Raw genomic sequence first — 46,441 nt, forward strand, 5'->3', positions numbered from 1 at the left:
GCTATTTTTGTCGATTTTAATTTTTTTTATTTCTTTAATTTCTTGTGTCAAACTTATATCCTACTCCTCTAACGGTAACAATAAATTTTCTATACTGTTTAATAGAATTTCTAAGCATTTTTATGTGAGTATCAACAGTCCTATCTTCTCCATAAAAATCATATCCCCAAACTTGATTTAAAAGTTTATCTCTTGACAATGCGATATTTTTATTCTTTACCATATAAACTAAAAGATCATATTCCTTTGGAGTAAGTTCAACGATTTCATTATCTACAAAGACTACCCTTCCATCTAAATCAATTTTTAAACCTTCAAATTCCATTTTATTATTTTCTTCAATCTTATTATTTCTGTTTACAATAACATTTAATCTTGCCATAAGTTCTTTTGGAGAGAAAGGTTTTGTAACATAATCATCAATTCCTATTTCAAATCCAAATAACTTATCATACTCTTCTCCCCTTGCTGAGAGCATCAAAACAGGAATATCTTTTAATTTTCTTATTTCTTTGTAAGAAGAAAATCCATCAAGTTTTGGCATCATAATATCCATTACAATTACATCAAAATCTTCTTCTTTTACTCTATCTATTGCTTCAAGACCATCAGATGCTTCTACAACTTCATGACCTTCGAATTCTGCATAAGTTCTTATAACTTCTCTTATACTTTTTTCATCATCGACAACTAAAATTTTAAACATTTTATCACCTGCTTTATTATAATTAAAATTTGTGAATAATTTATGACAAATAAATTAATTGTAATTAGCTTTCACAAAACTTTTAAGTCTAATTTAAAAAATTAATTCTTTTCTTAATTATATCAATACTAATATAAATTTGTAACAATCTTTACGTTATATAAAAAAAAGATGCCCAATGGACACCTTAAATTTTAATTTTATTTAAGATAAAATAAATTATCTCTTATTCATTTTATTTACAAGCATTTCATTTGCAACTTTTGGATTGGCCTTTCCTCGTGACTTCTTCATAACTTGCCCTACCAAAAATCCAAGAGCTCTATCTTTTCCTTCTTTAAAATCAATTATAGATTGTTCATTTTCGGATAAAACCTCATCTACAATTTTCTCTATTGCAGATAAATCTGTCATTTGAACAAGACCTAGCCTTTCTATAATTTCATTGGCTCCATCACCTGTTTCAAACATTTCCCTTAAAACTTTTTTGCCGGCATTGTTGCTAATTTTTTCACTCTTAATTGCATTTAAAAGTTTGATAAATTCTTTATTTTCAAAAGGAAGTTCAAAAATTTCATCATCAGAAATTTCTATTCTTCTTAATATTTCTGTTTGAATCCAATTGGACAACAAGGTATAATCTGAAAAATCACTTGCTACATCTTCAAAGAATTTTGCAAGTTCTCTTGATGAAGTTAAAACTAAGGCATCTTCTCTTGTTATTTTGTAATCTCTTACAAATCTTTCTACCATAGCTTCTGGAAGTTCAGGCATACTCTCTACAATATTTTTAATTTCATCATCTGTTATATGAATTATTGGAAGGTCTCCTTCAGGTGCAAATCTATAATCATTTGCAGTGTATTTAACCCTCATTAAAACTGTTTCATTTTTTGCGTCATCCCATCTTCTCGTAGTCTTAATCTCTTCTTCGTGATTTTCAAGAAGTTTTATATGTCTTTCAACTTCAAAATCAATTGCTTTCTCAACACCTCTAAAAGAATTTAAATTTTTTACTTCTGTTATTTGTGTTTTTTCTCCAGTTTCTAAATCTTTTACATTTACATTAACATCACATCTAAGAGATCCCTCTTCCATTTTGCAGTCAGAAATACCCAAAAATCTTAAAGTTGATTTTAATTTTTCCAAAAACTCACGTGCTTCTTTTCCACTTGAAATATCTGGTTTAGTAACAATTTCAATTAGTGGAACTCCACATCTATTGTAGTCCATTAGCGTTTCATTTTCTTCTGTATGAAGACTTTTGGCTGTATCTTCTTCCATTTGAATTTGAAAAAGGCCAATTTTTTTCTTGCCATCTTCACTTTCAATTTCAAGATAACCATCTGTGCAAATTGGACTGTCATTTTGTGTTATTTGAAATCCCTTTGTCAAATCTGGATAAAAATAATTTTTTCTATCAAACTTTGATTTATTATTTATTTTGCAATTAAAAGCAGTTCCTGCCATAACTGTATAATTTATTACATTTCTATTTAAAACAGGCATTCCTCCAGGAAGAGCCAAGCACACTGGACACACATTTGTATTCGGTTCATCTCCAAAGGAGTTTTTGCATGAACAAAAGGCCTTTGTATTTGTTGAAAGTTCAACGTGAATTTCCAAACCTACAATTGTTTTATATTTCATTTATTTAAACTCCTTTCAAAAGCAAGTGCTGCTTGAAGTAAATCTTTATCTTTAAATCTCTTCGCAGTAAATTCAATTCCAACAGAAAGACCATCATCACCTACTGGCATTGGAAGTGAAATAGATGGAGAACCCACCATATTTGCAGGAATTGTAAATAAATCTGCTTGATACATTTCTACTGGACTCATATCATCATCAATTCTAAAAGGAAGAGATGGGAATGTTGGACAAATCATAAAATCATAATCCTTAAACATTCTATCCATATCTTTTTTAATAAGACCCCTGACCTTTAAAGCTTTATAATAAAAATCATCTGCATTATCCATTGACAATATATGTGTGCCAATCATTATTCTTCTTTTTACTTCATCTCCAAAGCCTTCACTTCTTGATGCACGGTACATCTCCTCAATTGTTTCAAACTTTTTATCAGTTCTGTGACCAAATCTTATTGAATCAAACCTTGCCATATTAGATGCAATTTCACCATTTACTAAAATATTATAAGTTTCAATTGTGTGATTAAGTGATTCAATATCATAGTCTTCTACAATTGCACCATTTTCTTTTAAAATTTCAATTGCCTTTTCAAGTTCTTCTCTAACTCTTTTTTCTAAATCCATTTCAAGATATATTTTTGGAATCGCAAATTTTCTACCTTCTAAATTTTTTATAGCGTCATCTGAAAAATCAAAAGAAAAATTCAATCCAGGATTGCCCACAGATGTTGCATCTCTTTCATCTTTTCCTTCAATGACATTAAACATCATGGTCAAATCTCTAACATCATTTGCAATCACACCTGGCGAATCAAAAGTATTTGCCATAGAAGAAATTCCATATCTAGATATTGAACCATAAGTCGGTTTCATTCCCACAGTTTTACAGAAACTTGAAGGCTGTCTAACTGATCCACCAGTATCTGTACCAATTGAAATAGCAGCCATATTTGCACTTACAGAAGCTGCAGATCCTCCTGAGGATCCTCCTGAAACTCTATTAAAATCCAAAGGGTTTTTTGTAACGCCAAAATAAGAAGTCCTAGTTGAAGCTCCCATTGCAAACTCATCCATATTGACTTTACCAAGGATAACTCCATCATTGTTTTTGATTTTTTCAACAAGAGCTGCATCATAAGGCGAAATATAATTTTCTAGCATTCTTGAGCCACAAGTCATCTTGACATCTTTTACAGAAACATTATCTTTTATTGAAATCGGAATACCTGCAAGTTCTGATAATTCTTCTCTATTTTGAAATTTTTCATCAACTTTTTTGGCATTTTCCATAGCAATATCTTCTGTGACAATTATATAAGAATTAATTTCTCCATCTTTTTCTTTTATATTTTCCAAAAATTCTCTTGTAACTTCTTCACAAGAAAAATCTCTATTTCTATATCCTTGGGCAATCTCCCAAGCTTTTAAATTAGTAAAAGTCATTGGTCCTCCTAGTCTACAAATTTTATAAGTTTAAAATAACCGTATTTTTTAGTAGCAGCATTTTCTAATGCCTCTTCTTGTGAAAAAGACTTTTTTTCTTTATCTTCACGAATATTATTTTCTGTGCCATTTACTTGGAAAACTTTATCAACATCTTCTGTGTCAATATCTTTTATTTTATTTACAAGCTCAACATTTTCTTCAAAAGTCGGTGCAAATTTTTCTAGCTCTTCATCAGAAAAATCAATTTGTGCAATATTTGCAATGTGCTTTATATCTTCTTTATTCATTTAAACCCCCTACTAATTTTTTAAGTTCTTCTAAATTTAAAATTTCTATTCCCAAAGACTGAGCCTTTTTATATTTTGAACCAGGATTTTCTCCAGCGACTACAAAATCTGTATTTTTACTTACAGATCCAGTCACCTTTGCTCCATAAGAAATTAACTTCTCTTCTAATTCTTTTCTTGGAATCTCAAGAGTGCCCGTAATTACAACTTTCTTATCTAAAAGTGGCTTTCGACTATTATCTTCATGAAATTTTGGACTTACTCCAAGTTCGAAAAGTTCATCGACAGAAGAATTTATTCTCTCATCATTAAAAAACTTTACAATCTCTCTAGCAGTTATTTCTCCAATATCTCCAATAGAAATTAATTCTTCCTCATTAGAATTTTTTAATTTGTTAAAACTTTTAAAATGATTGGAAAGATCTCTTGCTGTTTTTATGCCAACATTTGGAATTCCAAGTGCATAAATAAAATTTTCAAGATTAGGATTTTTTGAGTTTCCAATTGCTTTTAAAAGGTTATGTGTTCTCTTTTCCTTGAACCCTTCTATTTTAATTATATCATCATATTTCAACTTGTAGATATCTGGAATTTCCTTTAAATCAACTATCGACATTAATTTTTCAATAGTCTTCTCACTAAAACCATCTATATCCATTGCATCTCTTGATGCAAAATGAGTAAGTCTTGAAACAAGTTGTGGCACACATGAAAGTGTATTTGGACAAAATATATGAACTCCATCTTGATATAAATGTGACCCGCAATAAGGACAGATTTTGGGCTTTTCTATATCGCAAGTCTTTTCTGTACTTGGAAGTGTACCCAAAATTTCTGGTATTACATCATTAGACCTTCTAATTAAAACCCTTGAACCAATCTTTACTTTCTTTCTCAAAATGTCGTCATAATTATTTAAAGTAGCTCTTTTTACAGTTACGCCACCAATATCTACTGGTTCAAGTATAGCAGAAGGCGTTACTTTTGCAGTTCTTCCAACGTTCCATATCACATCCAAAAGTTTTGTGGAAATTTCTTCTGCTTCAAATTTATAAGCCACTGCCCACCTTGGAAATTTATTTGTATATCCCAAAGCTTTTCTCGTTTCAATGTCATTTACTTTTATAGTTACACCATCGATTAAAATATCTAAATTATTTCTATTTTCTTCAATCTTTTTTATTTTATCAAGAATCTCAGAAAATTGTTTAACTTTAAAATTATATTTTGAAACTCTAAAATTATTTTTTCTCAAAAAATTTTTTATATCATCATCAGATTTAAAAATTTCTTCTTCAATATATCCAACATTATAGAAAAAAGCTGTCAGATTTCTTTTTTTGGTAACTTTTGGATCTAAATTTCTAAGAGCGCCAGCTGCTGCATTTCTTGCATTTTTTAATTTTTCATCATTTATTTCATTATACTTTTGAAGTTCAGAAAGCGGCATAAGACCTTCTCCCTGCACTTCAATTTTTCCAGGATAATTGATGCGAAGAGGAACAGAATAAATTGTCTTAACTTGTTCTAATATTTCTTCTCCAATTATTCCATTTCCTCTAGTTGAAGCCATAATAAGATTTTTATTTTCGTAAGTCAAATTAATCGTGAGTCCATCAAACTTTAATTCCACAATAAATTCTGGCTCTGGCAATTTATTTATATTTGAATTATTATAATTTTCTACAAATCTTTCTATTCTTTCATACCACGTTTTAAGTTCATCTTCGCTCTGAGCCTTATCCATGGAATAAAGTCTATTAAGATGCGTGTGCTTTTCAAATTTATCTAAAATAGCACCTCCAACTCTTGTTGTAGGAGAGTAGGATAAAATTGTACCTGTTTCGTTTTCAAGATTCACAAGTCTGTCATAAAGTTTGTCATATTCTCCATCAGACAAAAGTGGATCGTCCAAAGTATAATAATGATAATTTAATCTATCTATTTCAGTAATTAAATCATCCATTTCTTTTATTTTAGAATCCATTTTTTCACCAACTAATCAACTAATTTTATAGGAGCAACAGAAAGCATAAGTCTTTTTAAGCCTTTCTTTTCAAAGGAAATTACCACTTCATAATCTCCATTTTTCTCTTTCTTTTGAACTACCATGCCCTTTCCAAATATTTTATGTTTAACAGTATCTCCAACATTTATATTCTTATCTACACTATTCTTTTTAGATACATTTTCTTTTTTATCAATCCCAACAAATTTTGCAGGTCTTTTATAATAATTATTTTTTTCATTGTAATCTCTTACTTCAAGTAGTTCTCTATTTTTGTCTTCTATTATTTCAATTGTGTCGCCCATTTCATCAATGAATCTACTTCTTCTAGCAGGAGTTAATTTTCCATACATAGATCTAGTTCTTGATGATGAAATAAATAAATTATCACAAGCACGAGTTACTCCAACATAGCAAAGTCTTCTTTCTTCTTCAATCTCTTCTTCACTTTCAAGAGATCTACTAGTAGGAAAAAGTCCTTCCTCAAGACCAACTAAAAACACAGTTCCAAATTCAAGACCCTTAGCTGCGTGCATTGTCATAAGATTAACTCCACTGTCTTCTGAAGTTTTATCTACATCAGATAAAAGTGAAAGTGTATTTAAATACTCAGAAAGTTCCACCCCTTCTCTGTCATATTCCATAATATTTGAATGAAGCTCTTCTATGTTTTCTAGTCTAGTCTTCGATTCAATTGTATTTTGATTTTTTAAATCAAGAGCATATCCACTTTCGTATAAAACGTCTTCAAAAAGTTTTCCAATAGAAAATTCTTTAGATCTATCTTTTAAAATTTTTAAAATGCTTCCAAATTCTTTGATATTTTTTCTTGCTCTTAAATTTAAATCATCAAATTTATCAATATTTGTTACAACATCATAGAGCGATAGATTATTTTTATCAGCATAATCTAACATATCTGCTAAGGAAGTATCTCCTATTCCTCTCTTTGGTCTATTTATTATTCTTGCAAGACTAAAATTGTCATCAGGATTATTAATTACACGAAGGTAAGCTAAAACATCTTTAACTTCCATTCTGTCATAGAATTTAAGTCCCCCAACAATTTTATATGGAATTCTTTCTCTTATAAGTGCCTCTTCAAAACCCCTCGACTGGGCATTTGTCCTATAAAGTATTGCCATATTCTTAAATTCTTCGCCCTTATAATTTAGGCCAATAATTTTATTAATGACTCCATACTCTTCTTCATTGGAGTGAGGAAATTCTTTGTATAAAACATTTTTCCCTTCGTCCCTTGCAGTCCAAAGACTCTTATCAATTCTAGAATCATTATTTTCAATAACTTTATTCGCAACATCTAAGATTTTTTGAGTTGAACGGTAATTTTGTTCAAGTTTAACAATTTTTGCACCAGGAAAATCCTTGTGAAAATTTAAAATATTATTTATATCAGCACCACGCCATTTATATATAGACTGATCATTGTCACCAACAACAGTTAGATTTGGATTTTCTCCTGCAATTAATTTTACAAACTCATATTGAATTTTATTAGTGTCTTGATACTCATCGACAAAAATATACTTAAACTTATCTCTATAAAAATTTCTAGTGTAATCCTCACTTTTTAAAATATTTACAGTTTTTATTAAAAGATCATCAAAATCAAGTGCATTATTACTTCTAAGTTTTTTTTCGTAGATATCATAAATTTTCCCAAGATTCTCTTTATAAAAATTATCCTTATTTAAATCTAAATACTCAATTGGTGTTAATCCATCGCTTTTAATATTTGAAATATCATTTATAATAGCTCTTGGTTTATAAATATCTCTATCTAAATTTAATTCAGCAATAGATTCTTTAACAACAGTTATTTGATCATCTCTATCATAGATTGTAAAATTGGAACTGTATCCAATACTTTCAATATTTTTTCTAAGTATTCTAACACATATAGAGTGAAAAGTTCCTATCCACATTGAGGAGATGTCCCTATCTATTAAATTTGCAACTCTATCCTTCATTTCCTTTGCAGCTTTATTAGTAAAAGTAATAGCCAAAATTTTCCATGAAGGAACCTTTAATTCTTCAATTAAATATGCAATTTTTGAAGTTACAACTTTTGTCTTTCCACTTCCAGCCCCTGCCAAAATAAGTAGAGGTCCTTCTGTTGCAAGAAGTGCCTCTCTTTGTTTATCGTTTAATGTATTTATATCCATGACTTCTCCTTACTGCTAAATATTATATGTTTTTTTCTCAATCATTTCAACTTTTTAAAATATCAGAAACTATGTATGAAGCTAAAACCATGCCACAGACAGGTGGAACAAAAGAAATTGAACCCGGTGTTCTATCGTGAGTCTTTATAGGAATTTCCTTTGAACAAACTACTTTTAATTTTTTTATGCCCATCTCTTTTAATTTTTTCCTCATAACTCTGGCAACAGGATCATTCTTTGTCTTATAGATATCAATTATTTCAAATTTAGTGGGATCAAGTCTATTACCTGCTCCCATTGCAGAAATTAATTTTATATTTTTTTCATCTGCCTCTTTTATAATTAAAAGTTTTGAAGTTATCGTGTCAATTGCATCTACAACATAATCATAATTTTCAAAATCAATCTCTTGTATATTTTCTTCTGTAACAAAAAAATCATATTTTTTAATTTCAACATCTGAATTTATTTGTAAAATTCTTTCCTTTGCAGCATCAACTTTTCTCATCCCAATTGTTTTTGTTGTAGCAAAAATTTGTCTATTTACATTTGTAATTTCATATTCATCGCCATCAACTAATCCAACTTTTCCAATTCCTGCTCTTACTAAAGATTCTACACAAGAACCACCAACTCCTCCAAGTCCAAAAATTAAAACAGACTTAGAATTAATATTCCTTATTTCATCTATTGAAATCATTTTCTCAGTTCTACTTAAAAATTCCACTTTTCCTCCACTTTAAAAGGCTGTCGTATAACAGCCCCAATTATTATTTCAATTTTATGTCTAAAAGACTATTTTCGCCGAGAGTTCCGCTACCCTCAACAACATCATTTAATTTGTGACTTCTAAAAGTATTAATAGTTACAACATTTCCTTCCTTAAATTTATCAGAATCTGTCTGTGTTATTTTTACTTTTATAAAATTAACATTTCCTTCATTTAGAACATCAATAACTTCGCCTTTAAAATTTACACTCTTAATTTCTGCCTCTTCTAAGCTTGTTTCTTCGATATCAAGATTATTTTCTCCATTAGTATTTGAACCATTGTCTACAACATTTTCATTAAAAATAGAATTATTTTCATCTATATTTTCTTCGTCAATTTTTTTATTTGCATTTTGATTTTTATCTAAAGGCATATTATTTTTTAGTTTATCTTTATTTACATCAGCATATTTAAGTCCATTAGAAGTTATAACTGCAATTTCACTTCTTTTTATTGCAAAATTTCCATTGAACTTGCCTTCAGAACCTGTGCTTGTAAAAATATTATTATTTACAAGATTTGGCAAATATTCCAAAGTAAGAGGATTTATCTTATTCTTATCTTTATATTTTAAATTTGACGCATCACTATTTTTTTCTATACCAAGGGCTCTTGCAAAATAAACAGCAATAGTATTTCTATTTGGATAAACTTTGTTTTCCAAAAATCCCCTTTCATGAGCCGCTGTAAGTGTCTTTTCAGTAATTATCCCATGGTAAAGATTGTAGCAAACAGAATCCTTTGCCCAATCCATGACACCATTTGAATTTACAATTTCCATGTAAGCACTTCTTGCCGAATTTATTTCTTCTTCACTTGGATTTATAACAGTCCTTAAAATCTGCATAATTTCCAAAAAACTCACAGGATTATTTGGTTTAAAACTTCCATCTTCATATCCATTTAAAATGTTTTTGTTTGAAAGTTCGTCAACATATTTATATGCCCAAGCACTATTTCCATCTTTTTTAACATCTCTAAAAGATTTCGCAAAAATACTTGCAGGTGCAAAAAACATCGCTAAAATTAAATTTATCGCTATAATTTTTTTCTTCATGTAATCACTCCAGAATAAATTATAACATAATTTTAGGCAAAAAAATAGAAACCACAGAGGGCTTCTACTTTTATTATTTCATTAAGAAAAACTATTTATATCTCTACTATAATAGTTATCTCTTCCATTATAACCTTTATTATCTTTTATAACTTCATCATATGTCCTAAATCTTCCACTTTCATTTATGCGATAAAGATCTCTTAATTCACTTTCTGCTCTTCCTTCTTCTTTTATATTGAATAAAGCTGACACATTATTATTAGTATCTAAATAACCATCACAAGTTAATACTTTATATCTATCAAAGGTATAAGCATTACTCATAATAAAAGTTTCTCCAATTTTAAGCTTTTTATTATCTGATTGAATAACTTTTAGTGTAATTTCATTAGAATAAATATTTCTAAATCCACTACTATTTCTAACGTCAATAACTTGTAACATAGCCTTAAATTGAGAGTTCTTATCCACAAGTCTTATAGTTTCAACTTCTCCATAATTATTAAGTTCAAGAATTGCATATTTACCTTCTAAATCTCTTGAACTTTGGCTGGACAATTGTAGACTTTTTTCTCTATCATAAAACTTAGTATCATAAGCAAGTCTGTAATATTTTATATTTCTATCAGACAATCTAATTCCAATCTCATCATCATTCTTCTTAAAATATTGAATTTCACCCATTACTTGAGTGTCATTTTCATAAGAAGATGCAAGACCCATTGCAACTTTATAATTTACATATAAATTTACTTCATCGTTAAGAGTTATTTTATCCAAATCCTTTGAATCTTTTGTGATATAAAATTCATAGTCTTTATTGTCTTTAAGTCTTAACTTTATAGATGCTTTGTTACTATTTGAAGTGTCAAGATAAACAACTTTACCACTTATATTAGCTTCTTTAGGAAAAACTGTAATTTCTGTAATTTTGTTGTCATTATCAGTTTTAAATTCAACTAAGTCATCAACCTTAATATCGTCAAGTTTTAAATCTTTGCCATAAGCTTTTATCTTTGCGTTATCGGCAAATTTAAATGTCTTTGTATCAGATGTTGAAATTTTTGAAGTAGTTCTAAAGTCAATTGTATCTGAGTTATCTCTGTATCTTAGAGTAATTTCGCTATCTTTCTTAGAATTCACATATCCAACCATATCAAGCATTGCATTTGTAACATTAATAGTTTTTGCAGTTCCTTCTCTATCACTATTGTTACTCTTTACATATTCAATTTCTACTTCTTGACCAGCTTTTATATCATCAAGTTTAATATCCTTATCTTTTAATTTATATTTTGTATTGTTGTCAATATCAAAAGAATATTTTTGTTTGTCAGATTCAATTATAACTACATTTACATTATTTAGTTTAGATGAAAGAATTACAGTACCTTTTTTCTTTTCAACTTTAGACTCAACCTTATTGTTGGAAGCATAATCGAAAGAAGATTTCGTAATTATCGCAGTTTCTGCACGAGTTATAGGTCTATCCCCTTCAAAAGATCCATCTGAACCAGTTGATGTGAAAATTTTTGCATCAACTAGAGATGCCAAATAACCTTTTAAATTTTCTCCCATTTTATTTACATCTTTGTGTTTTAATAAACTTTTATCTCCATTTGCGTCAAGGTTTAATGCTCTTGCAAAAAATATAGCAATATCTCCTCTACTAGGGTAGGATCTATTTTCTATTTTCATAAATCCCATTTCAGAAGCTTTCTTTAAAGCTGATTCATTTAAATAACCTCTATGAAGTGCCAAGCAAATTGCATCTTCTGCCCAAGAATTAACTCCATTATCTTTTGCAACTTTTTGATACTTTTCACGAGCTGTCTTAAGTTCATCAGAACTTGGATTTAATATTTGTTTTAAAAGTTGCATAAGTTCTTCAAAAGATACATTGTCCCCTGGTTTAAAATTCCCATCTGGGTGACCACTAATTACATTTTTGTCACTTAAAACATCAATGGCATTATATGCCCATGAATATTTATTATCCTTTTTTACATCCTTAAATTCTTTTGCAAAAGTTGCACTTGGCATTAACATTATAGACGCTAAACCAACTGATACTACTCTTCTCAAATCTTTAGATTTCATTATAAAACCTCCAATTTTATTAACACTACCTATTACTTTAATTATAACACAAATTAAATATTTTATATTTTATAAATATTACAATTCTATTAAATAAACAAATAGATTTTTTTATACTGTAATACTTGCATAATTATCTAATATATTTGGTATAATTAAAATAGTATTACATAATTTACTGTAATTTATATTTTATAAAGGAGTGATTATTATGCGTTACCTTCCAGTTAGTCTAGATACTTATGAAAAAAAGTTTCTAATTTTAGGCGGAGGTTTTCTTGCTTTATCTGCACTAAAATCTATTATAGACACTGAAGCAGAAATTTATATGATTGCAGATAGTTTTACAAAAGATATCGTAAAAAAATCAGAAGAGTCAAATGGCAAAATAAAATTAAAAGAACACGAGCTTACAGAAGATTTTATTTTCATGGGCTACGATTATATTTTAATTGCAACAGAAAACTTTGAACTAAATGAAGCTCTTGAAAAGAGAGCTCATTCAAGAAATATGATCTACGAAAGATTTGATATTTTATCAAAATCACTTATATCTATTAATAAATCTCTAGAAAGAGGTCCTCTAACTTTTTCACTTAATAGTTCAAGGATAAATCCAACTATAACAGATATAATTTTTGAAGATTTAGAAGATTTTTCAAAAAGTTATAATTTAGAAAAATTAAATATCTTAAGTGAAATAAGATCAGAACTTGTTCGTAAAAATTCTCAAAATATTGATGAAATTATTAGAAATTTATACGAAAGCGAAACCATAAACCTTTCTACTTTCTTAGAAACTATGCCAAAATATAAAATTGAAGATTTAAAATCTTCTGAGAAACTTTTAAATCAAATTGAAAAAGGCGATGAAATAAATTTAGAAAAAGAAAGCACCCTAAACGATGAAAAATTAATTGAAAAAAGAATTGATGAAGCAAAAAATTTATCAAAAAATATAGATAATGATTTAAATTTAGAAAAATTTCATGATTTAGATAAAAATTAAAAAAGGAGTTTTTAAATGTTTGGTTATGTAGGAAGTATGCCCGGAAAAGTTTTTAGTGAAGAAGAATTTACTTTAATTAAAAAAGTACTAGCTTCAGGTGAAAATATTGAAAAGCACAATCATCCTGGCTACACTGTTCTTATAACTGTTGTAAAAGGAAATATAAAAGTTATATTAAATAATGAAGAAGATAGACTTTTTGAGCCTGGTCAAGTTTTAAAATTTAGTGGAGAAAATTTCGTAGAAATTGAAGCTCTTAAACCTAGTGAATTTTTTGTAACTTTGATAAAAAAGGAAAACTAAATTGCAAGTTGAAATTACAGAAGATGCACTAAATTTTTTATTAGATAAAAATGCAAATGAGATAACAATTGACTATGTAAATTCAAAACAATGTTGTGGAAGTGGATTACCTTCTTCTGATACTTATATTGGTCCCTCCAAAAGAAGAAAACATGAATATAAAGTAATTAATTGTGATAACTTTAAGGTTAATGTTGATAAGCTTTTAATTTTTAAAGAGGATATTATAAAAATTGATTTAATTAAATTTGCTTTTACTAAAACTTTGACTTCAAATTTTTTAGACTATAATAAACTAATATAAAATTTTACATTTTAAAAGGATCTCACATTTTGATGAGATCCTCTTTTATTTGATTTATTACATTTGTCTAAGTTTTTTTAATATTATTTTTTGTTCAACACTTGCAACGAGTCTTCTTGTGTATTCAACTGTGTCAGGATTTACAGACATAGATGTTATTCCACATTCAACTAAAAATTCTGCAAGTTCTGGATATTGACTTGGCCCTTGTCCACAAATTGAACAAGTAATTCCCTTTTTATTTGCTGCATCAATAATTGCCTTTAATGCAATTTTTACTGCATCATTTCTTTCATCAAAATAACCCATATTGTTTAATATTCCAGAATCTCTATCTGCACCCATTACAAGTTGAGTTAAATCATTTGATCCAATGGAAAATCCATCAACTAATTCTGCAAATTCTTCTGCTTGAAGAACAACAGCTGGCACTTCTGCCATTATCCAAATTTTAAAGTTTTTAGATTGAACAAGTCCTTCTTCTGCCATTATTCCTTTTACAACTTTAAGCTCTTCAGGAGTTCTAACAAAAGGAAGCATTACAATTACATTTGTAAGTCCATATTCTTCTCTAACTTTTCTTATCGCTTTACATTCTAGTCTAAATCCTTTTTCATATTCAGGAGAAATATATCTTGATACACCTCTCCAACCTATCATTGGATTTGCTTCAATTGGTTCAACTTCGTCGCCACCTTTAAGTCCTCTAAATTCATTAGTTCTGAAGTCACTTGTCCTTACAACTAAATTTTTAGGGTAAATTGCTTGTGCAACTTTTGAAATTCCCTCAGCAAGTTTTTCTACCATCATGTCGCCTTGACCAGTTTTTACTAAATACATTGGATGAGCACCAATCATATTTGTAAAAATAAATTCTGTTCTCATAAGTCCAATTCCATCAATAGGAAGATCTTTATATCTTTCTATTAATTCTGGTTCTCCAAGATTCATATAAATTTTTGTTGCAGTTGTAGGAGCAAATAAGTTTCTAAGTTCATCTAAATTTGCAAGGCTTGATACATTTGGAGCATCAGAAGATTTCTTTTCTTCTTTTTCTTTTAAAACTTCGCCTTCATATACAATTCCTCTAACTGCATCAACTGTAACAGTATCTCCTGTTTTTAAAGTTTTTGTAGCAGTCTTTGCTCCAACTATACATGGAATTTGAAGTTCTCTTGAAACAATAGCTGCATGGCAAGTCCTTCCACCTTCATCAGTTACAACTCCAGCACATTTTCTCATTGCAGGAACCATATCCGGATTAGTCATTGCAGTTACAAGAACATCTCCTTCGTTAACTTTATTAATTTCAGAAATATCTTTAATTAATTTTACTTTTCCTCTTCCAATACCTGGAGAAGCAGGAAGTCCCTTTACAAGAGTAATTAGTTTTTCTTCCTTTTCTTCTTTGTCACCTGCAAGAGTTGTGATTGGTCTTGATTGTAAGAAATAAAATTCTTTTGTATCTTTGTCAAATCCCCATTCAGTATCTTGAACAGAACCATATAGCTTTTCAACTTTTAATCCTCTTTCGATTAAAGTATTTAATTCATCTTCAGATAAAGCTTCTGCTTTAATAGCATCTTCACCCAAAATATCTTTTACATTTACAGTTCTAGTCCCAACTCCATTTTCATTTTTAATTACCATGTATTCTTTTTCAGAAATGTTTTTTTCTATTACTTTTTTAGTCTTTTTGTCAATAATATATTCATCAGGAGTTACAATCCCAGATACAACAGCTTCACCAAGTCCATAACTTGCGTTTATCATCATTTCATCAGAACTATTGTTAATAGGATTTGCCGTAAACATTACTCCAGACTTTTCTGAATTAACCATCTTTTGAATAACAACAGAAAGAGCAACATCAAAGTGATCATAATTTTGCTTTTCTCTATAATAAATTGCTCTTGAAGTCCAAAGTGATGCAAAACAATCTCTGATATGATTTAAAAGTTCTTCCTCACCGCTTATGTGCAAATAAGTATCTTGCTGCCCAGCAAAGGATGCATCTGGCAAATCTTCTGCAGTTGCAGAAGACCTAACGGCAACTTCTGGATCTTTAAGTCCAATATTTTCTGAAAATTCTCTATAAGCACTTAAAATTTCTTCTTTAAGTTCAGGATCAAATTCTTTTTCCTTAATTTTAGTTTGAATTTCCTTTGAAGCATTTGTAAGTTCATCTACATCTTCAACATCAACTGCTTCCATTAAAAGTTTTACAACTTCGTCAAGTTCCGCATATTTTATAAACTTTGTATATCCTGATGCAGTAACACAAAATCCCGGAGGAACAGGTAGTCCAAAACTTGTGAGTTCTCCTAAGTTTGCACCTTTTCCCCCAACAATTCCTACATCGCCTTTACCAATTTCATCAAACCATTTAATATAATTATACTTAGACATAAGTACCTCCTTGTTTGCTAAAAATATTATAACACAATTATTATATATGTCACACTATTTTTTCAAAGATTTTCTAAGTTCATCAATTGACATTGTAGACACACTTTCTCTATTAATTCCAAGTTTATCTACGAGAGAATATATTTCTTCCATACTAGGAGCTTCTATTTCAACATAAGGTTTTGGATAAGTTTTTTTATCCCAAGTGTCAATATCTATTATAAGTCCATTTAATGTATACTTTTTTCTATTCTTAAATCCCTTGTGGAATTTGTCATATCCAAGGCACTTTAATATATTTATTAAATCTTCTACATTGCTTACTTCAGTTGTATGCTCTATATTATCTCTTACTTTTATATTGGAAATATTTTCTTTAAATGTAAAATACTTTTTTTCTCCTTCTTCTGATTTTGCAATTCTAATTCTAAGGTATCCATCTTTTTTATAAATTTTATGTGCTGTTGAATTTATTGTAATATTTGTTTGTTCTTCTTCTCTTACAAATTCTGCACCCAGTGCTTTAATTTTTTCTTCAAAATTTTCTATATCAATATCAAGAAGCTTTACTTCAATCTCTCTTTCCATTAATCCTCCCCTATTTTTTTTAGTTTAAAATCTAAAAAATCACTTGCAACAAATTTATAATTCACTCCAAGCATATCACCTTCATAAGAATACTTGTGTCCCTTTCCATGGAGATGCCCATAGACACATTTTTGGACTCCATAATCTGCCAAAATTTTGGAAAATTCATTTGGCTCTAAATTCTGATTAAAAGGTGGATAGTGAATCATTGCAATTATTTTTTTATTTTTGCAAGTTTCAAGTGAATTCTTTAGTCTTTGAACTTCTCTTAAATAAATTTTTTCATCATTCTCTGAAAACTCAAAAGAATCACGAGAAGCCCAGCCTCTCGTGCCACAAATAGAATAATCTTTGTACTCAAAAGAATTATTGTAAATAAAATCTATTGTATTTAATTTCAAATTATTCATCTTACTTAAAGAAGACCACCAATAGTCATGATTGCCCTTAGAAATTATCTTTCTGCCAGGCAGATCATCAATCCTTTTTAAATCAAAAAAAGCAGAATTAAGTTTTAAAGCCCATGAAATATCTCCAGGCAAAAGAACTAAATCATTATCACTTACAACTTCTTTCCAATTTTCAATTATCTTTTCTTCGTGATTCTCCCAATTATTCCCAAAGACATCCATGGGTTTTTCTTCTGTATAATCGAAATGAAGATCTCCTATTGCGAATATCATATTCACCTCAAAGTCTTATCAAATTATATGTCATATTATTTCTATCTAAAAATTCTTTTTCTCTATTAGAACTTGTGAATATTAAAACTTGTTCTTCCTCATCTAGAACTCTAAGAGTATTACTAAGTCTAATATCATCATAACTGTCAAAGTGACTATCAAGCACTAGAGGAATTTTTTTGTCAGTAATAATCTTTGAAATAGCAAGTCTAAAAGCTAGATAAATCTCGTCAATTGTCCCAAGACTTAAATTCTCAAAGTCAATATAATCTTTAACATTTTTATCATATACCTTAATATTAAATCTGTCATCAATTAAAATTTCTGTATATTTTGAAGAAGTTATACCGCTTAAATAATTTGAAATATTTTCTTTTAATTTTGGAATTGTATCTCTGCGTCTATACTTTATAAAATCTTCAAACTTATTTATAGATATTTCTAACAAACTTCTTTTATATTTTAGTCTTTGTAATTTTTCCTCTAGCATAGAAGTTTCTTCTTCTAAAATTCTTAAACTTTCCATAGAATCTTCTAAAGTTTTTAAAATTCCCTCTAAATTAGAAATCTTTAGTAGACTTTCTCTCATTTCTTTTTCCAACTCAGATAGGCTTTTTTCAGAATAAACTTCTCCACTAAGGTTTTCTTTTTCAAGTTCTTGAATCTTAAATTTTAATTTACTTATCTCTTCAACTTTTTTATCTTTTAAATTATAAAAAACCTCTTTTAATTCTGAAATATTTTTTACATTATACTTATGAAAAATATTTTTTAATTCTTTTTCATATTCAATTATTTTTCCATTAATACTTTCTATTTCTTGAGAACTCTTTTCACTCCAGATTTTATTGTATTCATTTTTAGAAATATTCTTTAAATTTTTATCTCTTTCATTCTCTAAAATTTCTGCAAGTTCATCTATACTATTTGCATCATATTTTTTTATCAATTCTTCAAAAAACTTGTCAAAATCTCTCTTTCTTTTTGTTTTCTCAATAGATTTCTTTTTATAATCTCTTAGTTTACTTTCAAGCCTAAAGAGAAGATCTTTATTTTGTCTAAATTTAACAAATCTAAAATATGCGTATCCAAAAAATATAATTGAAATTAAAGATAACATATGCTTATCATAATAAACTGAGCCAAGGATAATTAGTACTGCCCCAATAAGTGAAAAAATAACTTTTAAAATACAAAATAAAACTACTCTTTTAGTTGATCTAATATCAGACGAAATAATTTCTCTTTCCTTAGAAAAATTATTCTCATCTAATATTTCTATTTCATTTTTTATTTCCTTATACTTCTTATAATCTTTTTCCACTTCATCATTTACTTCAAACTGATAGGTATCATTTCTAGAATTGAGTTCATCTAATTTGTTTAGATAAATTCCAGATGTCCTGTTAATTTCAATTGCCTTTTCCAAATCTTTAAAATCAAAACTTTTCTCATCTTCATCTTTTTTATCTGTCAATTTTTCTAATTCTTCTTTTAATTTCTTAAGTTCAAAGAGTTTCCTTCCCCTTAGTTTATATTCCAAAGATTTAATCTCATTTTTTGCATCACTATAATCGGAAGTAGCCTCTTCGTATTTCTCTTTATCTAAAATTAAATTTGTTTTTTTGGAATTTAAATTTTTTAAATTTTCACTAATTCTTCCAATTTCAGATGCTTTTCGCCTTTCTGTTCCCAAGTCATAGAAATCTGATTTCATCTTTTCTAAAATTTTATTTAAATCAACATTTTCATCTTCCGAAACAGAAAAATTGTCAATTCTATTTCTTAGTTCCTCTGCAGCATCTTTTTCAACCTCTGAAAATCTTTGTGAAATGAAAAAACTAGATTTGTAAAGCTTCCTATTCATATCAAAGAAAAATGATCCTGGCTGAGAAATTCTTGAATATTTATAATTTTTAGCATCTTCACTAAATTCCTCTGAAGTTTCTAATTTTAAAATAGAAACTTCATCTTTTTCGAAATCTCTTGTTACTCTAAATTCATCGCAATCTTTTAAAATTATAAACCCTCTATATAGGCTAGAATCCCATGGTCTAGATTTATAAAATAAGTCGTCTTTTATTTTCTTTGCAAGAGAATCTCTGCTAAATCCATAAAAAATTCCATCAATAAAATTTACAACAGTTGATTTCCCACTCTCATTATCCCCACAAATTAAATTTATTCCACTGTCGAGCTTTATTATCTTATCTTCAAATTTTCCAAAATTTAAAATTCCAAGTTTCTTAAATATCATAATACTGCTCCAAAATGTATTTTTCAGAAAGTTTTCTTGCATCCTTTTCCATATCTTTATCAGAAAAGGAATTTAAAAGTTCCAAAATATGCTTTTCTTCTATCTTAAAATTTTCTAAATCTCTCTCCGGCAAAACTTCATTTTCTAACTCAAAATAAAAAGCATTTAAATTTTCTTCCAAAAAATTTTCTATTTCTATAAAATGTTTGTGACTTCCAACTAATTTAATCCTGTAAAGATTTTCCCTTTCTATCTCACTTTGTACTTTTTTTAAAATTTCAGAAAAGGTCATCTCACTATTTATTTTAATTTCTAAATTTACAAACTTTCTCTTAGAAAAATTTTTAAACTCAATTTCTTTTCTATCATCGTCTAGAAAAATTATCCCATGTTCTCCTTCTTCTTTAAAAGATAAAGGAATTAGAGAACCACAGTAATAGGCGTTGTCAAAAACTTTCCCCCTCTTATGTATATGCCCAAGTGCAACGTAACTAAAATTTTTTAAAAAATCCTCGCTAAGTGGCATATATCTATTGTCACATAAATCAGAATGAAAAAGCCCAATATTTATAAAACTTTTATCGAGATTTATCTCTTGAAATTCTTTTCTAAAATTATAATTATTATAAGAAATTCCATAAACTCTTGTATTTAACTCTTTCAATTCATAAAAATTCAATTCATCCTTAAAAATATATAAATTTTCTGGAAGATCTACCTTTAAAAACAAATTGTCTTTCGCAAGATAATCGTGATTGCCAAAAACTACAAAGACCTTGGCACTTAAATTCTTTATTAAATCTAAAAATCTTTCCAAATCTTTTAAATCAAAAAAATCTCTCTCAAATAAATCTCCTGCAATTAAAAAAATATCTGCATCAACTTTATTTGAAAAATCACAAAGACTACTAAAAGAATACCAAATATCTTCTAATAATTTATTTGAAACTTCAAGAGGAACTCTTCCTCTATAAAATTTTTTTAAATGCAAATCTCCTGTATGAATTATCTTCATTTTATCACCAAAATAATTATATCACAGTTTTTTGTCAAAAAAAGAGCTTCCAAAATAGGAAACTCTTTAAATAATTATTAAATTATTAATTTTTGTAAAGTTTTAAATTCTTCTGTACCTGCAATCCCAGCAAGATCAAATAAAACTGTTTCTGTATTAGTTATAACCGCACCCATTTCACGAAGCATTTCTATTCCATTTTTTGCATTTTTTTCTGTCCTTGAGCCAACAGCATCTTCTACAATAAAAACTTCATAACCCTCATCTAAAAGAGCTCTTACAGTTTGAAACACACAAATATGGACTTCCATTCCACATAAAATAATTTGTTTTTTATTTAATCTTTCAATTTCTTTTTTTATTTTTTCATCATCGAGAGAATTAAAAGTTAATTTATCAAATTCTTTTTTATCTTTAAGCGGAGCCTTCACTTCTTCATTTGTATAGCCAAGTCCCTTTGGATATTGAACTGTAAAAAGTGATTCTGCTTCAATTATTTTTGCAACATTTGCCAAAACATTTCCGTTTTTCACAATATCTTTGCTATTGTACATTGCCTTTAAAAGTTTGTCCTGAATATCTATAAAAGTAAAAAGTACATCTTCTCTATTTAATTTAAAATTTTTCATTATTCCTCCTAGATTTCTTCAACTTCAACGCTATTCATGATTTTTTTAATAGCACTCATTTCAATTTCATCTTTTACAACAAAATTTTCCCACACTCCACAAGATATTGCAAGTTTTATTGAAGTTATGAAATCATAATCTCTATCTATTGCAATTGCAAGCCCTGCAAGAGAAAGTTCGTTGTCAAATTTTTCTATAATATTATCTTTTTCTATTTTATCTTTGTTAATATAAGCCCTATAATTTTTATCTTCAGTAGAAATTATCGTGGCTCTCTTACTATTTACAAATACAATTTTTGTGCCTGAATTCACAAACTTTTTATTAAATTCTATAACTTCACCTGTATAATTTATTTTTTTATCTTTTTCTATATCTTTTTTGTCAAACATCAATATATAGGGATTAGTCTTCTCAATTTCATCTAAATTTGTAGGATTTACTGCAACTTTTATATTATTTTTGTAACAAATTTTTATGAATTTTTCATAAACTGATTCATCAAGACCTATCAGTGCAATTTTTGGAAGAATCACAATATTCTTATTGTATAGAGATCTTTCAAAAGAATTTAAAATATCATTTTTATCTTCCATGGTAATTCTCGGATCTTCTGTGCTGTACTCACTTTTTACATTTTTACCTTTTATTAAAACTTTCTCTACATTTTCATCTTTCAAGCCGGTAAAATTCACATCTATACCAAGTCTACTTAATATTAATGCAATTTCTTTTCCTCTATTACTTCCCTTTAACATAAAAACTTCAGAATCTACTCCAAGTTTTTTAGAAAAGAGTGCCATTTTTATTCCATGACCTGAAGGATAAATTTTTGAACTTTCAATAATATCTTGAGAATCACCCTTCAATTTAAATTCTCTTACAATTTTCGGATTAAAATCACAAAACAATATCATTTCTTCACCTGCTTTCTTTTATTCTTTTCATAATTTCTTTTTTCATAATATTTATCTTATTTACAGATTCGTCTAAACTATCTGAAACTGAATAAGCATAAACTTTAAGTTTTGGTTCAGTTCCAGAAGGTCTAAGGGCAAACCAAGTTTCTTCCCCAAAATAAAACTTCAAAAGATTTTGTGGCTCTTCTTTATCGTCTATAAAATCTACTTTTTTTCCAAATCTTCCAAGTTCTTCAAAATCTTCTACATTTCTAAAATCGTCCATGATTTCTTTCATTACCTTGTTTCCATCTTTTCCTTCAAAATAAGTTGAATCTAAATATTCCTCAAAATAGCCATATTTTTTGTAAATTTCTTCAAGATAATCTTTTATTTTTAAATTTCTCTTTTTAAGATACCCCGCCATCTCTGCAATAATCATTGAAGTTGCAACTGCATCCTTATCTCTAATATTGTCGCCTATTGTATATCCTATTGACTCTTCGTATCCAAAAATAAATTCTTTTTCTTTAGTTTCATCCCAAGTGTTGGCGAGACGACAAATATTCTTAAAACCTGTTAGAGTTTCAAAAACATCAATACCATAATTTTTAGCAATTCTTTTAATTAAATCTCCAGTTACAACAGTCTTTACAATTGCTCCATCATTTAAATCTCCACTTGATCTTTCCAAAATAAAATTTCCAAGAAGAATTCCCATTTGATTTCCAGTAACTTTAAAAAATTCATCTCCACATTCTACTATTGCAACTCTATCTGAGTCAGGATCTGTTGCGATAATTATATCTGCGTTCTCTTTTTTTGCAAGTTCAATTGCCCTATCAAAAGCCCTTATATCTTCTGGATTTGGATTTGTAACATTTTTAAAACTTCCGTCAGGATTTTCCTGTTCAGATACTACCAATACATTTTTAAAACCACGAAGATCTAGAATTTTTCTAACATATTTATTTCCGCAACCACTTAAAGGCGTATAAACAATCTTTATACCTTTATCAATATCGTCAGTTAAGGTTTTCTTTAATGTATTTCTATAAAAAGATTTTGTTACATTATCTCCCAAAAATTTAATATTTTCATATTCGCCTAATTCCTTTAAACTTTTAAAATCATAATTTAAAATATCAATTTTTTGGGACTCCTCTTCCATTTCATCTGCAATATCAGATAAAATTTGTGAACCCTTATCCCAATATAGTTTAAACCCATTGTAATTCTTTGGATTGTGAGATGCTGTAATCATAATTCCAGAAATAGTTTTAAGATATCTTATAGAATATGCAAGTAGTGGTGTTGGAATTATCCCTGGAAATAAATAAACTTTTACACCAGAATCCGCCAATATCTTTGCAGTTAAAATAGAAAATTCATAAGAAAATTTTCTCATATCTCTGCCAATGACCACGCCCCTTTTTTTTGCATCGTCACCAAGATTTTCAATTATATGCGCTAGAGCAATTGCAGTCTTCCCAACAGTCAAATAATTCATTCTATTTGTCCCTGCACCTAAAATTCCACGAAGCCCTGCAGTTCCAAATTCCAAATCTTTGTAAAATCTTTCTTCTATTTCCTCTTCATTATTTTTTATACCTTCAAGCTCACTTTTCAAATTTTCATCTACATTTTTACTTTCAAGCCACTTTTCATAAACTTCTCTATACATAATTACTCCTTCTTTATATCAGAAAATTCTCCATCAATCGCAGAAATAAGTTCTTTTGGATTTAATTTTATTTGCATTCCTACTTTTCCTCCGCTTATATAAAAATAATCTAAATTTTCTGCAGAACTGTCAATAAAAGTTTTAAAAGATTTTTTCATGCCAACAGGAGAACATCCCCCATGGACATACCCTGTAAGAGGCAAAAGTTTTTTCTGTGGAATCATTTCAATTTTTTTAGAACCAGAAACTTTTGCGCCTTTTTTTAAATCCAGTTCACTTGAAACTGGAACTACAAATACATAATTTTCCCCTTCCTTTGACTCTGTCACAAGAGTTTTAAAAACTTTATTCTTATCTTCACCCAATTTTTCTGCAACGTCAGCTCCTCCAATACCATCCTTCGTTGAGTACTCAATAATTTCAAATTTTATATTTTCATTTTCCAAAATTCTCATTGCATTAGTTTTTTTCATAAAATCACCTTTTCATCTATATCAATTTTACAACAAAAAAAGGTTTTGTTCATCTGTTTAATAATATAGAATGTTTTTCTTTTAGTTTTTGTAACTATAATGATAGTTGATATTGTGAAAAAAATACAATACTATATGCATTTCATTTTGCCTTACTTAAAATAGTTTTAAAACATATTGGTAAAATAAATCTCAACTACATCCACATTACAAAAATAAAAAATTATTATAAAAAAAATAAGAGTGGGACAAAATCCTAACTCTCATCTTTTTTTTATGAAAAGTAAAATTATTAAAAAGAAAACTCCAATCAATACAATTGTACCACCTGGTTTTAATCCTACATAAAAAGATAAAAATAATCCAATCATTGTAAAAATAAAGCCAAAAATTGATGCAAGGATCGTCGTCTTTAAATATCCCTTTTTAAATTGCATCGCACAGGCAACGGGCACAACCATTAGTGATGAAATTATTAAAATACCAACTGTCCTTGCAGAAACAGAAATCGTAACTGCTATAAGAATCATAAAAATTAAATTAATTCTATCAACATTTACGCCAGATAACCTAGCTGAAGATTCATCAAAGGAAATATACATTAAATCTGTAAATAAATAAGAAAATAAAATAAAAACAATTATTGAAATAATTAAAATTAAATAAAAATCAAATTTTGGTATTGCAATTATAGATCCAAAAAGATATTCTTCAAAATTCGCAGTAGTTTTTACGAAACCTGAAAAAATTGAAGCAAGCCCAATTCCTGTACTCATTAAAATTGCACTAGATATTTCTTGATACCCAGGGAACTTTGTCCTCACATATTCTAAGAAAATTGAGCCAATAACACATAAAACTAATGCCCCCAAAACTGGCGATGTTGATGTTATAAGACCAAGCATTACCCCTGCAAGAGACACATGAGATAAGGCATCTCCTATCACAGATATTTTTTTATTTACTACAACTACGCCCATACATGGAATAATTATTGACAAAAAAGCTCCAACTATAAGAGCCTTAATCATATATGAATACTGAAAAATTTCCATTATTCCACTTCCCTTATCTTTTTATCTTTTATTTCAAAAACTTTATTTACATTATCTTCTATTTCATCAAGGTCATGAGTAATCATTAAAATTGTAATATTGTGTTCTCTATTTATATGACTTAACAGATGAAAAAGTGACTCCTTAGATTCTTTATCCACTCCAGTCATAGGTTCATCTAAAATTAAAAACTCAGGTGTAGAAACAAGAGCCTTTGCAATTAAAACTCTCTGCCTCTGTCCACCAGAAAGTTCCGTATAAAGTCTATCTCTATACTTTGCCATTCCAACAAGATTTAATGCATTTTCAATTCTCTCTATGTCAAAATCTTTTAGCTTTTTAAATCCTTTATTCCTTGGATAAAGAGAAAGTGACAAAAGCTCTGTCACCGTTATTGGAAATTCTAAACTCGCCGACACAGAAAGCTGGGGAACATAACCAATATCTTTTAAACCATTTTCTATATAAAAAGAAATAGTGCCAAAAAGTGGATTGAGTTGATTTAATATCAACTTAATCAAAGTGGACTTTCCAGCACCATTAGAACCTATAAGGGCAATATAATCGCCCTTATAGACATCAAAATTTATATCATCTAAAATCAAATCGTCGCTATATTTAAAACTTAGATTTTTGATTTCTAATAATTTTTCCTTCACTATTTTAAAGCACCTACTAAATTTTCTAGATTTTGTTCCATGATGCTAAAATATTCTTCATTGTTTTTAATTTGCTCTTCGCTTAAACCTTCAATTGGTGAAAGGACTTTTACATCACAACCTGTTTCATCAGCAATAATTTTTGAAACTTTAGGATCAATTAATTCTTCTGTGAAAATAGTTTTTATATCGTTTTCTTTGATGTAATTAATTATTTCTGCCATTTTCTTTGCATCTGGTTCAGTTTCTGCATTTACACCTTTAATGCCAATTTGAGTTAAACCATAATCCTTACACAAATAACCGTATGCTTCATGACTTACTACAATTGTTTTATTTGGAAGATCTTTTAAAGAGTCATTATATTTTGCATCTAGTTCATCTAACATTTTAGCATATTTTTCATAATTTGACTCGTAATAATCTTTATTTTCTTCATCAAGTTCTGCGAAAGCATTTTTTATATTTTCCATTTCAATTTTTGCGTTTTTTGGTGAAATCCAAACATGTGGATCCATTGGTCCATGATGATGTTCATGTTCATGATCATGGTGTTCTTCATGATTATGATTATTTTCTTCTGCTTCATGATTGTGGTTGTGATTTTCTAAATCATTATTGTGATTATTTTCTTCTGCTTCGTGATTGTGATTGTGTTCTTCTACTGCTTCATGATCATGATCTTCATGCTCATGAGTATGAGTTGATTTTATAAGTTCAACACCTTCTGATGCTTCTACTACTTTTAAATCTTTATTTGAAAGTGAACCAATTACTTTATCAGTCCAAGATTCTAACCCTGCACCATTATAAATAAACATATCTGCACCTTCAAGATTTTTTATTGCCTCAGAATCTGGTTCCCATCCATGTGGCTCAGTACCTTGTGGCATAACCATTTCTACATCAATTTTATCTCCAGCAATTTTTTTTGCAAAATCATATACTGGATAAACTGAAGCGTAAACCTTTAATCCACTTTTCTCATCTGCAACTTCCTTAGCCACATCTTTTGTATCTTGACCTTTAGAACAACCTGATAGTAAAACTATGCCGGCTAATAAAATTAAAAATTTTTTAATATTTTTCATAATTCCTCCTAAATAATAATGATTTCCATTAATTATTATACCACTAATTCTTTATTATAAAAGTAATTTTTTTAATTAATTAAATTTTGATATAATAATAAAATTAGGTGGTGATATTTTGAAAAATTACGAAAACATTTTAAGAAAAAATGATTTAAAAATAACTCACGGTAGAATTGAGCTACTTGACTTATTATATAATTCAAAAATTCCAATGAATACAGAAGAAATATATAGTTCTGTTAATAAAAAAATAATTCCAAGCTTTACTTCACTTTATAGAATGTTAAATGAACTATCTGACAAAAATATTTTAAAGAAAAATTTATATCACAATGGACTTTATTATTTTGAATTCAATGATGATAGACACAGACATTATATAGTTTGTGCTAAATGTGGTAAAATTTCTGCAATTGAAAATTGTCCTATTGCAGACTTTGAAAAAATTGCAGAGAAAGAAACTGGCTATACTGTAATAAGCCATATTGTAGAACTTCGTGGAATTTGCCCTGACTGCCAAAAAAATAAAAAAGATTAAATCCACTATGTGAAATGCCATTCGCATTACAAAATTCTTCTTTACTTTTTTTATAATAGAGTTATAATATATTTAGTAAGTTAATATTATTTTATAATATTATTTTGCTAATCCTTTACTTATATTTTGATAAAGAAAATAAAAGAAACTTCTGTCCACCCCGCAGAAGTTTCTTTTATTTTCTTTTAATTTAATTTTTAGTAATAATCTTTTTAAATTAAAGTTGTTATGAAACCACCAATTAAAATTAATGGTATTCCATAAAATGTAAATTGTGGGACACAAGTATCTTTTATATGATCATGTTGACCGTCCACAGAAAGTCCAGATGTTGGTCCAAGAGTTGTGTCTGATGCCGGTGATCCTGCATCTCCACAAACTGCTGCAATTGTTACAAGTAAAATTGTAGCTGGGATTGAATATCCAAGGCTAACTGCAATCGGTACATATATAGCTGAGATAATTGGAACTGTACCAAAAGAAGTTCCTATTCCAAGAGTAATCATTAGTCCTAAAAGAATCATTACATAAGAAGCTACAAGTTTTGAACCATCTAATAAAGATGTAGCATATTGTACCAAAGCATCAACAGAACCTGTCTTCATTAGTACATTTGCATAACCTGCTGCAATTAACATTACAAAAGCTATAAATCCCATCATGTTTATTCCGCCATCAAGCATTTTTTGTATTTCGTCCCATTTTATAACTCTAGTTACTACTATAAAAATAAGACCTACTAATGCACCTAGTGGAAGTGATTCTGTAAATATTTGCACTAAAACAGTTATTACTCCTGATAAAAGTACAAGTATATGTCTTTTTTCCAATTTATCTGGAATTTCTCTTACTTCTGAATCTTCAACTTCTTTTTCTGCATAATCTCTATCGCGTGAGAAAAATATTAAACCTGCTACTAGACCTGCAAACATTATAGCTGCAACTATCCAGTTTGTTGTTATAACATCCTTTCTCACAATAGAAAGCCCTGATCTGTTAAAAGAATCTACTATAAGCCCTTGGAATATTGCACCATAACCAACAGGTATGGCAATATAAGGAGCTTTAAGTCCAAAACCAAAAGAAACAGAAAGCATTTTTCTATTCATCTTCATCTTGTTCATGTGTGAAAGAAGTGGTGGTATCAAGATAGGTATAAAAGCAATGTGAATTGGTATTATAGTTTCTGCTGCAATAGCAATTAAAATTATAATAATACAAAGTAAAATCTTATTGTCTTTTACAAGAGATCCTATTTTTTTTGCCATTATATCTGCTGCACCAGTTTCTTGCATACAAAAAGCAAGCGAACCAAGAAGTATGTAGCTAAGTGCTGTCTCGGCGTTATTGCCCATACCCCCTATTAAAAGTTTCATAGTTTCAGAAATCCCTGTTCCCGAAATAAGTCCTGCACATATTGCTGAAATCATCAGCGAAAAAAATACAGGTACTTTAGCTAAACATAAAGCCGCCAGTATTATTACTGACAGTATAACTGCATTTGAAAGTATCATTATTCTCCCCTTTTCTTTTTTTATATATTTTTTATACCCTAATTATACATTGTAATCTAAAATTTGTATAAAAAAAAGACTTTTCTGTGATTAGAAAAATCTTTTCCGAACTTTAATACTTAATTAACGACTAATTTGCAATTGATTTACACGAAAAATATTATATAAAAATAGTTTTAATCTAAAAACTTTATTCTTTTTTTTCACTTTCAATTTTGTCATCATCTTTATTTGATAACTCTTCTTTTTCTTCATACTCTTTTAAAATATCCATAAATTCTTCACCTGTTATAGTTTCCTGTCTTAAAAGATATTCTGCAATTGCATGAAGTGCTTTTATATTTTCTTTTAAAATCTTCCTAGCTTTCTCATGTGCTCCATCAATTATTTTTTGCACAGCTTCGTCAATTTCATATTGTGTCTGTGGAGAACATTGAAGAGAAGTATCCCCTCCTAGATAGGCATTAGTCATTGATTCTAGTGCTACAAATCCAAATTCATCTGTCATTCCAAATCTTGTAACCATAGCCTTTGCAATCTTTGTTGCCTTTTCAATATCATTTGAAGCTCCACTTGTCCTTATATTAAATATTAATTCTTCTGCTGACCTTCCTCCAGTTAAGGTTACAATGCTATTAATTGCATCCTCTTTTGTCATTAAGAATTTTTCTTCTTCGTCAACTTGCATAGTATATCCAAGTGCACCTGAAGTTCTTGGGATAATTGTAATCTTATGAACTGGAGCAGAATCTTTTTGTTTTGCAGCTACAAGTGCATGCCCCACTTCATGATATGCAATTATTCTTTTTTCACGAGAAGATATGACTGCATTCTTCTTTTCATAACCTGCCAAAACTACTTCTACTGATTCTTCTATATCTCTTTCGCTCATTTTATCTCTGCCTTCACGCACTGCACGAAGAGCTGCTTCATTTATCATATTGGCAAGGTCTGCACCACTTGCTCCAGCAGTCGCACGAGCAATCTTTGAATAATCTATATTTTCTTCTTTTTTTATATCTTTCGCATGAACTTTTAGAATGTCAATTCTTCCACTTAAATCTGGAAGTTCTACTGGTATCCTTCTGTCAAACCTGCCCGGCCTTAAAAGAGCTGGGTCAAGAGAATCTGGTCTATTTGTTGCAGCTAAAATTACTACACCAGCTTTAGCATCAAAACCATCCATCTCTGATAAAAGTTGATTTAATGTCTGTTCTCTTTCATCATTTCCTGAGATGCCAACGCCATCTCTTTTTTTACCAATTGTATCTATTTCGTCTATAAAAATTATACAGGGAGCTTTTTCCACAGCTTGCTTAAATAAATCTCTAACTTTTGCTGCTCCAAGACCTACAAACATTTCTACAAAGGCAGAGCCTGAAATCGAAAAGAAAGGAACTCCCGCTTCACTCGCTACAGCTTTTGCAAGAAGTGTCTTACCAGTTCCTGGAGGCCCAACTAAAAGTGCCCCTTTAGGAAGCTTTGCCCCTATTTCTGTATATTTTTTTGGATTGTGTAAAAAATCAACAAGTTCTGATAAAGCTTCTTTTGCTTCATCTTGTCCTGCTACATTTTCAAACTTTATGCCGTCAGTCGACTCAACATAAATCTTTGCTCCACTTTTCCCAAGATTCATTGGACCAACATCGCCCATTTTTTTGAATAAAACCTTGGATAGAAAAATCCAAAAAGCTATAAAAATTGCAAAAGTTGCAATAGTAGATATTATAAATGAAAGCACTGGATTCATTTCAGTTTTATAAACTTGTGCACTTTTCACATTTGCATCTGCTAATCTATCAACTAAATTAGGATCATACATCCTATTAGTTTCGTACTTTACTTTTTCCCCTTTTTTCTCTACTTCAAAAGCAATAGTTTTATCTCTTACTTCTGCTTTCTTTACCTCACCTTTTTTTACCATATTTACAAAGGATACATAATCAATTTTCTTTATACTTTGATCCTTATTAAGTTTTGGTACAAAAAATATGGTAACTAAATAAAAAATACTTATTACCAATATAACATAAAGAATCTTGGGAATATATTTATTAAAATTATTTTTGTTGTTAGACAAAATTTTCTCCCTTCAAAAAGAAAAATTTTGGAACAAGTCCCAAAATTAATCTAGCCTTCTTCTATTTTGAATCGCTGTTTGAATAGTTATCTCATCATAAAATTCGAGATTTCCACCAACTGGAAGACCGTAACCTATTCTAGAAACAGTTACATCATAATCTTCTAGTATATTTTTTATATATCTCGCTGTTGCATCTCCATCAACAGTTGGATTTGTTGCCACAATAACTTCCTCTACATTTCCTTTCTCAACTCTATCTATAAGCTCCTTTACTTTTACATCCTCTGGAGTTTTCCCTTTAAGTGGAGAAATTTCTCCATGTAGCACATGGTACTTCCCACGAAAGCTAAGTGATCTTTCCATTGCTTCAACATCCTTCGGACTTTCAACCACGCATATAACAGAATCATCTCTGGATTTATCAGCACAAATTTCACAAGGATCGCTGTCTGCATAATTCCTACAAATAGAACACTCTACAGTATTCTTATTTGCAGAAACAATAGAATTTGCAATATCAAGTGCCTCGGCTTCATCTAAACCAATAATGTAATAAGCAAGTCTTTGAGCAGTTTTGGAACCAATACCAGGAAGTCTATTTAATTTTTTAATTAAATCCTCAATAGGTCCAATTTCGTTGTTCATTTTATAGTCCTGGTATATTTAATCCACCTGTAAATTTACCCATTTGAGAACTCATTTTGTTATCAGCACTTCTAAGAGCTTCATTTACTGCAGCTACAATTAAATCCTCTAACATTTCAACATCATCAGGATCTACTGCGTCTTTATCAAGTTTAATAGAAATAAGTTCCTTATTTCCATTTACAGTTGCACACACAGCCCCACCACCTGAAGTTGCAGAAATTTCTTCATTAGCTAAATTTTCCTGCATCTCTTCCATTTGTTTTTGAAGCTTTTCAATTTGTTTCATCATATTATTTCTTCCGCCTCCACCTGGGAAGCCATTAAATCCGCCTTTAGCCATATTTCCTCCTAAATATCTTCTATATTATTCTTTCCAAAAATTTCTTCTAGTTTATCTGGACCACCCTTTTTGATATCCATTCTGACATCTATTTTTTCGCCATAAATACTTTCTAATAGATCTGGCAAAATATTTTTGTTTTCTGGGCGAATGCAATAAGAATAAAACAAACTATTTTTTTCTTCAAAAGTAATTTTTAAAATATTGTCATGAAATTCACTAGGCTCTGCAAACTTTACAAAACCAGCAAAACCATTAAATCCCTTAGAAATAAGTTCGTCAATTATTCTTTGCCAATCCATTTTTATTATTTCAAAGGAAAGTGAACTACAAGAAGCCTCTTCAGCACTCTTAATAATTCCATCTTCCACTTCTCCATTACTCTTTATTATAGCAGAATCATCAAATTTTTCAATTAAGTTATCTTCTACACTTTCTGCAATATTTTCATCATCTTTTGTATGTTTTTTTTGTAAATCATCATAATCCTTATATTCTTTTGAAATATTATTTTTTTTAGTACTTTTATTTATAAAATTCCCGCTTTCAAAAGAGCTTACCTTATCTTCAATGGCTTTTACTCTAAGACATAAGTCATCTTTTGTAACTCTGTTGCAAACTTTTACTGAATTCATTTCAAAGACAACTCTCTTGTTATCTGCATATTTTATTTCATTTGACAAATTTTTCAAAATTTCAATTATAATAAGAAGATCTTCCAAGTCAACTTTTGTCGCCAATTCTTTAAATTCATCTAAATATGTTGTATAGACAATTTTTTTTGGATCACTTAAAGTTTTTACTAATAAAAGATCTCTAAAGTGCTCTAATAACTGCCCCGATAAAGTCGTGAAATCAACTCCTTCTCTATAAATTTCATCAATTGTAAATAAAGAATTACTTATATTTCTTTCTATTAAAAACTTAGAAAGTTCAAATAATAATTTTGAAGAAGAAATTCCCAAAACTTCCATAGCATCTTCTATTTTTATGTGATCAGTTTTTTTCGTCAAAAGTTGATCTAAAATAGAAATCGCATCTCTCATGGCTCCATCAGAGTTTTTTGCAAGAAGAGTAAATACTTCTTCGTCACAAGTTTTGCCCTCAAGTTCCGTTATTCTCTTGAGGTTTCTTTCTATATCTTCTATTGATATTCTCTTAAAATTAAACTTCTGAGATCTGGAAAGTATTGTTGCAGGGATTTTTTCAATTTCAGTTGTAGCAAGAATAAAAATTAAATGTTTTGGAGGCTCTTCTAAAACTTTTAAAAGTGCATTAAACGCTCCTTTTGAAAGCATATGAACTTCGTCAATAATATATACTTTGTATTTTAAAGACTGTGGAGGATAAATTACTTTTTCCTTTAACTCTCTTATGTCGTCGACACCATTATTACTTGCTGCATCCATTTCTACAACATCTAGAACTGATTCTTTTAAAATTTTTTTACAATTCTCACATTCATTGCATGGATTTCCATCTATCGGATTAAGACAATTTACAGCACGAGATAGAATTTTTGCCGCAGAAGTTTTCCCTGTACCTCTAGTCCCTTGGAATATATATGCATGACTTATCTCATTATTTTTTACCTGATTTTTCAACGAAGCAACAACTGCATCTTGTCCATATAATTCATCAAAAGTTTTGGATCTGTATTTTCTATATAAAGCTTTGTACATTTTCTCACCTAAAATAATTATACATGAAAAAACTTTTTTATAAATTATTTTTACAATTTTTAAAACTTCTTTTGAAGAGTTTAATTTTCTATAATTCTATTTCCAAAAATTTTTAACACCATCTTCACATAATTTTCACATGACCAGTATAATATATAGACAAATCAAGAAACAATGTGTTTCAAAAATTAGGAGGATTTATTAAAATGAAAAATTTAAAGAAAATAGCAAGCGTTGGAATGATTTCCGTATTAATGTTAGGTATGGTAGCATGCCAAGGCGCTAATAACAAAAAAGAAGAAGCAGCTAACGCTAAAAACAATGCAGTAGAAGAACAAGCTGAAGCTAACAAAGCTCAAGCAAATGCTAACGAAGCTAAAGCTGAAGCTAACGCTAAAGAAGATGAAGCTAATGCAGCTGTTAACGCTGAACAAGAAAAAGCTGAAGCTAACGCTGATGCTAATGCAGCTACTGAAAACACAAACAACGAAGAAGCTGCAAAATAATTTTAGTTTAAATTATTTAGAAAGCCTTTCGGGGCTTTCTTTTTTTATACTTAAATTTTTAATTAGTTAACGCCATCAAACTTACTTTTTAATTTTTTATTTAATTTGTTCGGTGTAAAAAATATGTTATAATTATAAAATAGAATATATGAAAGAAGGTGTTTTTTTGTTTTGTCCAAAATGTGGAAATCCAGTTTCTAAAGATGATAATTTTTGTGCTTATTGCGGTAAAAATCTAAAGGATGTTCGTATAAATGTAACGTCTGATAATAATAAGGATACCAATAAAATAAAGAAAATAAGTGAAAATACAAGAGTTTTTAATCCTAAATCCTTAGATTCAATAGACACCACAGACGAATTAAAAAATATCATCGAAGAAGTTGACAGAAAGATTTCCAAAAATATTGAAGACCATGAAAAGGGCAATGTCCAAAAGAAATCACCTGAAAGGGAAAATAAAAAAGACAAATTTATTTCAAATAATTTAGAAAAAAATAAAGAATCTAAATTTTCTAAAGAAAATAGAAAAGATAGTCCAGAAAAATTATCAAGCTCTTCGAAAATCTCTGATAAGGATTTCTTAATAGATGATAATTCCAAAAATATCAAGGATAACTTTAACATAAGTCAGAAGGAACTTGTCAAAAGAGTCCAAGAAGAACTAAAAAAATCAAATTACAAAGAAAATTCTTCAAAGTCAACTTTTTCTTCTGCTAATAGGGATTCAAACTCAAATAATTATGAACTTTCTCAAAAAGAACAATATGATTCTTTCACCGAAGATGAAAAATCTAGAAAATTTTCTTTTAAAGAAAAATGGCAAAATTTTATCAATGAAGATGACGATGAGTACTCTATCTTTTCTAATTTAAAAGATGACGATTCTAAAAAAGAAGATACTAGAAATTTAGAAATAAGTAAATCTCTAGAAGATTCTGACAAAAATTTTGAAAATACTCTTAGCACTCCTAAGGTTGATATTGAAGAAGCAATTGTAAAATCTGATAAAGAAAAAGAAAAAAAAGATAATTTAAATAAAAAAAATAGCGATAATAAATCTTTAAAAGATGACTCTGATAAAAAATTTAATTCACCAAATAAAAATATATCGAGTAAAAAAATTTTTAAAGAAAAAAAATCACAAAATCCTAAAAATACAGAGGAGAAAATAAATAAGTCTGAAAAACTTAAGGACTTATTTACTTTTAAGGATAAAGGTGAAAAACCTGTAAAAGAAATTGAAAAATCTGATTCGAAATTTGATAAATCTATCGAAAAAAAATTCTCAAAAAGAGAAAATCAAAAAAATTCAAAATTTTCTAAAACATTACTCGAATGGTTAGATAAAATTTTAGAAAATTTAGATATATTGACTTCTAGAATTTCAAATTATATAGGCGATTTAGGTTCTAGGGAAAGTAAAATCGTAATAGGTATAGGTGCATCTTTGACTGCAATTTCAGTTCTAATTGGAAATGGATCTTTTAGTTTCTTACTTATTTTATTTATAATTCTTAAACTTGTATTTGACTATTTAGAATTTTATATTCCACTAAACATTGCTACTGATAGAGATGATATTGATACTAGCTATTCTGAAGTTAAAAAATTCGCTCTTATAAATTGGATAATTTGTAAAGTATTTTTGTTTATAGGATTTATAATTTCTCCTTATGGAGGATTCCTAAAATATGATATTTTGCAAGCATTGACAGCTATGCCCCTTGCAACACTTCTTGTAATTATTTTATCTCTTTTAATTGCAATTACCCTTTATAATAGAGATTTGGGAGAATCTAAAATTAACTTTATTGGATGGTATGCCATTCCATTTACACTTCTTGAACTTTTATTTAAAATGGTCTGGTTTATAATTAATTTTATATTTGTAACACTTTTTTAAATAGTTTTAAAAAGGAGCTAAAATATCTGTTGGGGATAAAAATATCCCTTAACAGATATTTTTTTGCATACGAATTGCCAAATAAATACAATATCTATGAAAGAAACCAAAATATTACCCTTATTGTGCCGATAAAACTTTCCATTATCTACTTTAAAAAATAAAAAGTATCTAAAAAAAGATTCAGGAATCCTAACAATAGAAGAAAAAATACTGGAAAGAAAAAGTATTAAACTCCTCCTCATTCCTGGATTAATGGATACTTAGAAAGATTATACAATAGAATAGAACCCATAAAAAGAACAAATTTTGGAATGTAAAACTTTAACCATTTCAGAACAAAATATTATTAATAATATCATAAAAAATGGCCTTAGGTCTTGTTTGTGCACCCTAAAATCATAAAAATCAAGTAAATTTAGAATAAAATTAGCTTTATCCCCAAATCAACTTTAAATACATTACATGGATGAGTTGTCCCTAAACTCTTGACAAAGAACAAAAAATACCCTCCTTATTTACTTCATTACAAAATTCATACTAAACAAATTATAAAATATATTAAAAAATCCCAGCAAAATAAAGATTACTTTATTCACTGGGTCTCAAATTGTTTATTGATCTATTGTAATAGCTCATGCAAAATGAAGCAGTTAATATTTATTTGTAAAATAATTTTATAATATATTTAATTCTGTGTCAATAATTTATCTTGATAAAGTTATGGTTTTAGAATTATCCTTTTCCTATTACACATACTTTTACAAAAAAAGACTCTCAACAATTTGTTGAAAGTCCTTTTGTTAATTATTCATATTTTCCGTGACAATTTTTATATTTTTTTCCACTTCCACATGGACATGGATCATTTCTGCCAACTTTCTTTTCTTTTCTCACATAAGGTTTTTTCTTTCCATCATCTGGATTTACAGTTTCCACTTCTTTTGCAACTCTAACTCTCTTAACTTTTTCAGGGTTCGCTACATGGTAGAGCATCTTCACTGTGTCTTCTTTTATAGACTCATTCATAGTTTGAAACATGTCGAAACCTTCTTCAGCATATGCCCTTACTGGGTCAGTTTGTCCAACTGCACGAAGCCCAATTCCCTTTCTAAGTTGATCCATTGCGTCAATATGATCCATCCATTTTTGGTCAACATTTTGAAGTAGTGCAACTCTTTCAATTTCTCTAAATTTTTCTTCTCCAAAGTCTTCTTCTTTTTCTTTATATTTTTCATCAGCAAGTTCTTTTATGAAAGATTTTAAACTTTCTGCTGTTGGATTTTCAATTCCCTTTAAGAAATCTTCTTCAAAGTCAAAAGTACTAACTCCAAAATTTCTAATTGATTCAAAATCTAGATAATTTTTATTGTTGTCATCAAGTTTATTGTAAAAATCTATTGTATTGTCAATAACATCATTTCTCATTTCCATAATGTCATCTTTTAGGTTTTCACCTTCCAAAACTTTTCGTCTTTCAGCATAGATAACTTCTCTTTGTTTATTCATAACATCATCGTATTTTAAAACATTTTTACGAATACTAAAGTTATTGCCTTCAACTTTTCTTTGTGCAGATTCAATTAATCTAGTTAGAATTTTATGTTCAATTGGTTCATCTTCTTCCGGATCAAGCTTTAGCATTGTTTCTTTAAATCTATCTCCAGCAAAAAGTCTAATTAAATCATCATCTGCAGAAATATAGAATCTTGAAAAACCAGGATCTCCTTGACGTCCAGAACGTCCACGAAGTTGGTTGTCAATACGTCTTGACTCATGTCTTTCTGTACCAATTATTCTAAGTCCACCAGCTTTTTTAACTTCTTCTGCTTCTTTGTCAGTTTCTTCCTTGAATTTCTTCACAAGATTTTGATAATCTTCTCTTGCTTTTAAAATTTCTGAATCATCTGTGTTGAAATATGAATCTGCATATTCAAGCATTTCTTCTTCCATACCTTGCTTTTTAAGTTCTTTTTTAGCAAGATACTCTGGATTACCACCAAGTACAATGTCGGTACCACGACCAGCCATATTTGTTGCAATAGTAACTTGACCGAAACGACCAGCTTGTGCAACTATTTCAGACTCTTGTTCGTGTTTCTTAGCATTTAAGACATTGTGCTTTATGCCGGCACGTTTTAAATATTTAGAAAGTGCTTCTGACTTATCAATAGAAATTGTACCAACTAGAACTGGTTGTCCTTTTGCGTGTGCTTCTTCAATTTCTCTTGTAACTGCTTTAAATTTTGCATCCTCATTTATATAAATTTGATCATTATCATCATCCCTTATTACAGGCTTATTTGTAGGAATTTCAACAACGTCAATATTATAAATATCTCTAAATTCGCCTTCTTCTGTCATGGCAGTACCAGTCATCCCAGAAAGCTTTTTATACATTCTAAAATAATTTTGGAACGTAATTGTAGCAAGAGTTTTAGATTCTGCTCTTACTTCTAGACCTTCTTTAGCTTCTATTGCTTGGTGAAGACCTTCAGAATATCTTCTACCATACATTAAACGACCAGTAAATTCATCTACTATTATGATTTCGCCATCTTTTACAACATAATCTATATCATTTTTCATAGTTCCTGCAGCTTTAAGTGCTTGATTGATATGGTGAGAAAGTTCCATATTAGATGCATCTGATAAATTTTCTATTCCAAAATATTTCTCAGCCTTTTCGATACCTTTATCAGTAAGTGTTGCAGTTTTATCTTTTTCATTTATAACGTAATCAACAGTTTCTTCTTCAAATTCTCTATTAAATCTTTCAAGATCAATTTCATCTTGACTCTTAATTCTGTGTGACAAAGTATTTACAAAATCTCTTGCTCTTACATAAAGATCAACGGATTCATCGCCTTGACCAGAAATAATAAGTGGAGTTCTAGCTTCATCAATTAAAATTGAGTCAACTTCATCGACAATACAGAAATGAAGTCCCCTTTGAACCATTTCTTCTTTGTAGATAACCATATTATCTCTTAGATAGTCAAATCCAAATTCATTATTTGTACCGTAAGTAATATCGCAATTGTATGCAATTTTTCTGTCTTCTTGATCCATGTCGTGAATAATACAACCAACGCTTAATCCCAAAAATTCGTAGACCTTGCCCATCCAATCTCTATCACGACTAGCCAAATAATCATTTACTGTTACAATGTGCGTACCCTTTCCTTCAAGTGCATTTAAATATGCAGGAAGAGTTGCAACAAGTGTCTTACCTTCACCAGTTTTCATTTCAGCAATCCTGCCTTGGTGAAGAACAATGCCACCGATTACTTGCACTCTAAAGTGTTTCATTCCAAGAACTCTCCATGCAGCTTCTCTTACCACTGCAAAAGCTTCTGGAAGAATGTCATCAGTTGTTTCACCATTGTTAAGTCTATTTTTAAACTCTTCAGTCTTTGCTTTTAGCTCATTATCAGAAAGTTTTTCCATCTCACCTTCGAGATCCATAACTTTATTTACAAGGGGCTCGATTTTTTTTAATTCCCTATCGCTGTAGGTACCAAAAATCTTTTCCATTAAACCCATTTTACCACTCCTTTTACCTGACGTAATATTTTATCATTAAATGGCATTCTTTACAATAAAAATCAATTTTTTATGTTTCCCTATAAATTATATGTTTACTAATAATTAATGTCAATAAAATTAAGTTAAATACTTCTTTTAAATTAAATTTATACAATAATAGCAACTATACAAAATAAATTTTTTATTATAAAATGTATAAAAAGACGAGGAGGTTTATATGATATTAGTAGTTGACTTTGGCGGCCAATACAATCAGTTGATAGCAAGACGCATAAGAGATCTTAACATCTACTGTGAAGTAGTTCCTTACAACAAAGCCTTAAAAGAAATAGAAAACAGAAAAAATATAGAAGGAATAATATTTACAGGTGGTCCAAATTCTGTCTATGAAGAAAGTGCCCCTAAAATAGAAAGAGAAATCTTCGAAAAAAATATTCCAATCTTGGGACTTTGCTATGGAATGCAAATTATGGCACACATACTTGGTGGAGAAGTTGTAAACGCACCAAAGGAAAGAGAATTTGGAAAAACTAAAATAAAAACAGAAAAATCTGAAATATTTAAAAACTTATCGGATGAAGAAACTATTTGGATGAGTCATGTAGATAGAGTAGAAAAAGTACCAGAAGGATTTAAAATAATTGCTAAAAGTGAAAATTGCCCAGTAGCCGCAATGGAAAATGAAGACAAAAAACTATACGCATTGCAATTTCATCCAGAAGTAAATCATTCAGTTCATGGCAAAGAAATGTTAGAAAACTTTGCCGTAAATATTTGCGGTGCAAAAAAAGATTGGACAATGGAAAATTATGCAAAAAAATCTATTGCAGAGATAAAAGAAAAAGTTGGAGATGGAAAAGTTTTACTAGCTCTATCAGGTGGAGTTGACTCATCTGTCACAGCTTCACTTCTATCCAAAGCAGTTGGAAAAAACTTAACTTGCATCTTTGTAGACCATGGACTATTGCGAAAAAATGAAGGCGACGAAGTAGAAGAAGCCTTTAAAAATTCTGGAATGCACTTTATAAGAGTGGACGCAGAAAAGAGATTTTTAGAAAAATTATCTGGTGTAACAGATCCAGAAAAGAAAAGAAAAATAATTGGCGAAGAATTCATAAGAGTCTTTGAAGAAGAAGGTCAAAAAATAAAATCAGTGGACTTCTTAGCACAAGGAACAATTTATCCAGACGTAATCGAATCAGGTCTTGGCGATTCAGCGGTAATAAAAAGTCATCATAACGTAGGAGGACTTCCCGACTTTGTAGATTTTAAAGAAATAATCGAGCCACTTCGCATGCTATTTAAAGACGAAGTTCGTGAACTTGGACGTGAACTTGGCCTTGCAGATTATTTAGTAGATAGACAACCATTTCCAGGCCCAGGACTTGCAATAAGAGTTATTGGAGAAATCACAAAAGAAAAATTAGATACACTTCGTGACGCAGATAAAATTTTTAGAGACGAACTTGAAAAAGCAAAACTAGAAGACATCAATCAATACTTTGCAGTATTGACAAACAATAAATCAGTAGGAGTAATGGGCGACTTTAGAACTTATGACTACACATTGGCACTAAGAGCAGTGTCAACAACAGACTTTATGACAGCAGACTTTACAAGAATCCCTTGGGAAGTCTTGGACAAAGTTTCCAATAGAATAGTAAACGAAGTAGACCATATAAATAGAATAGTGTACGACATAACAAGTAAACCACCAGCAACTATTGAATGGGAATAGTCTCAAAATTTTCTAAAATGGCTTAATTACAAGCTATAGAGAGGATAAAAAATGGCTACTGGTACTCAAATGGTACTGGAAGCTAAAAAGAATAAACTAAATAATAGTTCCAAGTGGTTTACATTTGGACAAAAAATAAGATCGTAGTTTCAAGCTGCGGTCTTTTTGCGTACATATTTTATTTTAAAAATCTTGATTTTTTAGGGTAAGATAACTTCCAATCTTCAAATTCCTCGTCTGTTATCTCATCGTTATAATGCTTCTTTCTCATTTCACTCCATTCTATTAGAAAATTATTGAAATCTACATCATTTGATAAAAGTCCAGTGATCTCTCCATCTTCTGCTGAAGGTCTAAACTTCATGTCTTTTTCATAATCAAAAATTATATGCATTATTTCAAAAATAGAATTAGGTTCATGATTAATCAATGCTGATATATCACAATCAAGTGCTTCAGATATTTTTTGTAATTGTTCTTTACTTGGAGATCTATTTCCAAGTTCGTAATTTCTTATAGCAGCATCTGTCAAGCCAGACTTAATGGCAAGTTCTTTTTGAGTTAAGTTTCTCATAAGTCTTAACTTTTTTAATTTTTCTCCAGAAATCAAACTAACTCCTCCTTATTTCACAATAACTATAAATATTTTATCACAAAACGAACAAAAGCTCAACAAAACTGTTCTGTTGTAAATATTTGCAAGTATCCAAATATTTTAGAGAAAAATAAATAGAAAAAACTTCACAGAACAAATTTGAACTGTTGCTATATATACATACCGTTCTATATTGAACGGAAAATGTAAGATAAATAAATTAATGCTCGCCCTTTTGTGGATGTAGAACCTTACAAACTATAAAAGGAGGACATTATGAAAGGTATTTTTATGAATGCAAAAGATGTACAAGAATTTCTTGATGTAAGCAGGACAACAGCATATCAGATAATAAACGATATGAATCAAGACCTAGTTAAATTAGGTTATCGTGTACAAAGAGGAAAGGTAAATAGAGAATACTTTATGGAAAAGTATTACTATAAACCAACAAATACAAAGGAGGTTTAGAGTGCCAGCATTTAGAGATGAAAGCGGGAACAAGACTTGGTTTTGTAAATTTAATTATACAAACTGGAAAGGAGAAAAATTAACTAAGAAAAAACGTGGATTTTCAACGAAAAAAGAAGCTTTAAAATGGGAACAAGATTTTTTAAATCAACATTCTGAATCAATTGAAATGAGCTTTAGGGAGTTTTTTGAACTTTACAAGAGGGATAGAAAACCAAGAATAAGAGAAAATACTTGGAGGACAAAAGAAGCAATTGTAAATCAAAAAATACTTCCCTATATTGGTGATTTAATGCTTAATGAGATTAATAATGTAACCATCATTCAATGGCAAAATGAGCTTATGAAGATTAAGGATAAGAATGGTAAAAACTACTCTCCTACTTATTTGAGAACTATTCATGCCCAGTTATCTAGTCTCTTAAATCATGCCTGTAGGTACTACAATTTAAAAACTAATGTTGCTCGTGATGTTGGATCTATGGGAGAAAAAGAAGCTGATGAAATGCTATTTTGGACTCAAGATGAATATGAAAGATTTATAGAAGCTATTAAAGATAAACCTGAATCATTCTATGCTTTTGAACTTTTGTATTGGTGTGGTCTTAGAATGGGAGAATTATTAGCTTTAACAAAAGAGAAATTTGATTTTGAAAGGCATACATTAAAAATTGATGAATCTTTGCAAAGAATTGATGGGAAAAATATAATAACTGCTCCTAAGACCAAAAAAAGTATCAGGACAATAGTTATGCCTGAATTTTTAACTGATGAGATTAAAGAATATATAGATAGCTTTTATAAGTTAAAACCAAAAGACTTAATATTTAATTTTTCTAAGAGTTACCTACACCATGAAATGGATAGGGGATCTAAGAAATCTCAAGTAAAAAGAATTAGGATACATGATTTAAGGCATTCTCACGTTTCGCTCTTGATTGAACTTGGATTTTCTGCAACCGCAATAGCTGATAGAGTTGGACATGAATCAATTGACATCACCTATAGGTATGTTCATCTCTTCCCTAACAAGCAAAAAGAAATGGCTCTGTCTTTAACACAAGTAAGAAATAATAAGGCAAATGATTGGAAAGATTTATTAGAAGAGGATGATAAAGATGTTTAGAAGACATTCATTAGATGAAATTTCTAAAAAAACTAGAAATAAAGAGAAAAATAGAAAAAGAAATCGCATTTTAAATTTTAGAGTATCTGAAGAAGAATATAACCTAATAAACAAAAAGATTGAAATAAGTGGACTTAAAAAACAAGATTATTTTCTACAAATGCTATTAAATCACGAAGTTAAGTTAGTAAGTGATTACAGACTTTCTGATAATATAGCCAAGGAAGTATTTCAACTAGCAAAAGTTGTTAAAAAGTTCGGCAAACTAAATGACAACGAAGCTGATATTTTAATCTATATTTTAGAAATATATGAAGAAAACAAAAAAGAAAAAAGCTCCTACTACAAAGAGTAAAGGCATACACTCCTGTGAGAAGTGTTCTCTAGACAAGTTCCTTTTACTAAAGGAATCTTATTTATACCAGACGGGAGGATAAAATGGAAAACAAATATAAAACAATAAAGAGATTAGATGGTTGTAAAAAGAAAATGAGTGTACCTTATGACAGATGTTAAATTAAAATTCCCAGAAATAGATCAGACTTACGCCTTTTTAGACTTACAAACTACAGATAAGGGGACGGTTAGACAAATTACTGGGAATATTGTAACTGCTATTTTAAATCCAAAATATTGTCAAAATCAAAAAATCATTGAAGGATAAATATTCTTTGATAAATTTACCAATGAAATAAAATTCCAGGGGAAAATTATCGGAGAAAGAAATATAAAGGAAAATCAAATACGACTTTGGGATGATTCTTTGAACAATAGATTAGGCTTAGAGATAGAAAAACATTTTGGAATTAATTATAACGCCAACAAAATATGGGAAGCTATTCGTTTTGTAGCTCATCAATATGAAGTGAGTCCGCCAAAGCAATATCTTCAAAATTTAAAATGGAATGGAGATAAAAATGCCATTAGAAAACTTTTACCAAAGTATTTGGGAGCAGATGATACAGAGCTTAACAATTGGATAATGGAACATATGATATTGGGTATGATAAAAAGAATTTTCAATCCAGGATCTAAGTTTGCTGAGATGATTGTTTTAGTTGGTGGGCAAGGTATAGGCAAATCGACTTTTGCAAGATACTTGTCCATAACAGATGATTGGTTTTGCACAATTGAAAACATTCAAGGCAAGGATGCCGCCATGAACCTTATGGGTAAAACTGTCGTTGAAATCGAAAAATTCGTTGCTTTAAGAAATGCAAAATCGGCTAATGAAGCTAAATCTTTTTTATCAAAACTAAGCGATAGAATAAGAATACCCTACGAAAAATATGCAACAGACGTGCCAAGAACTTGCATCTTTATAGGGACATTAAACGAAAGAACTTTTCTTAATGATCATACTGGAGAAAGAAGATATTTACCTGTTGAATGTAACCCGAATCAAAGAGTAAGGACTATATTTCCAGATAAAAATAACAAGGAAAAATTTTCGGATAAAGAATATATGTCATGCATAAGAGAAGATTTTAATCAGGCTTTAGCCTTGGGATATGAAATCTTTAAAAACAAAACACACGCATGGACTATACTAAAAAATCTTTTAAAAGACTTGTATGAGGAACAAGAAAAGTTCAAATATCTAAACCCAGATGTGGAAGACATTAGATATTTTTTAGAAGAATATAAGCCAAAAAGTGCAGATCCAAATATAACTTGTTTCAAAGAACTAACCATGCAAGGCTACCAAATAAAATCAAAATCTTTTTCAGAGATTATGGATAATTATTTTCAAGAATGGATCCCAGTTAAGTCATCAAAGACCAAGAGAATATGACCAAGTGGAGTCTCAATTCCAGTAAAACTATATTATGAAAAGAAAGAAGAAAATGAAACTGACTTTATAGAAGTTGATAAGAATTTGTTGCCTGAAGAATGGCAAAAAGAAAATCAATTAGAAATAGATATAGCAAATCAAGTAAAGATACAAATGTAACTTTGTAACCTGTAACCCATAGTTATAAATCTTCTTAAATTAGGATTACATAAATTAATGGCTTGATAATAAGGGGTTGTCACAGACTCTTAAAACAAGCTCGCCTAATTTTGGAAGTTTTTATTTTATAAGTTACAGTTACACTTATTAATTCCTATTTGAAAAAATATTAAGAAATAAATTTTAGACTTGTTAATAATAGTAAGCACAGTAAGTGAGTACCCACTTACGAAAAAATCAAAAAATCAATAGCTTTTAAGGCTATATAATTTTACGATTTTTACCTTGTTAGGGAGAACCCTAAGACCCCAAAAAACAAATATAAAGGAGAAATATATGGATAATAGAACAAGAAAAAATCAACTTAAAATATATTTAACAGATGAAGAAAAAGAAATCTTTGAAAAGAAAATGAAACTTGCAAATTGCAAAACAATGTCTCATTTTTTAAGAAAATGTGTATTAGAAAAAGAAATTTATATTGTAGATTTAGAACCGTTTAGAGATCTT

General features: G+C 29.2%; 42 protein-coding genes (1 of these 42 running past the window's edge). 13 read left to right on the plus strand and 29 right to left on the minus strand.

The window, feature by feature from the left end:
* From RH95_RS05320 to RH95_RS05365, 10 genes are all read right to left on the minus strand, one after another.
* Positions 1-51: the 5' end (the start) of a sensor histidine kinase gene (locus RH95_RS05320; RefSeq protein WP_010245552.1), read on the minus strand. 1,386 nt of this gene lie to the left of the window's left edge; 51 of the gene's 1,437 nt are visible here — the first part of the coding sequence; the start codon lies at positions 49-51; the stop codon falls past the left edge of the window.
* Positions 35-706, minus strand: coding sequence for a response regulator transcription factor (locus RH95_RS05325; RefSeq protein ID WP_010245555.1), 672 nt, complete (start codon positions 704-706; stop codon positions 35-37). The genes RH95_RS05320 and RH95_RS05325 overlap by 17 nt, the downstream gene beginning before the upstream one ends.
* Before the next feature lie 219 nt (positions 707-925).
* Positions 926-2,356 carry an Asp-tRNA(Asn)/Glu-tRNA(Gln) amidotransferase subunit GatB gene (gene gatB / locus RH95_RS05330; protein ID WP_010245559.1) on the minus strand — a complete coding sequence of 477 codons (1,431 nt, stop codon included), beginning with the start codon at positions 2,354-2,356 and terminating at the stop codon, positions 926-928.
* Positions 2,353-3,804, minus strand: a complete 1,452-nt coding sequence (gene gatA / locus RH95_RS05335; RefSeq protein ID WP_010245562.1) for an Asp-tRNA(Asn)/Glu-tRNA(Gln) amidotransferase subunit GatA — start codon at positions 3,802-3,804, stop codon at positions 2,353-2,355. Before gatA ends, gatB begins: the two co-directional genes overlap by 4 nt.
* Positions 3,805-3,812: 8 nt before the next feature.
* A complete protein-coding gene (gene gatC / locus RH95_RS05340) occupies positions 3,813-4,094 on the minus strand; it encodes an Asp-tRNA(Asn)/Glu-tRNA(Gln) amidotransferase subunit GatC (RefSeq protein ID WP_010245565.1) in 282 nt (93 codons plus the stop codon).
* A complete protein-coding gene (gene ligA, locus RH95_RS05345) occupies positions 4,087-6,081 on the minus strand; it encodes an NAD-dependent DNA ligase LigA (protein ID WP_010245569.1) in 1,995 nt (664 codons plus the stop codon). The genes gatC and ligA overlap by 8 nt, the downstream gene beginning before the upstream one ends.
* An 11-nt stretch (positions 6,082-6,092) precedes the next feature.
* On the minus strand, positions 6,093-8,288 hold the full coding sequence (locus RH95_RS05350) for an ATP-dependent helicase (RefSeq protein ID WP_010245572.1): 2,196 nt from the start codon (positions 8,286-8,288) through the stop codon (positions 6,093-6,095).
* 46 nt (positions 8,289-8,334) lie between these two features.
* A complete protein-coding gene (locus RH95_RS05355; RefSeq protein ID WP_010245575.1) occupies positions 8,335-9,015 on the minus strand; it encodes a tRNA threonylcarbamoyladenosine dehydratase in 681 nt (226 codons plus the stop codon).
* A gap of 43 nt (positions 9,016-9,058) precedes the next feature.
* A complete protein-coding gene (locus tag RH95_RS05360) occupies positions 9,059-10,117 on the minus strand; it encodes an S-layer homology domain-containing protein (protein WP_010245577.1) in 1,059 nt (352 codons plus the stop codon).
* Between the two features lie 81 nt (positions 10,118-10,198).
* Positions 10,199-12,220, minus strand: a complete 2,022-nt coding sequence (locus RH95_RS05365; RefSeq protein WP_010245579.1) for an S-layer homology domain-containing protein — start codon at positions 12,218-12,220, stop codon at positions 10,199-10,201.
* 211 nt (positions 12,221-12,431) lie between these two features.
* Here RH95_RS05365 and RH95_RS05370 point away from each other — a divergent pair, with 211 nt between their 5' ends.
* The 3 genes from RH95_RS05370 to RH95_RS05380 are packed head-to-tail and all read left to right on the plus strand — an operon-like array spanning position 12,432 to position 13,836.
* Positions 12,432-13,229 carry a precorrin-2 dehydrogenase/sirohydrochlorin ferrochelatase family protein gene (locus tag RH95_RS05370; RefSeq protein WP_010245583.1) on the plus strand — a complete coding sequence of 266 codons (798 nt, stop codon included), beginning with the start codon at positions 12,432-12,434 and terminating at the stop codon, positions 13,227-13,229.
* A 15-nt stretch (positions 13,230-13,244) separates the two neighbouring features.
* Positions 13,245-13,532 (plus strand): Cro/Cl family transcriptional regulator, encoded by a 288-nt coding sequence (locus RH95_RS05375; protein ID WP_010245585.1) that lies wholly within the window; start codon positions 13,245-13,247, stop codon positions 13,530-13,532.
* 1 nt (position 13,533) lies between these two features.
* On the plus strand, positions 13,534-13,836 hold the full coding sequence (locus RH95_RS05380) for a CC/Se motif family (seleno)protein (protein WP_010245588.1): 303 nt from the start codon (positions 13,534-13,536) through the stop codon (positions 13,834-13,836).
* A gap of 57 nt (positions 13,837-13,893) precedes the next feature.
* Here RH95_RS05380 and ppsA read toward each other — a convergent pair whose 3' ends face one another.
* The 12 genes from ppsA to RH95_RS05440 form a co-directional block, all read right to left on the minus strand.
* Complete coding sequence (gene ppsA / locus RH95_RS05385) at positions 13,894-16,245, minus strand: phosphoenolpyruvate synthase (RefSeq protein WP_010245591.1); 2,352 nt, start codon at positions 16,243-16,245, stop codon at positions 13,894-13,896.
* A 54-nt stretch (positions 16,246-16,299) separates the two neighbouring features.
* Positions 16,300-16,833, minus strand: coding sequence for a class IV adenylate cyclase (locus RH95_RS05390; protein WP_010245594.1), 534 nt, complete (start codon positions 16,831-16,833; stop codon positions 16,300-16,302).
* Complete coding sequence (locus RH95_RS05395; protein WP_010245597.1) at positions 16,833-17,516, minus strand: metallophosphoesterase; 684 nt, start codon at positions 17,514-17,516, stop codon at positions 16,833-16,835. The genes RH95_RS05390 and RH95_RS05395 overlap by 1 nt, the downstream gene beginning before the upstream one ends.
* 7 nt (positions 17,517-17,523) lie before the next feature.
* On the minus strand, positions 17,524-19,773 hold the full coding sequence (locus RH95_RS05400) for an ATP-binding protein (RefSeq protein ID WP_010245600.1): 2,250 nt from the start codon (positions 19,771-19,773) through the stop codon (positions 17,524-17,526).
* On the minus strand, positions 19,763-20,788 hold the full coding sequence (locus tag RH95_RS05405; RefSeq protein ID WP_010245603.1) for a metallophosphoesterase family protein: 1,026 nt from the start codon (positions 20,786-20,788) through the stop codon (positions 19,763-19,765). Before RH95_RS05405 ends, RH95_RS05400 begins: the two co-directional genes overlap by 11 nt.
* 77 nt (positions 20,789-20,865) lie before the next feature.
* A complete protein-coding gene (locus tag RH95_RS05410) occupies positions 20,866-21,417 on the minus strand; it encodes an isochorismatase family protein (RefSeq protein ID WP_010245606.1) in 552 nt (183 codons plus the stop codon).
* An 8-nt stretch (positions 21,418-21,425) separates the two neighbouring features.
* Positions 21,426-22,334 carry a 1-phosphofructokinase family hexose kinase gene (locus RH95_RS05415; protein WP_010245609.1) on the minus strand — a complete coding sequence of 303 codons (909 nt, stop codon included), beginning with the start codon at positions 22,332-22,334 and terminating at the stop codon, positions 21,426-21,428.
* Positions 22,335-22,338: 4 nt separating this feature from the next.
* Positions 22,339-24,000 carry a phospho-sugar mutase gene (locus RH95_RS05420; protein ID WP_010245612.1) on the minus strand — a complete coding sequence of 554 codons (1,662 nt, stop codon included), beginning with the start codon at positions 23,998-24,000 and terminating at the stop codon, positions 22,339-22,341.
* 2 nt (positions 24,001-24,002) lie between these two features.
* Entirely contained in the window at positions 24,003-24,473 is a 471-nt protein-coding gene (gene ybaK / locus RH95_RS05425; RefSeq protein ID WP_010245615.1) for a Cys-tRNA(Pro) deacylase, read from the minus strand.
* A 263-nt stretch (positions 24,474-24,736) separates the two neighbouring features.
* The gene (locus RH95_RS05430; protein ID WP_010245616.1) at positions 24,737-25,528 is read right to left on the minus strand and encodes a metal ABC transporter permease; all 792 of its coding nucleotides are present in this window, start codon (positions 25,526-25,528) and stop codon (positions 24,737-24,739) included.
* Positions 25,528-26,187 carry a metal ABC transporter ATP-binding protein gene (locus tag RH95_RS05435; protein ID WP_010245618.1) on the minus strand — a complete coding sequence of 220 codons (660 nt, stop codon included), beginning with the start codon at positions 26,185-26,187 and terminating at the stop codon, positions 25,528-25,530. The genes RH95_RS05430 and RH95_RS05435 overlap by 1 nt, the downstream gene beginning before the upstream one ends.
* The gene (locus RH95_RS05440) at positions 26,187-27,278 is read right to left on the minus strand and encodes a metal ABC transporter substrate-binding protein (RefSeq protein WP_010245622.1); all 1,092 of its coding nucleotides are present in this window, start codon (positions 27,276-27,278) and stop codon (positions 26,187-26,189) included. Before RH95_RS05440 ends, RH95_RS05435 begins: the two co-directional genes overlap by 1 nt.
* A gap of 118 nt (positions 27,279-27,396) precedes the next feature.
* Between RH95_RS05440 and RH95_RS05445 the strand changes: the two genes are divergently transcribed.
* Positions 27,397-27,819, plus strand: coding sequence for a Fur family transcriptional regulator (locus RH95_RS05445; RefSeq protein ID WP_010245625.1), 423 nt, complete (start codon positions 27,397-27,399; stop codon positions 27,817-27,819).
* 212 nt (positions 27,820-28,031) lie between these two features.
* On the opposite strand, the gene RH95_RS05450 is transcribed toward RH95_RS05445, so the two are convergent.
* The 5 genes from RH95_RS05450 to dnaX form a co-directional block, all read right to left on the minus strand.
* On the minus strand, positions 28,032-29,333 hold the full coding sequence (locus RH95_RS05450; protein WP_010245629.1) for a Na+/H+ antiporter NhaC family protein: 1,302 nt from the start codon (positions 29,331-29,333) through the stop codon (positions 28,032-28,034).
* 190 nt (positions 29,334-29,523) lie between these two features.
* On the minus strand, positions 29,524-31,413 hold the full coding sequence (ftsH, locus tag RH95_RS05455) for an ATP-dependent zinc metalloprotease FtsH (protein WP_010245632.1): 1,890 nt from the start codon (positions 31,411-31,413) through the stop codon (positions 29,524-29,526).
* A gap of 45 nt (positions 31,414-31,458) precedes the next feature.
* Positions 31,459-32,061 (minus strand): recombination mediator RecR, encoded by a 603-nt coding sequence (gene recR / locus RH95_RS05460; protein ID WP_010245635.1) that lies wholly within the window; start codon positions 32,059-32,061, stop codon positions 31,459-31,461.
* A 1-nt stretch (position 32,062) separates the two neighbouring features.
* Entirely contained in the window at positions 32,063-32,404 is a 342-nt protein-coding gene (locus RH95_RS05465; RefSeq protein ID WP_010245638.1) for a YbaB/EbfC family nucleoid-associated protein, read from the minus strand.
* Between the two features lie 8 nt (positions 32,405-32,412).
* Complete coding sequence (dnaX, locus tag RH95_RS05470) at positions 32,413-34,086, minus strand: DNA polymerase III subunit gamma/tau (protein ID WP_010245641.1); 1,674 nt, start codon at positions 34,084-34,086, stop codon at positions 32,413-32,415.
* Between the two features lie 263 nt (positions 34,087-34,349).
* On the opposite strand from dnaX, the gene RH95_RS05475 reads away from it, so the two are divergent.
* Both RH95_RS05475 and RH95_RS05480 read left to right on the plus strand, forming a co-directional pair.
* Positions 34,350-34,592: a hypothetical protein gene (locus RH95_RS05475; RefSeq protein ID WP_235777711.1), complete on the plus strand. Its 243-nt coding sequence runs from the start codon at positions 34,350-34,352 to the stop codon at positions 34,590-34,592.
* A gap of 148 nt (positions 34,593-34,740) precedes the next feature.
* Positions 34,741-36,498 (plus strand): zinc ribbon domain-containing protein, encoded by a 1,758-nt coding sequence (locus tag RH95_RS05480; protein ID WP_108720822.1) that lies wholly within the window; start codon positions 34,741-34,743, stop codon positions 36,496-36,498.
* 807 nt (positions 36,499-37,305) lie between these two features.
* Here the strand turns inward: RH95_RS05480 and secA are convergent.
* Entirely contained in the window at positions 37,306-40,044 is a 2,739-nt protein-coding gene (gene secA / locus RH95_RS05485; protein WP_010245651.1) for a preprotein translocase subunit SecA, read from the minus strand.
* Between the two features lie 220 nt (positions 40,045-40,264).
* Here secA and guaA point away from each other — a divergent pair, with 220 nt between their 5' ends.
* Positions 40,265-41,785 (plus strand): glutamine-hydrolyzing GMP synthase, encoded by a 1,521-nt coding sequence (gene guaA, locus RH95_RS05490; protein WP_010245654.1) that lies wholly within the window; start codon positions 40,265-40,267, stop codon positions 41,783-41,785.
* Between the two features lie 178 nt (positions 41,786-41,963).
* Here the strand turns inward: guaA and RH95_RS05495 are convergent, their stop codons facing one another.
* Positions 41,964-42,395, minus strand: a complete 432-nt coding sequence (locus tag RH95_RS05495) for a helix-turn-helix domain-containing protein (RefSeq protein ID WP_010245657.1) — start codon at positions 42,393-42,395, stop codon at positions 41,964-41,966.
* A 261-nt stretch (positions 42,396-42,656) separates the two neighbouring features.
* On the opposite strand from RH95_RS05495, the gene RH95_RS05500 reads away from it, so the two are divergent.
* From RH95_RS05500 to RH95_RS09335, 6 genes are all read left to right on the plus strand, one after another.
* Positions 42,657-42,851 (plus strand): hypothetical protein, encoded by a 195-nt coding sequence (locus RH95_RS05500; protein WP_010245660.1) that lies wholly within the window; start codon positions 42,657-42,659, stop codon positions 42,849-42,851.
* A 1-nt stretch (position 42,852) separates the two neighbouring features.
* Positions 42,853-43,977 carry a site-specific integrase gene (locus tag RH95_RS05505; protein WP_010245662.1) on the plus strand — a complete coding sequence of 375 codons (1,125 nt, stop codon included), beginning with the start codon at positions 42,853-42,855 and terminating at the stop codon, positions 43,975-43,977.
* Positions 43,970-44,332 carry a plasmid mobilization protein gene (locus RH95_RS05510; RefSeq protein WP_010245665.1) on the plus strand — a complete coding sequence of 121 codons (363 nt, stop codon included), beginning with the start codon at positions 43,970-43,972 and terminating at the stop codon, positions 44,330-44,332. The genes RH95_RS05505 and RH95_RS05510 overlap by 8 nt, the downstream gene beginning before the upstream one ends.
* A gap of 147 nt (positions 44,333-44,479) precedes the next feature.
* The gene (locus RH95_RS09800) at positions 44,480-44,641 is read left to right on the plus strand and encodes a hypothetical protein (RefSeq protein ID WP_235777712.1); all 162 of its coding nucleotides are present in this window, start codon (positions 44,480-44,482) and stop codon (positions 44,639-44,641) included.
* Positions 44,642-44,740: 99 nt separating this feature from the next.
* Complete coding sequence (locus RH95_RS05515) at positions 44,741-45,772, plus strand: VapE domain-containing protein (protein WP_010245668.1); 1,032 nt, start codon at positions 44,741-44,743, stop codon at positions 45,770-45,772.
* Positions 45,773-46,267: 495 nt separating this feature from the next.
* The coding region (locus RH95_RS09335) for a plasmid mobilization protein (RefSeq protein WP_010245673.1) at positions 46,268-46,441 on the plus strand (174 nt) is incomplete at its 3' end.

This window comes from Peptoniphilus rhinitidis 1-13, assembly GCF_000246925.1.
Taxonomy (GTDB): domain Bacteria; phylum Bacillota; class Clostridia; order Tissierellales; family Peptoniphilaceae; genus Peptoniphilus_A; species Peptoniphilus_A lacydonensis.

Excerpts from the sequence above, each read along its gene's own strand:
- RH95_RS05400 (WP_010245600.1), bottom strand. The coding sequence starts at position 19,773 with ATGATATTTAAGAAACTTGGAATTTTAAATTTTGGAAAATTTGAAGAT.
- RH95_RS05480 (WP_108720822.1), top strand. The coding sequence starts at position 34,741 with ATGAAAGAAGGTGTTTTTTTGTTTTGTCCAAAATGTGGAAATCCAGTT.
- ligA (WP_010245569.1), bottom strand. The coding sequence starts at position 6,081 with ATGGATTCTAAAATAAAAGAAATGGATGATTTAATTACTGAAATAGAT.
- RH95_RS05350 (WP_010245572.1), bottom strand. The coding sequence starts at position 8,288 with ATGGATATAAATACATTAAACGATAAACAAAGAGAGGCACTTCTTGCA.
- RH95_RS05420 (WP_010245612.1), bottom strand. The coding sequence starts at position 24,000 with ATGTATAGAGAAGTTTATGAAAAGTGGCTTGAAAGTAAAAATGTAGAT.
- ppsA (WP_010245591.1), bottom strand. The coding sequence starts at position 16,245 with ATGTCTAAGTATAATTATATTAAATGGTTTGATGAAATTGGTAAAGGC.
- recR (WP_010245635.1), bottom strand. The coding sequence starts at position 32,061 with ATGAACAACGAAATTGGACCTATTGAGGATTTAATTAAAAAATTAAAT.
- RH95_RS05510 (WP_010245665.1), top strand. The coding sequence starts at position 43,970 with ATGTTTAGAAGACATTCATTAGATGAAATTTCTAAAAAAACTAGAAAT.
- dnaX (WP_010245641.1), bottom strand. The coding sequence starts at position 34,086 with ATGTACAAAGCTTTATATAGAAAATACAGATCCAAAACTTTTGATGAA.
- RH95_RS05365 (WP_010245579.1), bottom strand. The coding sequence starts at position 12,220 with ATGAAATCTAAAGATTTGAGAAGAGTAGTATCAGTTGGTTTAGCGTCT.
- RH95_RS09800 (WP_235777712.1), top strand. The coding sequence starts at position 44,480 with ATGACAGATGTTAAATTAAAATTCCCAGAAATAGATCAGACTTACGCC.
- RH95_RS05375 (WP_010245585.1), top strand. The coding sequence starts at position 13,245 with ATGTTTGGTTATGTAGGAAGTATGCCCGGAAAAGTTTTTAGTGAAGAA.
- gatB (WP_010245559.1), bottom strand. The coding sequence starts at position 2,356 with ATGAAATATAAAACAATTGTAGGTTTGGAAATTCACGTTGAACTTTCA.
- guaA (WP_010245654.1), top strand. The coding sequence starts at position 40,265 with ATGATATTAGTAGTTGACTTTGGCGGCCAATACAATCAGTTGATAGCA.
- RH95_RS05475 (WP_235777711.1), top strand. The coding sequence starts at position 34,350 with ATGGTAGCATGCCAAGGCGCTAATAACAAAAAAGAAGAAGCAGCTAAC.
- RH95_RS05465 (WP_010245638.1), bottom strand. The coding sequence starts at position 32,404 with ATGGCTAAAGGCGGATTTAATGGCTTCCCAGGTGGAGGCGGAAGAAAT.
- RH95_RS05395 (WP_010245597.1), bottom strand. The coding sequence starts at position 17,516 with ATGATATTCGCAATAGGAGATCTTCATTTCGATTATACAGAAGAAAAA.
- gatC (WP_010245565.1), bottom strand. The coding sequence starts at position 4,094 with ATGAATAAAGAAGATATAAAGCACATTGCAAATATTGCACAAATTGAT.
- RH95_RS05500 (WP_010245660.1), top strand. The coding sequence starts at position 42,657 with ATGAAAGGTATTTTTATGAATGCAAAAGATGTACAAGAATTTCTTGAT.
- RH95_RS05450 (WP_010245629.1), bottom strand. The coding sequence starts at position 29,333 with ATGATACTTTCAAATGCAGTTATACTGTCAGTAATAATACTGGCGGCT.
- RH95_RS05325 (WP_010245555.1), bottom strand. The coding sequence starts at position 706 with ATGTTTAAAATTTTAGTTGTCGATGATGAAAAAAGTATAAGAGAAGTT.
- RH95_RS05410 (WP_010245606.1), bottom strand. The coding sequence starts at position 21,417 with ATGAAAAATTTTAAATTAAATAGAGAAGATGTACTTTTTACTTTTATA.
- gatA (WP_010245562.1), bottom strand. The coding sequence starts at position 3,804 with ATGACTTTTACTAATTTAAAAGCTTGGGAGATTGCCCAAGGATATAGA.
- ybaK (WP_010245615.1), bottom strand. The coding sequence starts at position 24,473 with ATGAAAAAAACTAATGCAATGAGAATTTTGGAAAATGAAAATATAAAA.
- RH95_RS05370 (WP_010245583.1), top strand. The coding sequence starts at position 12,432 with ATGCGTTACCTTCCAGTTAGTCTAGATACTTATGAAAAAAAGTTTCTA.
- RH95_RS05360 (WP_010245577.1), bottom strand. The coding sequence starts at position 10,117 with ATGAAGAAAAAAATTATAGCGATAAATTTAATTTTAGCGATGTTTTTT.
- RH95_RS05390 (WP_010245594.1), bottom strand. The coding sequence starts at position 16,833 with ATGGAAAGAGAGATTGAAGTAAAGCTTCTTGATATTGATATAGAAAAT.
- secA (WP_010245651.1), bottom strand. The coding sequence starts at position 40,044 with ATGGGTTTAATGGAAAAGATTTTTGGTACCTACAGCGATAGGGAATTA.
- RH95_RS05405 (WP_010245603.1), bottom strand. The coding sequence starts at position 20,788 with ATGAAGATAATTCATACAGGAGATTTGCATTTAAAAAAATTTTATAGA.
- RH95_RS05430 (WP_010245616.1), bottom strand. The coding sequence starts at position 25,528 with ATGGAAATTTTTCAGTATTCATATATGATTAAGGCTCTTATAGTTGGA.
- RH95_RS05440 (WP_010245622.1), bottom strand. The coding sequence starts at position 27,278 with ATGAAAAATATTAAAAAATTTTTAATTTTATTAGCCGGCATAGTTTTA.
- RH95_RS05415 (WP_010245609.1), bottom strand. The coding sequence starts at position 22,334 with ATGATATTGTTTTGTGATTTTAATCCGAAAATTGTAAGAGAATTTAAA.